Here is a 57,671-nt window from a genome sequence, read left to right on the forward strand (position 1 = left end):
AGATTTCAAAGACCTGCTGCAGGCGCTCCAGCTGGCCTTCGGTCTCCTCGCGGTGCTTCTCGAAGGCTGCCTTCAGCTTCGGGCTCTGCGCGCCCTTGGCCATCTTCGGCAATGTCTTCAGGATCTTGCGCTCGGCATAATAGACGTCCTTGAGCATGTCGTAAAACAGATCTTCCAAACCCTTCTGGGCCATATCCGTTGTCCTCCTAATGGTCACGGTGTCGATCATCGACTGACAGACAACGGCATGGGCTGGACATTGTTCCTGCGCGAAGCGAAATCGTTGATAGCCTTGATGCATGGCTTCCATCGCCCGGCCCTGCTCCCTATATTGCGCAGGGAGGCTTTTGAATGATCTGGATAATTCCTGCGCTGGCGGGCATTCTCATTGTGTATTTCGCCATGCGCTCGTCGCGGTTCCGGCGGTTCGCCGAACCGGTACTCAGCGTATTTGTGGCGATCGGTCTCATGGTCGCGTTCGTGATCTGGCTGACAGACGACAACAGCAATTCGGCATCTAAGCCAACGACGGAACGGCCCGCTCCCCTCATCACGCCGGAGCAACTGGTTTTGGAAGGCCTCGGCTTCGAGCGCAACGGCACCGACCTGAGCTTCCGGGCCACAGGCTCCGTCCGCAACACCAGCGGCGCCTTCCTCGATTATTTCAAGCTGACGGCCATCCTCGAAGATTGTGCAGAAACCCCGTGCCGCCTGATCGGCGAGGACACCGCGCTTATTCTTGCGCGCGTACCCCCGGGAGAAAGCCAGTCAATCAGCACCTTCTTCACGTTTCCGAACCGGCTCGGACCAATCCTGCGCACACCGCGCTGGACGACGCGGATCGACAGCGTATCAGGGCACAATCTGTAGGCTGATCCTCACTCACCCGGGCATCAAACCGGGCGGCTGATCTCGTCGAGATACCAGTTGATGTAGCGCAACTCGTTCTGCTCCATCGGCGCGATCGGGCCGGGCACGAAGAAATTCGAGCGCACGCCACGCGAGGTGTGCTCGATAATAGCCTTGTCCTCGTCGGTCGTCACGGTCCAGAGCCATTTCAGCTTGTCGAGATCGTAATCCCGGCCCTCTTCCGCCTCGCCGTTGACGAGCCAGATCAGCTCCATCTCGCAGGCTTCCGGCCCCCTGGGCACGAAGCGGTAGATCATGCCATGATCGGGATAGCACACGAGGAATGACGTGCCGCCGAGGTGGACGGAGGTCACCCCGCCATCGAATTCGGAAAAACGGCCCATCAGCATGCTGAGCGGCGAGCCGTCCTGGCTGCCGGTCTTCACGCCGTCATAGAGGGCGTAGCGGAAGGCATGGATGGTTTCCCGGCCATTTTCCGAGGTCTGCCAGTGATCACCAGAGCCGACCTCGATACCGAGCGCACAGGTACGCTCCTCCATCGCCGCATTCAGCGCCTCGATCATATGGAGCGGCTGTTCCAGCGCGTGGGTCTGCGAATATTCCGGGTGGGCCGGGCCGCAATGGTAGCACTCGACGTAGTTTTCGACGGCAAGCTTCCAGTTGGCATCGACCGGATAGGACTGGCGATAGGCGACCTTGGCATTCGCCCAGCCATATTGTCCGCAGGTGGCATGCAGCAGGTTTTCCACCTCGGAGAAATCGAGCGGAGTCTCGGCAAAGGAGATGAAGATCAGCCCTTCGACGACGCGGACATGCAGCTTCTTCAGCCCATGGTCTTCGCGCTTGAAATCCTTCGGCATCAGCCTCGCCGCCTTGAGCGCGCCGTCATTGCCATAGGTCCAGGCGTGATAGGGACAGACGAACATGCGGGCATTGCCCTTGTCCTTCGTGCAGACTTCAGCGCCGCGGTGACGACAGACATTCAGCATCGCATGGATCGAGCCATCGGCATGGCGGGTGACGATCACCTGCTCGGAGGCCATGCGGAAAACTTCGAAGTCATTGACCTTCGGGATGACGCTCTCATGGGCGACGCAGTGCCAGTGGCGAAAGAACACGCGCTCCAGATCGCGGGCGTAAATCTCGGGATCGAGATAGAACGGCCGCGTGAGGCCATGGCCGGGCTTGTGGGCGGCAACGAGCTGATCGATGCGGTCGCCTTTGGCGATTTCCTGCGTGGGCGCGAGCATGTGACGTCTCCAAGATATCACCGGAAAATCCGCGTTCCGGCTCGCGCATGTTTGTTTGCGGCAGAGTTTGCCGCGCATTCCCTCTTCTCCCCAGCGGGGAGAAGGTGGCGCGTAGCGCCGGATGAGGGGGACGGCTGGCTCCGAATGTGCCGCAAAGACCCCCTCATCGCCTCGCATACGCTCGGCACTTCTCCCCGCTGGGGAGAAGAGGTCCCTTACGCCCGCACCCGCTCCGCCTTTGGATCATACATCGGCGCAAGCGAGGCCTCTGCCTTCACCCTGACCCCGGCAATCTCGATCTCGTAGCTCGAGCCCAGCACATCCGCCTCGCTCTCACCCGCGCAGGGCACATAGCCCATCCCGATCGCACCGCCGAGGAAATGGCCGTAATTACCCGAGGTGATGGTCGAAACGATCTTGCCATCGCGCACCAGCGCCTCGTTGTGGAAAAGCAATGGCTCGGGATCGGCAAGCTTGAACTGCAACATGCGCCGCTTCAGCCCCTCCTCCTGTTTCCGCAGCACCGCATCACGGCCGGCGAATTCGCCCTTCTTCGTGCGCACCGCAAAGCCGAGGCCGGCTTCCAGTACATGGTCCTCATCGGTAATGTCATGGCCGAAATGGCGGAAGGCCTTTTCGATGCGGCAGCTATCGAGGGTGTGCAGGCCGCAGAGCTTCAGGCCGACATCCGCGCCCGCGGCTTCCAGCGCCTCGAAGACATGCGCCGTCTGCTCGGTTGAGACATAAAGCTCCCAGCCAAGCTCCCCGACATAGGTGACGCGATGGGCGCGGGCGAGCCCCATGCCGATCTCGATTTCCCGCGCTGTCGCAAAGGGGTGATGCGCATTGGAAAAGTCGTTGGGGCTCACCTTCTGCATCAGGTCGCGCGCCTTCGGCCCCATGACGCAGAGCACGCTTTCCGCCGCCGTGACATCAGTGATGACGACGAACTCATCGGCCAAATGCTTGCGCAACCAGGCAAGATCACGCTGCAGCGTCGCGCCGGGCACGACGAGGAAGAAGGCGGTTTCGGAAAGCCGCGTCACCGTCAGGTCGCTCTCGATGCCACCGCGATCGTTAAGCATCTGGGTGTAGACAATCTTGCCGGGGGCGACATCCATCTGGTTGGCGCAAAGCCTTTGCAGGAAGGCCAGTGCATCGCGGCCTTCGACGCGGATCTTGCCGAAGGAGGTCATATCGAAAAGGCCGACGCCATTGCGAACGGCCAAGTGCTCTTCTTTCTGGTTCTCGAACCAGTTCTGCCGCTTCCACGAATAGCGGTATTCCTGCTCTTGGCCCTCTTTCGCAAACCAGTTGGCACGCTCCCAGCCGGCGACTTCGCCAAAGACAGCACCGCGCGCCTTCAGGTGCTCATGCAGCGGCGAGCGGCGCACGCCGCGGGCCGTCGCCATCTGGCGATACGGGAAATGATCGGCATAGAGCAGGCCGAGCGTTTCGGAAACGCGGTCCTTGAGATAGGCCCGGTTCTTCTGGAACGGCTGTGCGCGGCGGATATCGACTTCCCAGAGATCGAACGGCGGTTCGCCATCGTTCATCCACTGCGCCAGCGCCATGCCGGCACCGCCGGAAGAGACGATGCCGATCGAATTGTAGCCGGCAGCGACCCAGTAGCCCTTCAATTCCGGCGCTTCACCGAGATAGTAGCGGTCATCCGGCGTAAAGCTTTCGGGGCCGTTGAAGAAGGTGTGGATACCAGCAGTTTCCAGCATCGGCATGCGGTTGATGGCGTTTTCGAGAATCGGCTGGAAATGATCGAAATCCTCCGGCAACTGGTCGAAGCAGAAATCTTCTCGGATGCCGTCCATGCCCCAGGGCTTGGCCTTCAACTCGAAGGCTCCGATCAGCATCTTGCCGGCATCTTCCTTGTAATAGGTGCATTCGTCCGGCACGCGCAGTACCGGCAGCCGCTGCAGGTTCGGGATCGGCTCGGTGACGATGTAGAAATGCTCGCAGGCATGCAGCGGCAGGGTAACACCGGACATATCTGCCAGCGTGCGGCCCCACATGCCTGCGGCATTGACGACGTTTTCGGTCTCGATCGTAAACGTCTCGCCGTTCTGTTCGCAGGTGACGCCCGTCACGCGGCCATCCCTGGTGACGACGGAAGTAACTTTGACGTTTTCGAGGATCGTCGCGCCGTTCTGCCGCGCGCCCTTGGCAAGCGCCATGGCGATGTTGGCGGGATCACACTGGCCATCGAGCGGCAGATGCACCGCCGCCTTCACATCCGCCGTGTTGAGATGCGGATACATCCCCTTGACTTCCTCGACAGTGATTTCGCGCACATCGACGCCAAAGGCACGGGCAAGCGAGGCCTGACGATAAATCTCCTCCCTGCGCTCCTCCGTCAGCGCCACAGTCATCGAACCGCACTGGCGCATGCCAGTGCCGATGCCGGTCTCGGCTTCGAGCTTGGTGTAGAGATCGGCGGAATATTTGGCGAGCCGCGTCATGTTCTGCGACGCCCGCAGCTGGCCGATCAGGCCAGCCGCATGCCATGTGGTGCCGGACGTGAGCTGCTTGCGCTCCAGCAGCACCACATCGGTCCAGCCAAGTTTCGCCAGATGATAGGCGACCGAACAGCCTGAAACGCCGCCGCCGATGATGACGGCCCGTGCTTTCGAGGGGATGGGCTTAGCACTCATGCACGCAGTCTTTCATTGTTGGGATCGAAAAGCGGGCCGTCCGGCTGGACGGTCGCCTTGAAACGGTCACCGTAGATTTCGACCTCGATTTCCGTGCCGGGTGCTGTGAGATCGGCCCGGAGCATGCCAAGTGCGATGGACTTGTCGACGCGGTAACCCCAGTTGCCCGAGGTCGTTTCGCCAACGACTTGGCCAGCATGCCAGAGCGTCGACATATAGGGCGCATCACACTCGCCGGCTTCAACCGTCAGCATCACGAAGCGCTTGGAAACACCGTGCTGCTTCTCGCGCTCCAGCGCCGCCTTGCCCCTGAAGTCCGGCTTGCCCCAATCGACGAAGCGTTCGAGCCCCCCCTGCAGGATGGTGTAGTCGGTTGAAAGATCGCCTTTCCAGGCGCGGTAGCCCTTTTCGATGCGCAGACTGTCCAGCGCCTCCATGCCGAAGGGCTTCAGGCCATGCTTCTGTCCGGCCGCCCAGACGGCATCGAAGATGGTGGCGGTATCATCAACCTTGGTGTGGATTTCCCAGCCGAGTTCGCCGGCGAAGGAAACCCGCACCAGTTGGCACCAGCGGCCGGCGATCTGGCAGCTCTGGTGGGTGAGCCAGCCCTTCTGCAGATCGGCATCGCTGACTTCGGCAAGGATTTCGCGAGACTTCGGACCCGACAGAATCTGGCAGGAGAAATTGTCGGTCACGTCATCAATGGTAAAGGCGGCACCAGCCGGCAGATACTTCTTCAGCCATTCGAGGTCATGCCACTGCGCGGTCGCCGCAGTGATCAGGAAGAAGAAATCCTCGTCCAGCATCATGACCGACATTTCGGTGACGATCCGGCCCTTGTCGTCTGAGAAATAAGCCAGACCGATGCGGCCGGGCTTCGGCACCTTGCCGGTCGTCAGCGACAACAGCCATGCAGTCGCACCTTCGCCCTTGATGCGGTAACGCGAGAAACCGGGCAGATCGAGGATACCGGCAGCCTCGTTGACGGCGCGACATTCCTCCTCGATACGTGGCCGCCAAGGCCCTTCGCGGTTCCAGGTCTGCGTTGATTCCTCCGACAACTCGTCGCCGGGCTTGGCATACCAGTTGGCGCGCTCCCAGCCGTTGTAAGGCTTGAACTGGCCACCCAGCGCCTTGATCCGGTCGTGGATCGGCGACAGCTTCCGGTCGCGACCTGCCGGCCAAGCATGTTTCGGGAAGTGCATCGCATATTCATGGCCGTAGATTTCCATGCCTTTGGCGATGCAATAGTCCTGATCCGAGGCGAACGAGGTAAAGCGGCGCGGATCGCAGGACCACATGTCCCACTCCGTCTCGCCCTCCGTCACCCATTCCGCCAGCACCTTGCCGGCGCCGCCGGCCTGACAGATGCCGAAGGTGAAGACGCAGGCCTCGAAGGCATTCGGCACGCCCGGCATCGGGCCGATCAGCGGGTTGCCGTCAGGCGCATAGGGGATCGGGCCGTTGATCATGCGCGACAGGCCGGCGGTGCCAAGGATCGGCACGCGCTCGACCGAGTCGTTCAGATACCATTCGAGGCGATCAAGATCGTCAGGGAAAAGCTGGAACGAGAAATCGTCCGGCATCGGATCATCCGGCGTTACCCAATGCGCCTTGCAATTGCGCTCATAGGGGCCGAGGTTCATGCCGGTCTTTTCCTGGCGCAGATAGTAGGAACTATCGACATCGCGCAGCAGCGGCAGCTTGTGGCCGGCTTCCTTCGACCAAGCCGCAAGCTCGGGAATTTCCTCGAACAGAATATATTGATGGCTCATCACCATCATCGGCACATCGCGGCCGAACCATTTGCCGACTTCGCGGGCATAATAGCCGGCGGCGTTGACGACCTTCTCGCAGCGGATTTCGCCCTGCGGCGTTGAGATCACCCACTCGTCGCCTTCCCGGCGTGCGCCGGTGGCGGGACAGAAGCGGAAAATCTTGGCGCCCATGTCGCGTGCACCCTTGGCCAGCGCCTGTGTCAACTGCGCCGGATCGATATCGCCGTCATAGGGATCGTAAAGAGCACCGGTCAGGTCGTGGGTTTCAAGGAAGGGATATTTTCCGCTGATCTCATCCGGCGAGAGGATGTCGAGATCCATGCCCTGATAGCGGCCCATCCCGACGACGCGCTTGAACTCCTGCAGCCGCTCCTTCGAATGGCCAAGCCGGATCGAGCCGGTGACATGGTAGTTCATGGGATAATCGACCAGCGCACCCAGTTCACGGTAGAGCGAGGCAGAATAGCGCTGCATGTTCATGATCGACCAGGAAGACGAGAAAGTCGGCACGTTGCCGGCCGCGTGCCAGGTCGATCCGGCCGTCAGCTCGTTCTTTTCCAGAAGCACGCAATCCGTCCATCCGGCCTTGGCCAGATGATAAAGCGCGGATGCGCCGACAGCACCTCCCCCGATGATGACAACACGAGCATGAGACGGCAATTGCGACATATCTGTTCCCTTGTTTTGCCAAGAGTTTTGACAACGAAAGAGAGGAGCATCAAGCGGCAGAACTCCGCTTTATTGATCGAAAAATTCGATTAGATTGAAAAAGAAGAAAGCCGCGAAATTCGGACTCAGAGCCTATGCAGATCGACCTCATCGAAACCTTCCTCGACCTGATGGAAACCCGCAGCTTTAACCGCACGGCGGAGCGACTGAACATCACGCAATCCACCGTCTCCCACCGCGTCAAGGCGCTGGAAGCACAGTTCAACCGTAAGCTCTTCACTCGCAACAAAGGCGGCACCGCCCCCACCGCGTCGGGCCTGCGCTTCCTCGATCACGCCAAGGCGCTGCAACACCAGTGGCACGAAGCAACCCGCGCTGTGGAAAGTGCAGGCACCTACGAGCGCTCGATGCGTCTCGGCATCCAGCACGATGTGTCAGAGATTTTCGCAGGTGCGTGGTTGTCTGCGATCCGCACCGAACTGCCGGGCACCTCGATCTACATGGAGGCCGATTATTCCAACCAGATGAACCGTGATCTCGCCGCAGGCGATCTCGACCTCGCCATTCTCTACACGCCCCATTACCTGCCGGATCTTCACTATGAAAGGATCGGCGAACTGCATTACCGGCTGATCAGTACCACCGCGCGCAAAGTCGCAGATATTGACCCTCTGACCTATATCCAGGCCGTCTATTCCCCCGCCTTCGACCGGGCTCACAGGCTCGCCCTGCCCCATCTGTCTTCGGCTCCCCTCGCCTCAGGGCAAAACATGGCGATGTCAGGCCTTTTGAAAAAACTCGGCGGTGCGGCCTATGTCGAGCAGGCAACCGCCACGGCGTTGGTTGCAGCGGGTGCGGCCCAAACCGTCGAAGACGCCGTGCCGATCGTTCAGACAGTCTACGGGGCAACCAGTGTCCGTAGCCGGCACGCCCACCAGCATCGGCGGATCATCGGCGTCATGGAGGCGCTTCTCGCATCCGAGACGAGCGCTTCAACAGGAGTGTCGTAACAGCGGCTCAGCCCTGTCGATCAGGCCTCGACCATGAAGGCACCCTGCTTGGCCTCGATCAGAACATCCAGCATGTCTTCCGACGAGATCGGATAGGCGATGGCATAGCCCTGCAGCACATCGCATCCGAGCCGCGTCAGCAGTTTCGCATGCTCCAGCGTTTCCACACCTTCAGCAACAACTTCAATGCCGAGAGCCTTGGCGATATCGACGATCGAGCGTAACAGGCGCTTTTGTTCTCGGGAGGTTGTAATCGGCATGACCAGCCGCCGATCGATCTTCAACCGGTGCGGCTTGAGCTTCATAAGGCCGATGATCGAGGCATGGCCGGAGCCGAAATCATCCACCTCGATATCGATGAACATGGATTTCAGCGCCGAGACGTTGGCCATCATGCCGTCTTCGATTTCATCCAGAAAAATGGTTTCGAGAAGTTCGAAGGAAAGCGTGCCGGGCTCGATATCGAGCTGCTTCAGATCCGAGATAAGGGACGGATCTGAAAGGCGCGCAGCCGAGACATTGACGGCCACCTTGGGAGCACGCACGCCGTTTCTCGTCCAGGATTTACGATCGTGCAGCGTCTGCCTCAGGATCGCAGCGTCAAGCAAATCCAGCATCCCAAGGCTCGCCGCAACGCCCAGAAATTCAGCAGGAGAAAGCAGGCCACGCTTCGGATGCCGCCAGCGGGCAAGCGCCTCAACCCCGATGATCTTGCGGGTACGGGCATCGACCTGCGCCTGATAAAAAGGCACGAACTCGCCGCGCTCCAGACCGCGCACGAACTGATCGGCCAGCCGCCGCTCGCTGTTGATCTGCGCTTTCATCTGCGCAGAGAAGAAATCTGCGCGGTTGCGGCCGCTCTTCTTGGCGCGCATCAGGGCGATGTCGGATTCGACAAGCAGGTTGGCGATCTTGCCCGCATTGGCACAGGCAACACCGATCGAAGCCGTTACGCCGATCATGCCTTCGCTATGCCAGACCGGGCGTTTCAAACTTTCGAGCAGCTGCTCCGCCAACTTGCGCAAGTAATCGATGGACAGAAAATTGCCGAGGATGATGGCGAATTCGTCCCCCCCGATGCGTGCCAGAAAGGCCCCTGCTGGAAGGCGCTCTCCGATGGCGGCTGCCGTCGCTTTCAGCAGCCGATCGCCCACATCATGCCCGACGACATCATTGACCATGGCGAAGCGATCGAGACCAATATGAAACAGTGCAAGCTTGTCGATATCCGGGGAGGTGGAAAGCTCCGCAAGTCGGCGATCGAAAAAACGACGATTGGGCAATCCGGTCAAATAATCATGCGCGGCGGCGTGCTCGATGCGCGCCGTGGTCTCTTCAAGCGCCTGAGCCCGCTTTTCGGCAATTTGCTGCTGCTCGCCCAGCTCCCGATTGAGAAGCACGTCGGCGGTGACATCCCATTCAGCCCCGATGAAGGTGCCGGTTCCGTTTTCTTCGAAATACCGCGCCCGCGAGCGGAGATAGCGCACCTCGCCATCCGGCAACAGGATACGATATTCGGAAGAGTAATCGTCCTTGCACCGGACGGCATCCGCAAAATCAGCCTTGGCCCCCGCGAGATCGTCGGGATGAATGGCATTGCTCCAGAGGGAAGAATCGACAACGCCGCCGGGATGAGAGCGACCGTAGATCTCGTACATCCGCTCATCCCAGGTCAGCACATCCGTCGAAAGCTCGTGCTCCCATACGCCGATCTGCGAGGCATCAAGCGCAAGCTCGAGCCTTCGAACGATATTCTGGAACTCCTGTTCGGATCGTACCGGTTTCATTGCTGTCTCTAGGTGATCGCATTGGGCCTATAACGGTGAAGCCCACACCTGTTCGCAATGCCTGCGCAGTCGTAACATTCCGCTCCCGCCGACCATAAACAGCGGACACAAGCATTTCTTTCCGGATAGTAAGCGCGAGACGCCGGTCACACAACTTCTGCATAGTAAAAACGTTAGTACTTTGTTTCCCCGCACCTGAAGGCACGATGCAAAGCCTTCGACTGGCCGAAACTTCACGAATCAGAATGATCGATGATCACGTCATTTCATCCAAGGCGCAGGTTTGGAGCGTGAATAGGGACTGGGTCACTGCACCTGTCGGGCGAACATTTCTGCGGCAGCTCGATCCGCGACTTTGGCGAGATCGCTGGAGCGACATTCGCCAAAGCACTGCTAGAACTGCGCAGCCTGCGTTAAAGCCACCCGCCCGAAAAACCCGCCCGTTTCAGCCCGCGACGGATCACCGGCGTATGACGCATCAGCTCCCAGATAAGCCCGCTACGGGAATTCTCGATCATCATCACCAGAATACCCTGATCGAGGCCGACGCTGCGGTCATTGAGCCAACCCTCCTCCGTCTCACCCCGGATGCTCGGATTGAAGCTGCCGAGAAAACGGCCATCCGTCAATACGTTGGGATAGGTACACAGGATGTGACGAACGGCCGACATGGCAAGCCTCGGTTCAAAGGCAATACAGGCCAACGAAGCCCAAGGCGCAACCGTCCCGTCATCCGGCCCAAATGGAGCGCCGCGGGCAGCATAGCCCGCGAATTGCTGGCGCCTGCCATCCAGGAGCTTGCGTGACCGCTCAGGGCCATCGCAGGCCGTCAACCCCCACAGATCGGGGCCATAACCGGTGAATCCGCCGGGGTTCTTGATCGCATATTCGCGCTGTACGGCAATGGCGCGCCGGGTGTTTTCGAAATAATCGCTGTCTTTTTCCGCAATCGCCTCGTCGCAAATGCCGCGAAAATCGATCCAGCCATGGGAGAAGAGATGGATGAAGAGCGGGCCGGCATAAAGATACGGCTGCTCGCCCGCCATCATCCAGTCGAACTTGCCAGTGAAGGCCTTGTAGCTTTCTGCCGGCACGGGATAGGAGGGGGACGCGAGCGCCAGCACATAGAGAATGATTGCCTCGCTATACCCCTCCCAGCGATAGGGTAAAAATCCGCTGCGTGGCTTCCAACCCAGGGAAAGTGCGTCTGCCTCATCAAGCGCCCACGCCCAGTTGGCGCGCGCATAGAGCATGGCAGCCAGAGAGCGAATCTCGTTTTCCACCGGGTTTTCTTCGGCGAAATAAGCCGCGGCGGTCAGCACTCCGGCAAGAAGGAGCGCACTGTCGATCAGGGACAGCTCGCAGCGCCAGGTACGTTTACCTGTCTCCATGTCCAGGAAGTGATAGTAGAGGCCTTTGTAGCCCGTCGCATCCTTGTCACGGCTCTGGTTGCTTTCTGCGAGAAACCGAAGCAGCGTCACCGTCCGTTCGGCAGCCTGCGTCCGGCTGATCCAGCTACGCTCCACGCCAATCGGATAACAGGAAAGCCCGAAACCCGTGGCGGCAATACTCGACGGCGCACCAGGCAGCGACGTGTCCGCAATCAGGCCCGTGCGCGGATTGGCAAAATCGACAAAATAGTCAAATGCAGATCTTTGGAGACGATCCAAAACGGACGTATCCGTATCACCTTTTAATAACATTCAATAACTTCTCCGGTGATGTAAAGATCACCACAGGTTGGGCGTATGATCAAATCACCGATTGTTGAACACAAAACCGTTTGAAATCGTCGCCTTAACCCTTGTCCATGCTAAACTCCGCACTAATCACCCAGTACAACGTGATTGGACGACAGGATGCTTGCGACACTTGTCTTGCTTCTAGGCCTTTCAGGCGCGACCGTTCCGGTTGCCTCGGGCGATAACCAGGTCGACGTTGAACTGGTCCTTGCCGTCGATATGTCGGGCTCCATGGATACGGAGGAAGCGGAGATACAACGTTCCGGCTATGTCGAGGCGATAAGCCATCCTGATTTTATCAACGCCGTGCGGGCCGGCATGCTGGGGCGAGTCGCCATCAGCTATTTCGAATGGGCCGGAAGTGTCAACGAAACCTCGCTGGTGGACTGGCGGCTGATCGAGAGCGACGAGGATGCCGCTGCATTTGCGAACGCCATCGCTTCCCGTCCGATAGCAACGCGCCGCGGCACCTCCATCTCCAAGGCGCTTTTCTTTGGAACGCGCCTGATCGAAACCAATAGCTATGACGGCCTGCGGCAGGTCATCGATGTCTCCGGCGACGGCCCGAACAACATGGGTCCGCCAGTTGCACCCGCACGCGACACGGCGGTCAAGGCCGGCATCGTCGTCAATGGCCTCGCCATCCTCGTTCGCCCTTCCATGTCTGCCGGTCCACTCGACACCTACTATGCCGATTGCGTCATCGGCGGCGCTGGTTCCTTCGTCGTGCCGGTGCATCGCCGGGACGATTTTGCCGTCGCCATCCGCCAGAAATTGGTGATGGAGATCACCCGTCGCAATTCGCCCGCCCGTATCATACCGACAGCAGGCGGCATCATGAGTGACTGCATGATCGGCGAGAAGCTGCGCCCTCGCTACTTCGATCGCTTCTACCAAGAACTTGACCGATAAAGTCGGAAGCCATTCCCTTCCTGCACGTTCCAAACCAAGCGGCTCCATCGCTTACAAAGCCTTGCCCTATCGCAAGCTATTCCTTTTCATAAAAAAATATGCTTTTATTGAATGAACGTTCAGCAAAATAAGGGGCGACAAATGAACGAGATGATCCGTGATATCCGCATTCCCGAGAGCTGGGATCGGCGCGGCCTGCCCGGCTGGTGCTATCACAGCAACGCCCTGCTGGAGCTCGAAAAACAACATGTTTTCCGCGAATACTGGCAGATCGCCTGCCATGTCTCCGACATCCCCGAACCCGGCAATTACATCGCCATGGACGTGGTCGGCGAGCGGGCGCTGATCTTGCGCGGTCAGGACGGCAGCGTGCGCGGTTTCCACAACATCTGCCGCCATCGCGGCTCGCGGCTGGTGGCCGACGACAAAGGCACCTGCCGCAACGCGCTGGTCTGTCCTTTCCACGGCTGGGTCTACAATCTCGACGGCACGCTCAGGGGCGCCGCCCGCCCCCGCTCCTTCCCCCCGCTCGACAGGCAAGAGTTCGGCCTCGTGCCGCTGGAAACCGAAATCTGGATGGGCTTCGTCTTCATCCGCTTCGCCAAGGGTCCACAACCCTCCGTCGCCGAACAGATGCAACCCTTTGCCGAAGAGCTTGGTCAATACAGCACCGAAACCATGGTGCCTGCCGGTTCGATCTGGACCCAGATCTCGCCGGTCAACTGGAAGTCCGTGCGCGACGTCGACAACGAAGGCTATCATGTCGCCATGGCCCATCCGGCCCTGCAGGATCTCTACGGCTCGACCTACTACGACGAACCCTTCGTCGGCGGCCTCTGCCGCTCGTTTGCGAGCTACAATCCCCATGCCGGCCGCCGCTGGAGCGTGCGGAATTATGTGGCAGTCGCGCCGGAGGCGACGCATCTGCCGGAAAGCCTGCGCAAGGCCTGGATCTATTACGGCCTGTTCCCCAACGCCGTGATCGCCGTGACGCCTGAAACCGTGCAGTTCTATCAGGAATTCCCGCTCTCGACCGGCCAGACCCTGCTGCGTGGCGGCGTCTATCGCCACGCGGCGGAAACCCGCGCGCAACGCGCCGCCCGTTATCTCGCCTACCGCATCGACCGCGATACACAGGCAGAAGACGTGCAACTGACTGTCTGGTCCAACGAGGCGATGACCTCGAAGGCCTTCCACGGATTCTACCTGTCCGACTTGGAATACGGCGTGCGCACTCATCACAACCATCTGCGCGACGTGCTGCCGGTGATGACGCTCGATCAGGCACCGGACGAAGAACGGATCGGTGCGGTTAATGCTGAAATGCGGACGAAATGGTGAGCACCCGGGGGCGCTCTGCTTCTTTGAGGGTTAGCAAAATGGCTTTCGTCATCCTCGGCCTTGAGCCGAGGATCCAAACCTGAAGCTGCGGCATGGATGGTCGGGTCGAGCCCGACCATGACGACTGAGAGTTCGCCGTAACTATCATGTTAAATTCGCCCTCGGATCATCCTGCCCTTGACTGATGAAACAGCCGGCAATCTCTCCACCAAGAAGAGAGGGCCGGTCGCCCGGCCCTCAGGTCCGGATGCGACCAGGGAACTGGATCGCATCCATTTTCAGAAACGCTACCTCAACCTTTCCACAATCCCTCACGCACCAGTTCGTCCATGGTGCGGCGGATGCTGGTGTGGAGGATGTCGGTCATCGTGTCGATCTGCGGCCGCTCGATCGTCAGCGGCGGTGACATAACGCACATATTGATCAATGGCCGCACCAGAAGCCCCAGTTCCTGGCAATGGGCGTCGATGCGCTTGCCGACTTCCAGATCGAGCGTCAGCGGATTGTTGCTGACCCGGTCGGCGACGCATTCGATGCAGGCCATCAGCCCAAGCCCGCGGACTTCACCAACCAGCGGCAACTCCTCCAGCCGTTTCAGGCTCGATTGGAAATAGTCAGAGACGTCGCGTGCATGGGCGAGCAAACCGCCTTCGAGGATATCGAGGTTCTTCAGGGCAACCGCGCAGCCGATCGGATGGCTGGAATAGGTCAAACCATGGGCAAACATCGCCTCGGAGTGATTGGACCGGCGCAAATCCTCCAAAAGCTGCGCCGAAATCATGACGCCACCAAGCGGGAAATAACCCGACGTCACACCCTTGGCGAAGGTGATCATGTCCGGCTCGATGCCAAACACCTCCTGCGAGGCGAAGACGGAGCCAAGACGCCCGAAAGCCGTCACCACCTCGTCGGCGATGAAGAGAATATCGTTTTCGCTGCAAAGCGCCCGCATGCGGCTGAGGTAGCCATACGGCGGCACGATGACGCCGCCGGAAGCCATGACCGGCTCGGCGATGAAGGCGCCGATTCGCTCCGCTCCACGGTTGGCGATGACATCGCGGAATTCCTCGACCAGCATGTCGCAGAACTGTGCCTCATCCATGCCTGCCGGACGGCGAAAAGGATTGGGACAAGTAAGCTTGATCACCTGATCGCTGGCGCTGTCCATCCAGTCGTGATCGCGCGGGCGGCCGTTGAGCGAGGCGGAGAGATAGGTCGAGCCGTGATAGCCGCCCTGACGGGAGACGATCAGCTTTTTCTCCGGCCGCCCGCGCACATTGTTGGCGAACTGCATGAAGCGCAGCGCCGTCTCGACAGCCGAGGAACCGCCGGTGGTGTAGAAGACATGAGAGAGATCGCCCGGCGCATGGCCGGCAAGCCGGGCCGAGAGCGTCACTGACGGCTCGTTCATCGTGTACCACGGCGAATTGTAGGAAAGCTCCATCGCCTGTTCGTAGAGCACGTCAGCCAGCTCCTTGCGCCGATGCCCGGCATTGACGCACCACATGCCGGCCGGGCCATCGATCAGCTTGCGCCCCTCGCCGTCGATCACGTAGATGCCCTCACCGGACCGAATGCCGCCGCGCGCTTCGGCACCGATCTCGCCCGCCACCGGCCAGGGCTGAACCAGATGCTGACGCGCAAGCGCCGTCATCTCACCTTGCGCCAAAACCTCTGCCGCCTCTTCCCGCTTCGCCGCCATGAAAACGACCTCCATTAAATATAAAACGGCACAATCAACTGATTATTTGTATAAAATTTCATTATTCTGAATGTCCGTTCAATCAATATTGACAGAAAAAACACTTGCTTTCAATCCGGTTTTGCGCACATTCTGTGAAACGGGAACAAAACGGGCAAACAACGCCCATGGGTGGATGGCATGGAACAAAGCCTGCTTTTCGACTGTCGAAGCACGCTTGATGCGAACTGGATCATGAGTCGCGAGGATGCGGCGACCTCCCTCTTCTCCCCGGCGGGGAGAAGGTGGCGGAGAGCGCCGGATGAGGGGGCGACTGGCTCGGAATTCGCGGCGAAGCCCCCCTCATCTGCCCTGCAAGCATCTTCTCCCCGCTGGGGAGAAGAGGGAGCCAGCCTCGTCTCAACAGGCTACACCTTCGCCAATGCAAGGTGCCGCCTATGACGGCGCTCCCGGCATCGACGATCGCAGAGCCCGATGGCCCGGCCCGCGCGCGCTGGGCGGACAGCGACGAAGCCAAGGGGCTGATGCTGGTCTCGCCCACTTTACTATACGCGCTTGCCCTGCTCCTGCTGCCGATCCTGATCGTCTTCGCCTACAGTTTCTGGTCCCAGGACTACCTGACGATCGACCGGACCTTCACGCTGGCCAACTACCGCACCGCGCTGGGCGAGCCGATCTACCAGGACCTGCTCTGGCGCTCGCTGACCATCTCGCTTGTCGTCAGCGTGATCACCGTCACGGTCTCCTACCCCATCGCCTGGTTCATCTCCTTCCATGGCGGCATTCACAAGAACCTCTGGCTGTTCCTGATCACCGTGCCCTGCTGGACGAGCTATCTGCTGCGCGTGATGTCGTGGAAGGTGATCCTCGGCTATCAGGGCGTCCTCAACACCGGCCTGATGTCGACCGGGCTGATCGACAAGCCGGTGACCTCGCTGCTCTATAATTCCAATGCCGTCGTCATCACGCTGGTCCATAGCTGGGCGGCCTTCGCCATCCTGCCGATCTTCGTGTCGCTGGAAAAGATCGACCGCTCGCTGATCGAGGCCGCACACGATCTTGGCGACAACAAGTTCCGAAGCTTCCTGCGCGTCACCCTGCCGCTGTCGCTGCCCGGCGTCATCTCCGCCTTCCTGATCGTGATAATCCCGACGGTCGGCGATTATGTGACGCCGAAGCTCGTTGGCGGCAAGGACGGGGTGATGATCGCAACCGCCATTCAGGCCCAGTTCGGCAAGGGAGCCAACTGGCCGCTAGGTGCCGCCCTTTCCGTCACGACGATGGTGATCGTCTCGGCCATGGCCGGCGCTGTGGTGCTGGCGCTCAAATTTTTCGTGAGGCGCATTCGATGAGCGGACGTCACGGCATCGCAAAATCCCGATGGCTGCCGGCCTATGTCGGCCTGTATCTGGCGTTCCTCTATCTGCCGATCCTGCTGCTGCCGATCTTCTCCTTCAACAATGCGGCAGCCACCACCTTCCCGCTCGCGGGCTTCACGCTCAAATGGTACGCCTCGCTGTGGAGCAACACGGTGATGCTGGAGGCGGCGCGCAACAGCCTGTTCGTGGGCGTTTGTGTTGCCATACTGTCTACCAGCCTCGGCATCTGCGCCGCCCGCGCAATCACCCGCTACCGGTTTCGCGGACGCGAGGCGGCAAATGGCCTCTTGATGGCGCCGCTGTTCCTGCCGGAAATCATCGTCGCCGTATCGCTGCTGATGATCATCCTGCAGATCGGCATCGAACTGTCGCTGGCCACCGTCATCTTCGGCCAGACCGTCTTCTGCCTGCCCTATGCGATGTCGGTGCTGACCTCCGGCTTCGAAGGTTTTGACAGAAGCCTTGAGGAAGCTTCGCTCGACCTCGGCGAAACCGCCTTCGGCACCTTTCGCCGGGTGACGCTGCCGGTGGTAGCTCCTGCCATCGTCTCCAGCCTGCTCGTCTCCTTCACGATTTCGCTGGACGAGTTCATCCTTGCCTTCTTCCTCTCGGGCACCGAGCCGACGCTTCCGGTCTATATCTGGGGCCAGCTGCGCTTTGCCGCCAAGCTGCCGGGCGTGCTGGCGCTCGGTAGCATCATGATCGCGCTTTCCATTACGCTTTTGACGGTGGCCGAAATCATTCGCCGCCGCGCCGAGCGTCGCATCCAAGGAGCATAGGCCCATGGCTGAAATGATCTCGATCCGCTCCGTCAGCCGCAACTACGGCATCTACAAAGCTCTCGACGAGGTCTCGCTGGATATCGGCGCGGGCGAATTCTTCTCGCTTCTCGGCCCCTCCGGTTGCGGCAAGACTACCCTGCTGCGCTCGATCGCCGGCTTCGACACACCGACATCAGGCGATATCCGCATCGATGGCCACTCCGTGATCGGCACACCACCGAACCGGCGCCCCACCAACATGGTTTTCCAGAACTACGCGATCTTCCCGCATCTGAACGTCGAGGAAAACGTCGCCTACGGCTTGAAGCGGTTGAAGCTCGATGCTTCCGAAGAGCGCCGCCGGGTCGGCGATGCGCTCGATCAGGTCCGGCTCGGCGCGCTCGGCAAACGTGGGGCGAACGAGCTTTCCGGCGGTCAGCGGCAGCGCGTGGCGCTGGCGCGTGCGCTTGTGATGCGGCCGAAGGTGCTGCTGCTGGACGAACCCCTCTCGGCGCTCGACAAGAAGCTGCGCGAGGAAATGCAGGTCGAGCTTCGCTCGCTGCAGAAGGCGGTCGGCATCACTTTCATCCTCGTCACGCACGATCAGTATGAAGCGCTCGGCCTCTCCGACCGTATCGCCGTGATGTTCGGCGGACGTATCGCGCAGGTGGCAACGCCCAAGGATATCTATCAGCATCCGCTGACCCGCGAAGTCGCCGATTTCCTCGGAGGCATGAACTTCATGAAGGCTCGCATCACGGGCGAAAGCGCCGGTGAACTTTCCGTCGAAACCCAGCGCTTCGGCAGCGTCCGGGTCGCCAAGCCGCTCGGCTTTGCCGCCCGCGACGGCCACGCCACCCTCGGCATCCGCCCGGAGCGGCTGCGCGTTCTATGGGACGACACCAATGCCAATCATTCCCTGCAGGGACAGGTGGTCGACCGGCATTATTTTGGCGAAATCACCCACCTGATCGTCGACGTGCCCGGCATGGAAAAGCCGCTCTCGGTCTCGGAAACCAACAATTTCGGCGCCGATGATATTCCGGTCGGCGCGCCGATCCGGCTGGCTTACGATCCAGATGCGCTGGTGGCGCTGCGCGGCTGAGTAATGATGCGCTGCGCCACCGCGCGTCCCGCCGTGATCGCGCCTTCGATATAGCCGGGAAAAAACGGCGAGAGTTCCGAGCAGGCAAAGTGGATTGTCCCCGCGCCGCGCCTCAGGATATCTTCAGCGTCATAGGCCGCCATATCGAGGATGACGTCGCTATAGCCGCCGCCACTCCAGCGGTCGTCCGTCCAGTCCCGCAGGATGGTTTCCAGCGGCTTGCAGGCTTCCGGGCCAAGGGCGTCGGAAAGTCGCGAAAGCACGTTTTCAAGCACCGCAGCCTCGCTGTTTTCGGTGACGGCACCGCTTGCTCCCTCTTCTCCCCAGCGGGGAGAAGGTGCCCGAAGGGCGGATGAGGGGGCGGCTGGCTCTGAATTCGCGGCCCCCTCATCGCCTCGCATCCGCTCGGCACTTCTCCCCGCTGGGGAGAAGAGGGAATTTGCCGTTCCTTTTCCACCCCACTCAACCGCCAGTGGCCCGCCGATGAAGACGACGAGCAGAGCATCATCACCACTGCTGATATCGCAGGCGAAAAGGCCCTTTACATCGCGCCACATCACCATGCCGCTCAGATCGTCATCCCGCCAAAAACGCCGATCATAACGGAAGCAAATCTTGATGACCGTGCCGCTCGCCCAGGCATCGAGAGCGGCCGAAACGTCAGACGGAAGCCGCGGCGAGATCGAAATTCGCCGCGCCATCACCGGCGGCACCGCCAGAAGAACCTGTTCAGCATGGAACCTCTTGCCGCCCGCCTCGATGCTCACGCCATCGGCCGCGACGGAAACCGCTTCCACCGGCGTAGACAGTAGCAACCGCTCTCCCAGATCGGCCGCCATCGCCTCGGCAAGCGAATGGGTGCTGCCCTCCAGATAATATTGCAGCTCCGAAACCGTCGTCTCCAACCGCCGGTCGTTGTCGATGTAATACCAGAGCGGCAATTCCTCAGCCGGCCGGCACCAGAGACCATGGATCATTGCGCGGAAACCGGCCTTGGCATCGTCGGCCTCCGGCCGCCGGGCCAGCCAGTCCGCGACGGAAAGCCCGGCAATAACGGGATCACGCGGATCAATGGCATTGGCGCGGCCGCGCAATCCCTCCACGCCCTCGTGAAACCGAAACGCCTCGCGCTGCGGCAAGGCCGGCCGCAGAACAAGCTTTCCCTCGTCCGGTATCGACACCAGCGGCCGACCGTAGCGGCGCGCAAGCTCCATGACCGCAGGCATATCCTCGCTGATGAACTGGCCTCCGGCATCGATCCGCCGGCCATTGGCAAAATCCGCCGGCTCTACACGTCCGCCGGGACGATCACGCGCCTCGAGCACGAGAACGCGCAATCCCGCATCGATCAGCGCATGGGCGGCCGCGAGGCCGGAAAAACCGGCCCCGACAACCACAACATCGATATCGTCTGCGCTCAATAGCCCGCCTTTATCTTCTCGAATTCAGCAATCATCTTCTGCCGCAATTCCGTCGGCATCGGTGACTGGAAGAGCGTGTTGCCGAGGAACTTGTCAACATCGGCATAGCCCTTGTCGGCAAGGATCGTCGGATCGACCGCCGCCATGCCCTTGGCATTGGCATGGCCATAGCCCCAGTTTTCGACCATATAGGCGGAGATCGCGGGATCGGTGACGGCGTTCAGATAGGCATACTGCTTTTCCTCGCCGCCTTCCCCACCCTTCAGCCGCACATAGCCGCAAACCCAGGTGGACAGCCCTTCTGTCGTATCCTTCTTGATTGCAGCAGGAATGCCATCCGCTTGTAGCGTCGTCACCGTCTCGTTCCAGGCCCAGGCGAGATCGACTTCGCCGCTCGCCATCGCCTGGCTGACCTCGGTGTTGTCCGTCCAGTAAAGACGCACGTTCTTGTGCACCTCGCGCAGGAAGTCGGAGGCCGCCTTGAACTGCGCATCGGTCATCGTCGTCCAGTCCTTGACGCCGGTCGCAAGGCTTGCCAGCGCATAGGCATCATCGACATTGTCGCCGATGGAAACGCGGTCCTTGAATTTCGGATCGGCAAAGGCCTTGAGCGAGGTGATCTCCTCCGGCTTCACTGTGTCGGTGCGATAGGTCAGAACCGTGTTGCCCCACTCAAAGGGAAGCAGCCACGCGGTTCCGTCCTCGGAGGTCATCAGGCCCTTCATGCCGGCGATGCCCGGCAGGATATCCTTCCAGGCATTCAGCTTCGACGTATCCAGGGGCTCCAGCATGCCGGCGTCGCGCCACTTGGCGACACTCTGCGAACAGGGATGAGCAAGATCGGCCTTGAAGCCGGAGCGCAGCTTCTGGAACGCCTCTTCCTCGTCGCCGAAGAAGGCGAAATCCGGCTCGACGCCGTATTTTTCCGTATAGGCGGGGTGGAAGGCCGGGTCTTCATAACCCGACCAGTCGAAGACGGTGATGTTGTCCGCCGCGAATGCCGCGCTGCTTGCAAGGGAGGCGAGCAAGGCCGCCAGAAGGGTCCGTCCGATAAGTCTCTTTGCCGTCATGCCATTCTCCCTCTTTTTGTCGGGCCGCTATTTTTTCGGCCCCTCGTAGGTCATGTGTTTCGGGAAGGCCGAAACCAGATGTTCGATCGCCGCCGCGTGGGCTTTCTCACGGGTCAACCCGTCACCCATCATCAGCCGCAGCCACAGGCCCTCCATCATCGCGCAAAGCGCCAGCGCCATGCCCTCCGGCTCATAGCCGTAGCCGGCCTCGGCCTTCAGGTCGGAGCAGAGGCTGACGAAGGTTTCCTGATACTTGACGTCACGCGCGCCGCAGAGCGCCTGATAGGTCGGCCGCGATTTCGCCTCGCCCCAGAAGGCGCACCAAGCCGCGAGCTTGCGCTTCGTGCAGATTTTCCGGTCAAAATCGGCCGCGACCAGCGCCCAGAGCTTTGAAGCAGCCGCCGCATCGGCCTTCTCATAGGCCGCATTCCAGTGGGCGGCGTATTCGTCGGCCATGAACTGCAGCGTGGCGATGAGCAGGTTTTCCTTGCTCTCGAAATGGAAGTTGACGATGCCGCGCGATAGGCCGGCTCCGTCAGCGACGTCCGCAAGCGTGGTTTCAGCATAACCGCGCTTGGCGAGCGAATCGATCGTCGCTTCCACGAGCTGCTGGCGGCGGGTTTCCTTGGACGCCTTGCGTCCACGCCGATCGGCGTCGGTCGTTTCGGATGCAACCGCACCCGTCTTCACTTTCAATGCCATCGATCTGCCCTTGAGGCCGAGACGCAGGCTCATGAGGCCGCTCCCGCCGGTTTTTCACCGCGCAGATGAGTGGGACAATGCTCGCCGCTGTCAAGAACCTTGCGTCCCGTCTCGATCATGAAATCTCCAGCTTTTCCATCCTGCCTCGCCCTGCCGGGATGACAAGAGAAATCCTATCGCATAATCAGGCAATTGCAACATACTTGCTGAATGATCATTCAATATATCTGGACAACATTCTGCTTTTCATGTCAGTTTTCTCGTCAACAAGGGGAGACAGCATGAAAAAATACGACGTTGTCATGATCGGCGGCGGACACAACGGGCTCGTTGCGGCCTGCTATCTCCAGCGCGCCGGGCTCGATGTGATCGTGCTGGAAAAGAACGACTGGGTGGGTGGCGCCGCCACCAGCCGCGAGCTGACGCCCGGCTATCTTTATTCCAACTGTTCCTACGTCTGTTCGCTGTTCCGGCCCGAGATCATGCGCGATCTGGAATTGCCGAAACACGGGCTGCAGATCATCGCCTATGAGGGCGGCGCAGTCTTCACCCGCGACGGCGATTATCTCGCCTCCTACCGCGATCACGACAGCCACCGCCGCGAATTCGCCCGCTATTCCAAGCGTGATGCGGAAGCCTATGAGCGCTACGCCCGCGATGTCACCCGCCAGTGCCGCTTCATCCAGCCGCTACTGATGCGCACCGCGCCCGATCCTTTCGGTTTTCGCCCGCGCGATATCTCCGAACTGCTTTATCTCGGCAAGAAATTCGGCGAATTCAGCCCGCATGAGATGGCTGAGACCCTGCGCTTCTGGACCATGTCGATCTCCGACTTTCTCGACGAATATTTCGAGACCGACGTGATCAAGGCCTATCTGGCGCTCTCCGGCATCATCGGCACCGCGCTCGGGCCGATGTCGCCCGGCACGGCCTATGTGCTGCTGCATCACTATATGGGCGAAGTGGACGGCTCTGTCGGCGCCTGGGGCTATGCACGCGGCGGCATGGGCGCGGTGACACAGGCGCTCGCCAGTTCCTTCAAGGCCTCCGGCGGCACGATCCGCACCGGGGCCGATGTGGACAAGGTGATGACGCGTGGCGGCAAAGCCTCCGGCGTCGTTCTGGTTGACGGCGAGGAAGTGCGCGGAAAACTCGTCGTCTCCAATGCCGACGTGAAACGCACCTTCCTGAAGCTGGTCGACGAGGATGCCCTGCCGGAGGATTTCGTCCACCGGGTCAAGCACTTCAAGATGCGCGGCTCCTCCGGCAAGCTCAACATTGCGCTCGACAGCCTGCCCGAGTTCCCTGCCCTGCCCGACAGTTCCTCCTGCATTCGCGGCGACATGCACTTCACGGACTCGATCGAGCGCATGGAGCGCGCCTATGACGACTGGAAGGACGGGCGCTGGTCGGCCGATCCCTTCGTCGACATGGTGATCCCGACGACGCTCGACCCGACCATGGCTTCGCCCGGAAAACATTTCATGAGCTGCTTCGTGCAATACTGTCCGCCCAAGGTCGAGGGTCGCGACTGGACGGATGCCGACCGCGACGCCTTTGCCGAAACGGTCGTCAGCCAAATCGCCGAATATTCGCCGGGCTTCCGCGACCGGATCGTGCACATGGAAGTGCGCACCCCGCGCGAGATCGAAAACGAGGTGGGCCTGACGGAGGGCAACATCTTCCAGGGCGAACTCACCTTCGACCAGCTGCTCTTCAACCGGCCGGTGCCCGGCTATGCGCAATATCGAAGCCCGATCGATGGCCTTTATATGTGCGGCTCCTCGACCCATCCGGGAGGCGGGGTCATGGGCGCCCCCGGCCGCAACGCCGCCGCCGAAATCCTGCGCGACCTGAAACGACCCAACGAGTTGATGAGCAAAGCCCATGACGTCATTTGATCCCGCCTCGAAGGCCTACGATGCCATCGTCATCGGCGCCGGCCACAACGGCCTTGCCGCCGCCGCCAAGCTCGGCGCCAGCGGCCGCAAGGTGCTGGTGCTGGAAGCCGCAAACGAACCCGGCGGCGCCACGCGCGGCCGCGAATTCGCCCCCGGCTTCCGCTCCGCCGGCCTCGCCCACCTGATCAACCGGCTCGACCCGGATGTCGCCCGCGATCTCGGCATCTCGCTTGTCGCAAAACCGGGCTCCGCCATGCCCACGGCCATCCTCGACGGCGACAGGCAGCCGGTCGTCCTGCACGGCGCCTATGGCGAGACGATCGACGGCGTCACACCTGAAGAAGCCACCGCCTTCAACCGCATGCGCGACAAGCTGATCTTCCAGGCAGGCATTCTCAAGCGCTTCCTGCGCCGCGCGCCGCCGCAACTCGGGGCCATCGGCATGGCCGATCTCGCCAGCTTCGCCTCCGCCGGCTTCTGCCTGATCCGCAAGGGTCGCAGCGAAGGCCGCGATTTCCTGCGCATGCTGCTGATGAACGTCGCCGATGTCGCCGACGAATACCTGACCGACGACCGGCTGAAGGCGCTCGTCGCCTTCGACGCGACGCTCGGCATCCACCTTGGCCCGCGCTCGCCGACCTCCCTGCTCGGCCTCTACTATCGCCTGACCGGCGAAGTCGCCGGTCGGACCGGCGGCCAGTTCATTCCCGAGGGCGGCATGGCTGCCGTTGCTCCTGCCTTCGTCAAGGCTGCGGAAAAGGTGGGGGTAACCATCCGCTGCGGCACGCGCGTCGGCCGCATCCTTGCCGATCGCGGCAGGGCATCCGGCGTGGTGCTGACCGACGGCGCGGAGATCGCCGCCCCCGTCATCGTTGCCGCCGTGCATCCGCAGACGGCATTCCTCCAGCTCGTCGATCCCGCCGAAAGCAGCACCGGCTTCGTACGCTCGCTCAAGAACCTGCGCACATCCGGCAATGTCGCCAAGCTCGACCTTGCGCTGGACCGTGCACCAAATTTCCTCAACCTGCGCTCATCCGACCATTCCGGCCGGATCGTGCTTGCCCGCTCGATGGAGCATGTGGAGCGCGCCTTCAACCCGGCGAAATATGGCGAATTCTCCACCGATCCGGTGATGGAGATCGTGCTGCCGAGCCTTGCCGATGGCTCGCTCGCCCCTTCCGGCGCCTGCACCCTTTCGGCCCTTGTGCAATATGCGCCGCACAAGCTGAAAATGGGCTGGGAGGCCGGCAAGCCGCTTTTCCTGAAGATTATCCTCGACATCCTGGAACGGCATGCACCGGGCATATCAAAGTCAATCGTTGCAGCGGAGCTCCGCACGCCCGCCGATATCGAAGCGGAATACAATCTGCCCGGCGGCCATTGGCATCACGGCGAGTTGCAGGCCGATCAACTGCTGATCAACCGGCCGACCGGTGCCGCCTCCGGCTATAAGACGCCGATCGAGGGGCTTTATCTCGCCAGTGCCGGCGCGCATCCGGGCGGCGGAATTTCCGGCCTGCCCGGCTGGAACGCGGCACGCCACATTCTTTCGGGAGCACGGTCATGAATGCGATGACATCACCTCTGAACGCAACCGACGGCCGCCGGGCCGCCCGCAGTCACATCCATACGCCACGGCTCGAAACACCGTTCCATCCACGTTTAGCCGCGCTCAGCGAAACCAGCGACTGGTACAGCTGGGCCGGCTACAAGGCGCCGCATACGCTGTTCGACGAGGAACTCGAATATTTCGCGATCCGCTCCACGTCCGCGCTCTTCGATATCTCGCCCATGGTGAAATACCGCATCGCCGGGCCGGATGCGGAACGCTATCTCAACCGCCTGACGCTGCGCGATGTACGGAAGCTCGGCATCAACCGGGTGCACTACACCGCCTGGTGCGACGATCACGGCCATGTACTGGATGACGGCACGCTGTTCCGGCTCGGGGAAAACACGTTTCGTCTCTGCTGCCAGGAGCGGCATCTGCCGTGGCTGCTCGACAGCGCCTTCGGCTTCTCCGTTGACATCCACGAGGAAACGGAAGAAATCGCCGGACTTGCACTGCAGGGGCCAACCAGTTGCTCCACACTACTTGCTGCCGGCTTTTCCGGCGTCGAGCGGCTGAAGCCTTTCGATATCGCGAGCGTCCCGCATGAGACGGGAACGGTCACCATCTCCCGCACCGGCTTCACCGGCGATCTCGGCTACGAGATTTTCGTGCCCCGCGCGCTGGCCCTGTCTCTTTGGGATCGGCTGTGGCAGGCGGGTCAGCCGCATGGCATCCGGGCGATCGGTTACGCCGCGCTCAACACGGCACGCATCGAGGCGGGCTTCATCGTTGCCAATACCGATTTCATCACGGCCGAAGGTGCACTCCGGGCCGACCGGGTTCGCATGCCGGATGAAGTGGGTCTCGACTGGCTCGTCGATGCCGACAAGCCCAGTTTCAACGGACGTAAAGCGATACTTGAAGCACGGCGGAATCAAACTCTGAAGCACATCCTCGTCGGCCTTGAAATCGAAGGGAATATTCCGGCCGAACACGCGCTGGTCTATCACGGAAAGAAGCGCGAAGCCGGCCTCGTGACGGCCGCGATCTGGTCGCCGACCGCCAAGCGCAACATCGCCATTGCGACGCTGGACCGCCCCTACGGCGTCAAGTTCACCGACGATCTCTGGGTGGAAATCTATGCCCTGCGGGAGCTGCGATACCAGAAGATGATGAAGCGTGCCCGCATCGTGCCCCGCCCCTTCGTCAAGCTCGCCCGCCGCACGACGACCCCGCCGGGCAGTTTCTGACGCTCCCATGGACGAGGGAGCACGCGAGAACTGGGCACTGATCCACACGCCCCCCGGCATCGAATGGTCCGGCCGCGCCCGCTATGCGGCGGCCATGTATTTCTTCCAGAAGGGCGAGATGGCAGCCGACGTGCTGGAGGTCTACCGCATCTGTTCGCGGCTCGATGGGGAGGATCCGCTGGATGTGCTGTGGCGATGGCGGATCGGGGCGGAGTGGGTTGAGCGGATGGAACGAGTTCGTCGCGAGATACCCCCCTCTGTCACTTCGTGACATCTCCCCCCTTAAGGGGGAGATCAGATGCGGCAACTTTTGCGCCTCACGTCACCATCGGCATTTGTGGAGATCGTTGTCTAACGCGAGAGATGCAGCTCGGCCCAATCTCCCCCTTGAGAAGGAGATTTCACGAAGTGACTGAGGGGGTGCTTCCACAGAGAAGAGTTAGCGAGCGACCATCACTCCGGCGCAAACACACTCATCGCTCCCGTATAATTCTTCGGCAGCGGCGAGGCATAAGACCCACGCTTGCTGGTGGTCAGTTTTTGAGCGATCAGCGCCTCCGCCTGTTTGATAGCAGCCGAAACACCATCGATGACCGGGACATGATAAGCCTGCTGCAGTGCATAGGCGAGATCGGCCATGCCGGCGCAGCCGAGGACGATCGCCTCGGCACCGTCTTCCTCCAGCGCCCGCTCGATCTGCCGGCGTAGCTTGTCGAGAGCGCCGGAGCCTTCATCCTCGAGCTCCAACACCGGAATATCGGCAGCGCGTACCTTCACCCGATGGCCGAGGCCGTAGCGAGCGGCGAGGTCCTCGATCAGCACGCGTGAACGCTCCAGCGTCGTCACCACGGTAAAGCGTTGCGCCAGAAAACCGGCCGTCACCAACGCACTCTCGCAGATGCCAACGATAGGTATACCGGCCATGGCGCGGGCGGCGTCGAGGCCGGTGTCATCGAAGCAGGCGATAATGGCCGCCTGCGCGCCCGCCGCCTCCCCCTTGCGGATTTCATCGAGCAGGCCGGGCAGCGCCAGCGCGCCGTCGTAATGCCCCTCGATGGATGCCGGTCCCATGAGCGATGTCGCCGCCTCGATTTCGGTCATGGGACCGGCGACCGCGCGCGCTGCCACGGCGGCCTTTTCTGTCATTGAGCGGGTCGTGTTCGGATTGACGAGAAGAATGCGCATGAAACTCTCTAGAGTTTGGCAGGTGGAAACCGGTTATCCCGAAAAGACAAACGGAAAAGAAATGAGAGTTTGTCTGGTTCAGAATGAACCTGACAAACTCTAGAGGAGCCGGGCTTGGCGGCGGCGCAGATAGTAGATCGTGCCGAGCGTGCCCAGGATGATGGAGAAGGAGAAGAGCGTCGTCACCGTGCCCAGCGCATAAAGCACCGGCGTCGTGACGTTGGTGGTCATGCCGTAGATTTCCAGCGGCAGGGTATTGTAGGTGCCGGACGTCATCAGCGTGCGGGCGAACTCGTCATAGGACAGCGTAAAGCCGAACAGGCCGACACCGACAAGGCTCGGCGCAATCATCGGCAGGAGCACATGACGGAATGTCTGCCAGGAGGTGGCGCCGAGATCACGAGCGGCTTCCTCATAGGCCGGCGAGAACCGGTTGAAGACGGCAAACATGATCAGCACGCCGAAGGGCAGCGTCCAGGTGAGATGCGCGCCGAAAGCGGAGGAATACCAGGCCGGCTTCAGGCCGAGTTGCTGGAAGACGACGCCGATGCCGAGCGAGATGATGATCGAGGGCACCACGAGACTTGCGACCGAAAGATAGAACAGCACGGTTGCGCCGCGGAACTTGCGGCGGAAGGCAAGCCCGGCCAGCAGCGCCACCACGACGTTGACGATCATCACCATCAGGCCGAGCGTGAAGGAACGCTTGAACGAAGCGCCGAAATCGCCCACCGCCTGCTGTTCGAACAGGTTGAAGAACCAGTGCACGGAAACGCCATTCAGCGGGAAGGTCAGGCCGCCATCCGGTCCCTGGAAGGAGAGGATGAAGACGGCAGACAGTGGGCCGTAGAGGAACAGCACGAAGAGCGTGAAGAACGCCGCCAGCACGTAGAATTCGATGGTTCGTTTCTCGTGGGACATGGCCTTACAGCTCCTTGCGGATATCGACGACGCGCAGGATTGCGGCGACCATCAGGAGGACGACGACCAGCAGCACGACGGCATTGGCGGCAGCAGCCGGATATTGCAGTAGCGACATCTGGTTCTTCATCATCAGCGCGACCGACGCGCTTTGCCCGCCGGACATGACCTGCACGGTCGAGAAGTCGGCCATGACGAGGGTGACGACGAAGATCGAGCCGATGGCCATGCCGGGCTTGGCGAGCGGAATGATCACGTTCCAGAGGATCTGCCAGCCGGTGGCGCCTGCATCGCGCGCGGCCTCGATCAACGACTTGTCGATACGCATCAGCGTGTTGAAGATCGGCGTGACCATGAACAGCGTGTTCAAATGCACCATCGCAAGGATCACGGCGAAATCGGAATAGAGCAGCCATTCGATCGGCTGCGGGATGACGCCCATCTCGATCAGCGTCGTGTTGACCAGACCGTTGCGGCCGAGCACGGGGATCCACGAGATCATGCGGATGATGTTGGAGGTCAGGAACGGTACGGTGCAGACGAGGAACAGCACCATCTGCATGGTCGTCGTGCGGATGTGAAAGGCGAGAAAATAGGCGACCCAGAAGCCGATCGCGAGCGTCAGCGCCCAGACGATGGCCGTGTATTTCAGCGTATTGAGATAGGTTTTCCAGGTGACCCACGATCCCAGCGTATCGGTGTAGTTCATGGTCAGGAAATCGGGGTAGAGACCGGCGAAATCATAGTCCCAGAAGCTGACGATGATGATCGTCAGGATCGGCAGCACGAAGAAGAAACCGAGGATCAGCACCAGCGGGATCGCCTGCAGATAGGAGGCGATGGTGGCGGCGAAGCTGCCGAGACGCTCGGCGATTGCCGGCTTCGGTTGCACTGTGCTGCTATCTTCCGCTGTCATGGCTGCCACGGGCCTGTCTCCGTTTCGACATTTGTTCGTGGAGGGAAATGCCCCTCATCCGCCCCTCCTTGTTTGCGAAGAAGGGCGGGCACCTTCTCCCGCTGGCGGGGAGAAGGAATTGCGGCAACCTCTGTCATCCCCTCCCCCCACGTGCGGGGAGAGGGTTAGGGTGAGGGGCTGATTTCCTTACGCAGCGATGAACTCGTTCCAGCGCTTGACCATGTAGCGGTCCTCGTCCATCACCGAGTTCCAGCACGCGACCTTGCCCATGCGTTCCTGGAAGGAGCCGCCGTCGCGGACTGCGCCGGCCTTCTCCATGACCTTGCCTTCCGGGGACATGATGTCGCCGGTCGCGGCCTTGCCTTCGATCCAGTAGCCCCACTCGTCGGCCGACATGAATTCCTTGGCGGTGTCCATGGCTGCGGAGTAGTAGCCCTGGCGGTTGAGGTAGCCGCCGACCCAGCCGGATGTGTACCAGTTGATGTACTCATAGGCTGCGTCGAGCTGTGCGCCTTCGAGGTGCGCGGCCAGACCGAGACCGCCGCCCCACGAGCGGTAGCCTTCCTTGAGCGGCTGGTATTTGCAGGCGATGCCCTTGGAGCGGACGGCGGCAACAGCCGGCGACCACATGGACTGGATGACGACTTCGCCCGATGCCATCAGGTTGACGGACTCGTCGAAGGACTTCCAGAAGGCGCGGAACTGGCCGTCCTGCTTGGCCTTGATGAGGAAGTCGATGGTTGCATCGATTTCTTCCTTGGTCATGTTGCCCTTGTCGGCATACTTGATGTTGCCCATGGCTTCCATGATCATCGCGGCATCCATGATGCCGATCGACGGGATGTTGAGGATCGAGGTCTTGCCCTTGAAGGCCGGATCCATGATATCGGCCCAGGAGGTGATCTCGCGGCCGACGAGGTCCGGACGGATGCCAAGCGTGTCAGCATTGTAGATCGTCGGAACCATGGTGAAGAACTGGGTTTCGCCCTTGGCAAAGGTCTTGTCGCCGATTGCTTCGACGTAGCCGACGGTATGCGGTGCGGTGCCCTGGGCGATGACGCTGTCCGGCGTCAGCTTGCCGGTTTTGAACAGCGGTACGATCTTGTCGTAGTACTTCAGCTTCTTGATATCCATCGGCTGGATGACGCCGGCCGGGAAGACCTTCTTCAGGATCCAGTATTCGATGTCGGCGATGTCGTAGCTGTCCGGCTGGGTGACGGCGCGCTGGGCGGCGGCATCGCTATCGGTCGCGGTCATCTCAAGCGTGATGCCGAGGTCGGCCTTGCACTTCTCGGCGATGGCGTTGATGTTGGAAACGCCGGTGCCAAACTGGCGCAGCGTGATCGGGTTCTGCGCCCAGATGGTCGGGAAACCGGTGATGGCGCCCGAGCCGACGATGGCGCCGGCGGCTGCCGCGCCTGTCTTCAGGAGCGAACGGCGGGAAATGCCCGTCGTAGTGGTCTTCTTTTCAGTGGTCATTCTCTTGTTCCCTCTTGTTGATATTAGAGATTGATCAGGCAGCCATGCGGCCCAGCAGGACAGCGTCCTCCAGGCCCCAACTCAGAGACACCGCGTCTCCAACCGAGACGGGTTTTGCGAAATAATCGGCATCCGTGGCGATGACGGTGAAGTCGTCGCTGCCGGCGCCGATGACGGTGATCTTCACGGAGGAGCCCCGGTATTCGATGTTGGAAACGACGCCGTTGAAGCCGAGTGTCTTGTCGGAAGCATCGGCCAGGCGCACGCGATCGGTGCGAATGCCGATATCGATGGGAACGCCGGGCTCGGAGGAACCGGCGACCTTGAAGGTCTGCCCCTCCGCCACTTCGAGCGTCACCGTGCCATCGGCACTTTCGACGGTCCGCCCAGTCAGGACGTTATGGTCGCCCATGAAGCGGGCAACGAAAGCCGTTGCCGGGCGCTCGAAGACCTCGCGCGGCGATGCCGCCTGCTCGATCTTGCCGTCGTTCATGATGACGATGATATCGGCGAGCGCCATCGCCTCTTCCTGGCTATGGGTAACGTGGACGAAGGTGATGCCGAGGGTCTTCTGCAGCTTCTTCAACTCGGCACGCATGCGGATCTTGAGGAACGGATCGAGCGCGGAAAGCGGCTCGTCAAGCAGCAGCGCTTCCGGATCGGTGATAAGTGCGCGTGCAAGCGCCACGCGCTGCTGCTGGCCGCCGGAAAGCTGGGCTGGACGACGGTTGGCATAGGGCTCCATCTGCATCAGCTTCAACATGTCGAGCGCTTTCGCCCGGCGCTCTTCCTTCTCGACGCCCTTCATCTTCAGGCTGAAGGCGACATTGTCGATGAGGTCGAGATGGGGAAACAGGGCGTAGGACTGGAACATCATCGCCGTGCCGCGCTTGGCTGGCGGAAAGTCAGTAACAACGGTGTTGCCGAGGCGGATATCGCCGGACGAAATGCTTTCGTGGCCGGCAATCATCCGCAGCGTCGAGGTCTTGCCGCAGCCGGAGGGGCCAAGGAAGCAGCAGTAGCTGCCGGAGGGTATTTTCAGGCTGATGGAATGAACGGCAGTTGTGCTGCCATAGACCTTGGAAACGGATACGATATCGATTTCAGCGGCTTTGGACATCATGTCTCCCCTGTGACAGGATAGACGATGCATTCGCCGTGCCAGATGGATTTTCTGTTGTTAAGCCATTGAATAAACATAAATTTCTAAAATTTCAATTTTGCCTCAATTTTCAACGCCACATCGAATTGCCCATAAAATAGCCTTTTGTGCCCAATCAAAGCAAAAGATCGTATACAATTTGATCAGGCGATTTCCGACGATTTTGAGTTAACTTCGGCGTTGAAGCGCTATACACTTGCGGGCAGCGTGTTAAGAGTTCCACCATGACGATCGCCGCAACTGATCCCATCGATGTCGACAGCCAATACATCCGCGAAGCCATTCGCGATGCGATTGTCGATCGTCGGCTCGCACCCGGCACCAAACTTTCGGAAGCCGATGTCGGCGCTCTTTTCAACGTCAGCCGGACCCTCGTGCGCGGCGCGCTGCAGGCCCTGTCCTATGAGGGGCTGGTGAATGTCGAAAAGAACCGCGGCGCCTTCGTGGCAAACCCCTCGCCCGAAGAGGCACGGCAGATTTTCGCCACCCGCCGGATGCTCGAGCCGGGTGTGCTCATGGAAGCAGCGCGGCACATCACGCCGTCCGACATCCAGCATCTGAAACAGCTGCTGATGGAAGAACGCCGCCTGATGGGTGAACGCGGCCAGTCAGCTCGTCGGGCCGAAATCAAGGCATCCGGTGATTTTCACCTGATGCTGGCTTCCTTGACGAACAATGCCGTGCTCCAGCGCTTCATGGATGAACTTGTGGCGCGCTCGTCGCTGGTCATCGCGCTCTATGGCCAATCGGCGATTTCAAGCTGCGGCCACCATGAACACGAGGACATTCTCGAAGCCATCGAGAAAAAAGACCTCGATCGTGCCTGCAAGCTTATGCTGCACCATATCGATCACATCGAGGCCGACCTCGATCTGCGCGCGGAAAAAGACTCAGAACTCAAGGAAGCCTTTCGCCTCTGAGCGTGATCGGGCAATCAGCCTTCCATTCGCTTGGCTTCGAGTACCATCTTTACACCGACCACCATGATCGCGCCGTAGAGAACAATCCCCAGCAGAAATCGTGCAGGGGCCGCATCGAACGAGAGCGGCACGTCAGGATTGTAGCCAAGGCCGATGATGCCGCCAATGTCGTTGGTAGCGAGGCCAAGGAACAGATAGAGCCCGTTGACGACAATGAATATCCAGCCGAGCCAGAGCTTGCGGTTCTTCGACATGCTGCCTCCGTTGATCTTGCCCGCGAGTGCGCCAATCCGCCTCCGCCAAAGATAACGTGTGCAGGCATAACGTTATTCAGAACATTCGAAATTAACCGGAAAAGAATGTAAAGTCAGTGGGGGAACCTTCCCTCATCTGCAGCGTTTCCTCGCCGCAATTTCAATACGCATGCGAGGACGAGTTGAGTTACAAACCCTTCCCCACCCCTGTCAGGGTCATCAAACAAAGCCAGCAGAACATCATTGCAAGTGCCTGGGACGCCGTGGAATTCCTCCGCCGTTGGCCGGGCAAGCGCGACAACGCCTATCGGCGCGCACTGCAACACTGCCTCGACGCACTCGATGGCATCCGCAGCGCCAAGGCTGCCTGCGCCTCTTTCGTGACCGCCGCCCGCCAGGCCGGCATTCTGGCCTGAGCCCTCGCTGCATCGCCCTCCTCCCCAGCGGTGCAGCCTTTCAGCCATTCGGCCTCTTTGTCTCGGACGACACTTCGCGCGCTGCCTCACGAATGGTCTGCATCAGGATTTGCTGCGGCATTGAGGGCACGGAATCCGTGCGCACCGTCAATCCCACCGGCCCCCGCGTCTCAACGGTATCAATAGGCAAGGCTTCCAGAATCCCGTCTTCGATATCGGTCGCAACCACCCCAGCTGAGATGATCCAGATCGCGTCGCTGCGCCGGACAAAGGCGCGGCCGAACGAGTCGGAGACGGTCTCAATCTGGTTAGCCAGCCCGGCGATGCCATTGGCGATCAGGAACCGCTCGACGAATGGCCGGATGATCGAGCCGCGCGTCGGCATCAGCACCGTATAGTTTCCGAGATCGCCGAAGGTCGACCCCCCGCTTTTCAACAGCGGATGCCCCTTGCGCACAACGAACACTACCTGCTCCGAATAGAGATGCTCGAAGGAGAAGCCCGTCATCTGTTCGGGCGCGGCAAGCCGGCCGACGACGAGATCGAGATCGCCAATCCTGAGCTGCTCCAGCAGCACGGCATTTTCCCCCGTGACGATCTTGATGCGGCTGCCGGTTTCCTCCGAGAGAAACTGGACCATCGCCCGCGGCATGATGCGCGTCGAAACAGTCGGCAACGCCCCGACCCTGACTGGCGGCCCATCCCCCGAACGCTCCTGCGATACGGAATCAATCCCCTGACGGATGGCCGTCAGAGCCGCGCCCGCATGGCGAAGGAACGCCTCTCCGTAGCGGGTGATCTTGATGCCGCGCCCCTCGCGCTCGAAGACGGCAACGCCCAGAACTTCTTCCAGCTCGCGGATGGTCTTGGTCACGGCCGGCTGGCTGACATGCAGCAGTTCCGCCGCCTTCATCACGCTGCGCTGGCGTGCGACCTCGACAAATGTCTGAAGATGGCGAAACTTCACACGACTATCGACCATTGACACATAACCCCGGAGTTAACGATATCCGGTAAAATGTCATTTTACCTAACCAAATTAAAGTTCCAATTTGGCTTCGGAGGAAATTCATGCAGTTCGCCTGTATCAACGATATCGCCATGCACTACCAGGTGATCGGCGCCACCGGCGACAAGCCGGTGCTGGTGTTTTCCAATTCGCTCGGCACGGATTTCCGCATCTGGCGCGACGTGATTGTGCGTCTGGCCGGCGACTTCGCCATCCTGCTTTACGACAAGCGCGGCCATGGGCTTTCCGATGTCGGCGACGCCCCCTATTCCATCGATCTCCACGTGTCGGATCTGGCGGGACTGCTCGATTTCCTGTCCGTGAAGAGCGCCGTCATCTGCGGCCTTTCGGTTGGCGGGCAGATTGCGCAGGGGCTCTATGCTACCCGGCCGGACCTCGTTCGTGCGCTGATCCTCTGCGACACCGCCCACAAGATCGGCACGCCCGAAATGTGGAACGCCCGCATCGCCGCGGTCGAAGCCAATGGTATCGCCAGCCTTGCCGATAGCGTTCTGGAACGCTGGTTCACGCCAGCCTTCCGGCGCCCGGAAAACGTCGCCTTTCCGGGCTATCGCAATATGCTGACCCGCCAGCCGGTCGCCGGCTACACCGGCACCTGCGCCTCCGTACGCGATGCCGACTTTACCGAAGCGGCAAAAAGAATTTCCGTACCGACGATCTGCATCGTCGGCGATCAGGACGGCTCGACGCCGCCCGATCTCGTCTTGTCGACCGCGCGCCTCATTCCCGGCGCGCGCTATGAAGTGATCAAGGACGCCGGCCATATCCCCTGCGTCGAGCAACCGGAGGCGCTGACAGCCATTCTGCGCGCCTTCATCGATACATTGGAGCCAGCCTGATGACCGATACGCCTCCTCCTTCCGAGCGTTATGCCCAGGGGCTCAAGACCCGCCGCGCCGTGCTAGGTGACCGCCATGTCGACAAGGCATTGGCGAAAACCACCGATTTCGACCAGCCGTTCCAGGAACTGATTACCGAAACGGCCTGGGGCAATGTCTGGTCGCGCTCCAATTGGACCAAGCGCGAACGCTCCATGGTGACGATCGCGCTCCTCGCGGCACTCGGCCATGACGAGGAAGTGGCCATGCACGTCCGCGCCACCCTCAACACCGGCGCAACCCGGGATGACATTCGCGAAGCGCTGCTGCATGTGGCAATCTATGCCGGCGTGCCCGCCGCAAACCGTGCGATCAAGATTGCCAAGCACGTTTTCGAAGAGATCGACGCAGAACAGGCCGCATGAGGCAGGACCATGACTGAGTTTTCCAACAAAAAACCCGAGACCGGCGCCTTTTTCCAGCGAGACCGGGCGTGGCACGCGCCGGGGCTCACCCCCGGTTACAAGACTTCCGTACTGCGCTCTCCGCAAAAGGCGCTGCTCTCCCTCGATGGCACGATTTCCGAGATCACCGGCCCGGTCTTCGGCCATTCGATGCTGGGCGAACTGGACAACGACCTGATCCACAACTTCGCCAAATCCGGCGAAAGCGCGATCGGCGAGCGCATCATCGTGCATGGCCGTGTGCTGGACGAGCGTGCCCGCCCCGTTCCCGGTGCGCTGCTGGAATTCTGGCAGGCCAATGCCGGCGGTCGCTATCGCCACAAAAAAGAGACCTACCTTGCGCCGCTCGATTCCAATTTCGGCGGCTGTGGCCGCACGATCACCGACGAGGATGGCTTCTACAGCTTCCGCACTATCAAGCCCGGCCCCTACCCCTGGCCGAACGGCGTCAACGACTGGCGTCCGGCCCATATCCATTTCTCGGTTTTCGGCCATGGCTTTGCCCAGCGGCTGATCACCCAGATGTATTTCGAGGGCGACCCGATGATCTGGAAATGTCCGATTGTCGCCACCATCCCGGACCGCGCAGCCATCGAGCAACTGATCGCGCCGCTCGACTGGGCGAATACGATCCCCATGGATGCCCGTGCCTACAAGTTCGATATCGTGCTGCGCGGGCGCCGCTCGACGTTGTTTGAAAACCGCATGGAGGGCAACTGATGGTCCAGTCGCTCGGATATCTCAAGGAAACCCCGTCGCAAACGGCAGGCCCCTACGTGCACATCGGCTGCACGCCGAATTTCGCCGGCATCGGCGGTGTCTATGAGACCGATCTCGGCACCAGCATGGTCAACGAACGCACGCTCGGCGACCGTATCACCGTCACCGGCCGCATTATCGACGGCGCCGGCAGTCCGCTGAAGGACGCGCTGGTGGAGATCTGGCAGGCCGATGCTGCCGGGCTCTACAACAGCCCCGCGGAAATGCGCGGCACCGCCGATCCGAACTTCGCCGGTTGGGGGCGTTGCCCCTCGAATGGGGAGACCGGTGTCTACACGTTCGACACGATCAAGCCCGGCCGCGTTCCCTTCAAGGACGGTCGCAAGATGGCGCCGCACATCACCTTCTGGATCGTGGCGCGCGGCATCAATATCGGCCTGCACACCCGCATGTATTTCCCCGAGCACGTCGAGGCCAACGCCGCGGACCCGCTGTTGATGCGGATCGAACATCGCCACCGCGTCCTGACCATGGTGGCAACCCGCGAAGGCTCGGTCTATAACTTCGATATCCATCTCCAGGGGGAGAAGGAGACCGTGTTCCTCGATATCTGAGTGCTGGCATGACCGTTTCCGTTTTCGACCATCCTTATCTTTCCGGCCTACTCGGTGATGAGGAGATCGGCGCCCAGTTTACCGCCGAGGGCGATATTGCCGCCATGCTCGCCTTCGAGGCGGCGCTTGCCAGGGCCGAGGCCGGCTGCGGTCTCGTCCCGCCGGAGGCAGCAGCACGAATCCTGGACGTCTGCGCCACCTTCCGCCCGGACGTTGCCAGCCTTCGCAAGGCGACGGGCACCGATGGCGTCGTCATCCCGGACCTCGTACGGCAATTGCGCGACGCTATCGGCGGTGATGCGGCCAAAAGCCTGCATCTCGGCGCCACCAGCCAGGATGTGATCGACACGAGCCTGATGCTGCGGCTGAAGAAAATCTGCTTTATTCTGGGTGCACGTCTTTACGCGATCACCCGAAGCCTCGACGGGCTTGATGCGCAGTTCGGCAAAAGCCCGCTGATGGGCCATACCCGCATGCAGGCGGCAATCCCGATCACGGTTTCCAACAGGCTCACCGCCTGGAAATCTCCGCTCGTTGAGTATGGCGAACGGCTGATGCAGCAGCGCTTTCCGCTGCAATTCGGCGGCGCTGCCGGCACGCTCGACAAGCTGTACGACAAGGCGGCCATGGTGCGTGCCGCGCTGGCGGCCGATCTCGGTCTGACCGACCAGCCGCAATGGCAGAGCCAGCGCCTTCCCATTGTCGATATCGCAAACCTCTTCTCGCTGATCACCGGCAGCCTCGGAAAGTTCGGGCAGGATATCGCTCTCCTCGCCCAGGGCGGAACAGAAATCAAACTCCGGGGCGGCGGCGGCTCCTCGGCAATGGCGCACAAGCAGAACCCCGTTGCGGCCGAAACGCTAATGGCGCTCGCACGCTTCAACGCCACCCAGATCGCCGGCATTCATCAGTCGATTGTACACGAGCAAGAACGCTCTGGCGCCGCTTGGACACTGGAATGGATGCTCCTTCCGCCGATGGCGATGGCGGCCGGAACATCCCTCAAGCTCGCGCAGCAACTCGCTGAAAATATTGTCAGTCTGGGCGGAAGCTGAAATCGACACTCTTGCCGTCACAAGGGTTGACGAAACGTCGGAGCAGAGCCGAAAGATAGGCTCAACCAACAAGAGACGAATCGTTGACATGCGCGACCCCTTCTCCAATCCCTTCCCCACCATCGATACCGACCGCCGCGAAATCTGGGACATGCTGGTGACCCGCGACATCGGCGCTTTTCTTGCCGCCGACTGGAGCCAAGTTGCCGACGATTTCATCGAAACCGGTTTCGTCGGCATCAACGGCAATCGCGCCGACAATCCCGACCGCTGGACGCTCGCCTTCCCCGATCTGGCCTCTTACCGCGACGAATGGCTCCGCCAGGCGCAGGATTTTGCCAAGGAGAGTTTTGCCGAAGACCCGCGCACCGCGATCTTCACCACCACCAATCTCACAGAGATCGAAATTCTCGGCGACACAGCACTGGTGCGCAAGAAGTTCGACGGCAGCATCCTGAAGGCGGATGGCACCCGCGACATCATGCAGTGGCAGACGCTCTACACCTGCAGGCGCCACGACGGCCGCTGGAAGATCGCGGGCTTCACCGGCTATCTGCCAAACCCGATGGGCACGGCCTGACGGAGACGATCATGCGGCTGTTTACTGCGGCGCTTGCGACCGAGACCAACACTTTTTCGCCGATCGCCATCGACATCAAAGCCTTCGAGGCCTCGCTCTACGCGCCGCCAGGCACGCATCCGGAGACACCGACGCTTTGCACCGCACCGATCACAGTCGGCCGCCGGTTGGCGAGGGAGCAAGGCTTCACCCTGATCGAGGGCACCGCCGCCTGGGCCGATCCTGCCGGTCTCATCAATCGGCAGACCTATGAGCGTCTGCGCGACGAAATCCTCGGCCAGCTTCAGGCCGCAATGCCAGTCGACGGCGTCGTGCTCGGTCTGCACGGCGCGATGGTCGCGGATGGATACGAGGACCCGGAAGGAGACCTACTGCAGCGCATCCGCACGATCGTTGGCCCGGATACGCTCGTCTGCGCTTCGCTTGATCCGCACAGCCACCTGACGAAGAAACGTGTCGGCGCCTCGACCTTCCTCCTCGCCTTCAAGGAATTCCCCCATACGGATTTCGTGGCCCGCGCCGAAGATCTCTGGCGGATCGTGCTCGACACCCTTGCGAGCAAGGTGCGGCCGGTCATGTCTGTGTTCGATTGCCGGATGATCGACGTGTTTCCGACCTCTCGCCAGCCAATGCGCGGCTTCGTCGATCGGATGATGGCGATGGAAGCTGATGATCCCGATATCCTCTCGCTCTCGGTCATCCACGGCTTCATGGCCGGTGACGTGCCGGAAATGGGCACTAAGATCATCTGCGTGACCAACGACCGACCTGAGAAGGGCGCTCAGATTGCCGAGACGCTGGGCATGGAATTGTTCTCGCACCGCGGCACCTTCTTTCCATCCCAGTTGGACGAGAAGCAAGCCGTCGTTCAGGCCATGGCAGCGGAAACGGGTCCGGTAGTCATTGCCGATGTCTGGGACAATCCGGGCGGCGGTACCGCAGGCGATGCGACCGTCATTCTCGCGGAGCTGATGAAGCGGGGTGCCACAGGCGTCGCCGTCGGCACGATCTGGGATCCGGTGGCGGTGCAAATCTGCATGGCGGCCGGCGAAGGCGCTCACATCCCGCTCCGCTTCGGCGCCAAGTCTGCGCCGGGCACGGGTGCTCCGATCGATGGACATGTAACCGTGGTCACGCTCGTCAAAAACTCCGAGATGGATTTTGGCGAAAGCCGCGTGCCCTTCGGTGATGCCGCCCATATCCGTCTCGATGGGATCGACATCATCCTGAACTCGACGCGGGCCCAGAGTTTCGACCCCAGCCTGTTTGCCGCCCTTGGCATCGACCCGACCAAGTGCCGGATCCTGCTGATCAAATCGACCAACCACTTCCACGCGTCTTTCTCGAAGATCGCTACGGAAATCATCTATTGTTCGGCCGGCACGCCTTATCCGAACGACCCAGCCCGCACGGCCTACCGCCACGCGCCGGAGAACATCTGGCCAAGGGTGGAAAATTCGCACGCCTAAAGCGCCTGATGCAGCCGGATTTATCGGGTGGGATTTATCGGGGCTGACGACATCAGCCCCGATGACCAAGGCTTAGCCGTTGGCCTTTTTCTTGAACTTCTTCTTCGGCTTCACGCCGTCGCCATCGACTTTTTCGAAGGCCGGCTTTTCAGATGCTGGCTTCTCAAACTTCGGCTTGTCGAACTTGGGCTTATCGAACTTTGGCTTGTCAAACTTCGGCTTGTCGAAAGCGGGCTTGCCGGATTTCGGTCCGTCGAACTTCGGCTTTTCGAACTTCGGCTTGCCCGGCTTGCCGGTCCAGGGCTTGTCGTCGCGCTTTTCAAACGGGCGGCTGTCGCTTGCGGCGCGCTCCGGACGATCGCCGTAGCTGCGCTTCGGCTTGCCCTCACTCTTCCAATCAGGCTTCGGCTTGCGATCGCCATAATCGCCACGCGGTGCTGCGGAGAAATTTGGAGCGCCATCGAGTTCGCGGATAGTGATGCCCTTTTCGAGCATCTTCTTCGGGCCGACGGCCTCAAGGAAGCGTTCCGACCAGTCGCTGGCGATTTCGACGAAGGTCTCGTCCTGCTGCATCTTGATTGCGCCGATCTCCTGCTTGGTGATCTTGCCGATGCGGCAGAGCATCGGGATCAGCCAGCGGGGTTCGACATTCTGCTTGCGGCCGGCAGACAGCGACAGCCAGACGGAATCGCCGAATTCGCTGCGCGGCGCACGCGGCGCGCTCTCAGGCCGGTCACCGCGCGGCTGACGGTCACCCGTCGGCTGGAAGGACGGCGTGTCCAGAAGATCTTCCGGGGCGGAGCGGTTGGCGCGGGTCATGCGCACGAGCGCCGCAGCCACCTGTTCGGCACCGAACTTTTCGAGCAGCGCCTTGACGAGGATCTGTTCTTCCTCACGCGGCGCCTCGGCAAAGGACGGATCGGAAAGCAGCCGCTCATCATCGCGTGCACTGACCTCATCGGCGCCCGGCGGCTTTGCCCAGACGGCCTCGATATTGGCTTCACGCAGCAGGCGTTCACCCTTGCGGCGAGCACTGAAGGGGACGATCAGGGCGCTGATGCCCTTGTTGCCGGCGCGGCCGGTGCGGCCGCTGCGGTGAAGCAGCGTGTCGGAATTGGTCGGCAGGTCCGCATGAATGACCAGCTCGAGGCCCGGCAGGTCGATACCACGAGCGGCAACGTCGGTCGCGATACAAACGCGGGCACGGCCGTCGCGCATGGCCTGCAGCGCATGGGTGCGTTCGTTCTGGCTGAGCTCGCCAGACAGCGCAACGACCGAGAAGCCGCGGTTGTTGAAGCGTGCTGTCAGATGGTTGACGGCGGCGCGGGTTGAGCAGAACACGATGGCATTACGCGCTTCGTAGTAGCGCAGTACGTTGATAATAGCATTTTCCCGGTCTGCCGGAGCAACGGTCAAGGCGCGGTATTCAATATCGACATGCTGCTTCTGCTCGGACTGCGTCGTGATGCGCACGGCATCGCGCTGATAGCTCTTGGCAAGATTGGCGATGCTGCGCGGCACGGTCGCCGAAAACATCAGCGTACGACGGCTCTCTGGCGCGCTTTCCAGGATGAATTCCAGATCTTCGCGGAAACCGAGGTCGAGCATCTCGTCGGCTTCATCGAGCACGGCGGCCTTGAGAACCGTCATATCAAGTGCGGCGCGGCGAATGTGATCGCAGATGCGGCCGGGCGTGCCGACGACGATGTGGGCGCCACGCTCCAGCACACGGCGCTCGGAGCGAATGTCCATGCCGCCAACGCAGGACGCGACGACCGCGCCCGTCAGCTCGTAGAGCCATTCCAGCTCGCGCTTGACTTGAAGGGCCAGTTCGCGCGTCGGCGCCACGACAAGCGCCAGAGGCGCACCGGCGCGGCCGAAGCGATCGGCGCCATCCAGCAGGGTCGAGGCGAGCGCGAGGCCGAAGGCAACAGTCTTGCCGGAGCCCGTCTGGGCCGAAACCAGCGCATCGCGGCCTTCGAGTTCCGTTGCAATCACGGCCTGCTGCACGGGGGTCAGGTCGGTATAGCCGCGCTTGCTCAACGCCTCTGCGATCGCCGGAGCGACGCCTGCAAATTCTGTCATGTATTTATCTTTCGCAATTCGGAGTGCGTGCGTGCCCGTGTTGGGAAAGCAGGGCACAAAATATCCGCAGCCATACGTCATGGCCGATCATTGCGCGCTCATACTGCTTCTGCGGCGAAATGTACAGAGTAAGGGTCGTGGTTCACGAATTCAGAGCCAGCCGCCCCTCATCTAGCCTTACAGGCCACCTTTTCCCGTTGGGGAGAAAAGGGAGCAAGCCTCACGCCGACTTCCCCACCGACAGCAGCCGCAACGCATTCATCGTGACCAGAACGGTCGCCCCGGTATCGGCGAGGATAGCTGGCCAGAGGCCGGTCACGCCAAGGATGGTTGTGACGAGAAAGACCGCCTTCAGCCCGAGCGCGATGATGATGTTCTGCCGGATGTTGCGCATGGTGCGGTTGGACAGATCGATCATCCCGGCAACATCGGATACCCGGCCGTGCAGCACCGCAGCGTCAGCCGTTTCGAGCGCGACATCGGTGCCGCCGCCCATGGCGATGCCGATATCGGCGGCTGCCAATGCCGGCGCGTCATTGATACCGTCGCCGACTTTTGCAACCGTCAGTCCCGCTTTCTGCAATTCACCGACGATACGCTGCTTGTCCTGCGGCAGAAGGTCGGCGCGGACCTCGATACCCAGCTGTTTGCCGATGGCTTGCGCTGTGCGTGCATTGTCGCCGGTCAACATAACCGTGCGGATACCGCGAGACGCCAGCTTTTCGAGACCGACCTTGGCATCGGCGCGCGGCTCGTCGCGCATGGCCAGTGCCCCGGCAATCACACCATCGACGATCAACACGGACACGGTCTTGCCCTCGCCGTTCAGCACCGCGACGCGTTCGCTCTGCTCCGGCGTCAGCACAACTTGATCCCCGGCCGCTTTCGGCGATGCCAGCAGAACCTCGCGACCATTGACCTTGCCGGCCACCCCCTTGCCGCCCAGCGCTCGCGCATCCGTAACCTGCGGAATATCGATCCCGGCATCGCTCACCTTTGCAAGAATGGCCTTGGCGAGCGGATGGCTCGATCCCATTTCCAGCGCTGCCGAGAGTTTCAAAACCTCGCCCTCGGACATGGAAAATGCCACGATATCCGTCACCTTCGGCTTGCCTTCGGTCAGCGTTCCAGTCTTGTCGAAAGCGACAGCTGTCACCTTGCCCAGGCCTTCCAGCACGACTCCGCCCTTCAACAACAGGCCACGGCGGGCGCCGGAGGCGAGGCTGGCGGCAATCGCGGCCGGCGTGGAAATGACCAGCGCGCAGGGGCAGCCGATCAGCAGGACGGCGAGACCTTTATAGACCCATTCGCTCCAGCTGCCGCCTGCAACCAGCGGCGGCAGGATCGCCACGAGCGCCGCGACCACGACAACACCCGGTGTGTAATAACGGGAGAAACGATCGATGAAACGCTCGGTTGGCGCCTTGCTCTCCTGCGCTTCCTCGACGAGACGCACGACGCGGGCGATCGTGTTGTCGGCAGCCTCCGCGGTGACCTCAAGACGAAGGGCGGCCTCGCCATTGACTGTGCCGGCAAAAACCTCCGCGCCGACCACCTTGCGCACCGGTATGCTCTCACCGGTGACCGGGGATTCGTCGATAGTGCTTTCGCCGGAAAGAATGGTACCGTCGGCCGGAATGCGATCCCCCGGCCGGACAAGGATTATGTTGCCAATCGCAAGGCTATCGGCTGGCACCTCCTGCGTGCGGCCATCCTTTTCCAGAAGCGCGGTCTTCGGCACTAGTGCCGCGAGCGACTGAATGCTCGCCCGCGCCCGGCCGGCCGCGACACCTTCCAGCAGCTCACCAACGAGAAACAAGACGACAACCACCGCCGCTTCCTCGGTTGCATAGATAATGACCGCACCGACTGCGGCGATGGTCATCAGCATCTCGATGGAGAACGGCGTACCCGCAAAAGCCGCCATGACGGCGCGCCGGGCGATGGGCACGAGACCGACGAGCATGGCGAGCGTGAAAAGCCACATCTCCGCGCCCGGAATCAGCTTTCCGAGAGCATAGGCGACGACGAGAGCCGCCGTGCTGGCGATGGTCAGGCGACCCTTGGCTGATTTCCACCAGGGACCGGATGTCGGCCCGCGATCGTGGCCATGCAGGCCGGCCACAGCGGCGTCCTCCGCGTCATGGCGATGGGAAACGGTGTGCTCACCCTCGCCATGGCCGTGATCGTGCCTGGGGTGATCATCGTGGCTGTGATCATGACCAGCGTGGCAGCCGCCCCCATGCCCAGCATCCGCAACCGGTGCCGGCTTCGCTGCCCTTGGGGCAAGCGCGGTCTTGTAGCCTAGGCCGCTCACCTTCCTGGCAACCATATCCGCAAATCCGTCAGCCTCCGCGTGGCGCACGGTCATCGTGCCCATCGCCACCGAAACCGAGACCTCTTCTACGCCCGCGACACGTCTCACGGCCGTATCGATCTTGGTGGCGCAGGAGGCGCAATCCATGCCCTCGACGCGGAAACGTGTTTCGACTGTCATAGCTCATCCTTCTCAACTCTTTGCCCCAATCTAGGACCTCTAGTAACTAGAGCTGCAAGCCCCCTTTTCCGCTTTTGCCGATCGTTTATTTGCGGCTCTTGGAAACTTCGCCATTGCTCTTTAGACTTCTCCCTGCGGCCTAGCCGCCAGGAAGCGGAGGAGGAGCCGGCATTCCGTGACAATTCGTAAAGGCTTGGCGTTCAGCCTTCTTCCCCTCGCCGTCATCGTGCTGATCTATCAGGGCAGCGTGCTGGCCACGCGCAACTATATGGACGAGGCCTCGTTGCAGGCGAGCTCGGCGCTGAGGCTCGCTGTCTCCGCACTGAGCGGCCATCTCAGCCGCTACGAGCCCTTGCCCGCGCTCATCGCCGACCATGACGACATCAAGAGCTTGATCGAAAGACCCGGTGACGCCGAGCTTCGTGCTGCCGCCAACATCTACCTCAAGGAGATCAATACCCTCCTCGAATCCTCGGATATCTATGTGATGACACTGGATGGCGAAACCATCGCCGCCAGCAATTATGATGGCCCCGCCAGTTTCGTTGGCCAGAATTTCAGCTATCGACCGTATTTCCAGGAGGCGGCCAAGGGTCTGCAATCACGGTTCTACGCGCTCGGCACCACCTCCCTGAAACGCGGTTACTATTTTAGCTCGCCGATCATCATCGACAATGCGGTGCGCGGCGTAATCGTCTTCAAGGTCGATATCGATTCGATCGAATCGTCGTGGCAGGGCGGCGAATACAAGATCTTTGTCAGTGATCCCGAGGGCATCATCTTCATGACCGGCAGCCCGGAATGGCTCTATTCCGGCATACTGCCCTTGAGCCCCGAGCGGCTTTCGCGCACGCAAGGGTCGCGGCGCTACGCTGAGGCCGTGCTGAAGCCGCTGCCCTATCGCGAGAGTATTGAGGACGGCCACAAGCTCTTCACCATCTCCTCGCCCGGCGGCACGCGCGAATATATGGCGCTGTCGCAATATGTACCCGATGCCGACTGGACTGTGAACGTGCTGATGGACACGGCCTCCGTCCGCAGCCAGGCGCGCACGGTGCTGGTCGCCGTGGTGCTGTTCTTCTGCCTTGCCGGGCTTGCACTTGCCATTCTCATGCAACGGCGGGCGCGCGCCGAAGAGCGATTGCGCATGCAGGTCGAGGCGCGCAACGAACTGGAACACCGCGTCGAGGAGCGCACCGCCGATCTCGCCCGCGTCAACCAGCGCATCGAGCTGGAAATCGCAGAACGCCGCCTCACTGAACTGGAGCTGCGCAAGACCCAGGGCGACCTCATCCAGGCCGGCAAGCTCGCCGGCCTCGGCCAGATGTCGGCGGCTCTCTCGCATGAATTCAACCAGCCGCTCGCCGCTGCCAAGACCTATGCCGACAGCGCCGCGATGCTGATCGACCGTGACCGTGTCGCGGAGGCGCGCGACAACGTGCGGCGCATTTCAGCGTTGATCGATCGGATGGCGTCGATTTCCAAACACTTGCGCAACTTCGCCCGCAAGCCCAACGAGAAGCTGGGGCCGGTCGCGCTGGATGCCGTCATCGAGGATACGCTGGAGATCGTCTCCGCACGGCTGAAGCTTGCCGGCGCAACCGTCGAGGTCGCCCCCTCTCCTTCGGGCTGGACCGTCCGGGCCGGCTCCGTGCGCCTGCAACAGGTGCTGGTCAATATCCTCACCAACGCCGCCGATGCGATCGAGGGATTGGATGACCGGCGCATCCTTCTGGCGATCGCGGAAGATACCGGCAAGGTGGTCATCACTGTTCGCGATCATGGCGCGGGGGTGCCAACGGCGATCGCGGAGCGGATCTTCGATCCGTTCTACACCACCAAGGACGTCGGCAAAGGGCTGGGGCTCGGGCTCTCCATCTCCTACAATATCGTCAAGGATTTCTGCGGCAGTCTTTCCGTCACCAATGCCCCGGACGGCGGCGCCGTCTTCCGGCTGGAGCTTGAAGCGACCAGTGGGCTGGAGGATGCGGCAGAATGAGCAACGCCCGCGTACTTCTGGTCGATGACGAAGAGGAAATGCGTCGATCGAGCGCCCAGGCGCTCGAACTCTTCGACCTCGACGTCGATACCTTTGCCAGCGCCGACCGGGTGCTGGAACTGGTCGGCTACGGCTTCGATGGCGTCGTCCTCAGCGATATCCGCATGCCCGGCATGGACGGCATGACCCTGCTCGGCCGCATTCGCGAGATGGATGCGGAAATCCCTGTCATCCTCGTCACCGGCCATGGCGATGTGCAGCTTGCCGTCAAGGCGATGCGCGCCGGCGCCTATGATTTCCTCGAAAAACCCTTCACGGTCGAGCATCTGGCCGCCATCGTGCGCCGCGCGCTCGACCGGCGCAGCCTCGTGCTGGAAAACCGCCGCCTGCGCGCCATCGCGGGCAAGCGCGACGACATCGAGGCAAGGCTTCCCGGACGCACGCAGATCATGGTCGATCTGCGCTATCGTCTGAGGGCCATCGGCGCCACCGATGCCGATACGCTGATCATCGGCGAAACCGGCGTCGGCAAGGAAGTCGTCGCCCGCGCGCTTCACGACATCAGCACCCGCGCAAACCGGCCGCTGATTGCCATCAACTGTGCGGCGCTGCCGGAAAACCTGATCGAGAGCGAGCTTTTCGGCCACGAGGCCGGCGCCTTTCCCGGCGCACTGCGCGCTCGCTACGGCAAGTTCGAACATGCCCGCGGCGGCACGATCCTGCTCGACGAGATCGGCTCCATGCCCTTCGACCTGCAGGCGAAATTCCTGCGCGTGCTGCAGGAACGGGTCATCACCCGCCTTGGCTCAAACGAGCCCGTGCCGCTCGATGTGCGCTTCATCGCCACCAGCAAGGTCGATCTCGAAGCCGAGGTCAATGCCGGCCGTTTCCGTGCCGACCTGCTCTACCGGCTGAATGTCGCGACGCTGACGGTCCCCGCCCTCGCCCAGCGCGCCACCGATATTCCCCTGCTTTTCCTGCAGCTGGTGCGCGAAGCCGCCGCCCGTTATGGCCGCGCCGATATGGATGTGCCGCCGGAGCTGATTACCGAAATCGCAGGCCGGAGCTGGCCGGGCAATGTACGCGAATTGCGCAATGCCGCAGACCGGCTCGTGCTCGGCCTCGACACCAGACCGGAGGAACAGCAGGCATCTCCCGAATCCCAGAAACTCGCGGACAAGGTGGCCGCCTATGAGCGTGGCATCATCGCCGGCGCGATCTCCGCCCATGGCGGCAGCCTCAGGCCCGTCTACGAACAGCTCGGAATCTCCCGCAAGACTCTCTATGAAAAGATGCAGAAATACGGGCTTGACCGCAAAAACCAGTCTCCCGACGACGACGACGCCGGCTGATATCGCTATCGATGGGTGGATTTCCACCCATCATCAGGGCCGTTTGTTCCCGATGTCACCCATGTTGCGCCGCACGCATACAGAAATTCTCTCTCTCCCCGTAGTCAACCGCTTGCCCGATGCCCCGTGAGCGCCACTCTTGATGCCTCCGGGACCGTCGCGGGAGGAGCTGCGTCGGACTGGCCTATATTTCATCCGGGAGGGACTTCGATGAAAATCCTGAAAACCATGCTTGGAATGACGGCTGCTGCTGCCGTTTCGCTTCTTTCAACAGCCACTTTCGCCCAGACCTATCCGGAACGCACCATCACCATGGTCGTGCCGTTCGCTGCCGGTGGCCCGACCGATACGGTTGCGCGCCTCGTGGCGGAATCGATGTCCAAGGATCTAGGCCAGCAGATCGTCGTTGAAAACGTCGGCGGCGCCGGCGGAACGCTTGGTGCCGGCCGCGTCGCCCAGTCCGATCCCGATGGCTACACCATTCTTCTGCATCACATCGGCATGGCGACATCAGCGACGCTCTACCGCAAGCTGGCCTACGACACGCTGAACGCCTTCGAATATGTCGGCCTCGTCACTGACGTTCCGATGACCATCGTCGCCCGCAAGGATTTCGAACCCACCGATCTCAAGGGTCTGGTCGAATACGTGAAGGCCAACAAGGACACCGTGACCGTGGCCAATGCCGGCATCGGCGCCGCCTCGCATCTGTGCGGCATGATGTTCATGAGCGCCATCCAGACACCGCTCGTCACCGTTCCCTACAAGGGAACCGGCCCGGCGATGACCGATTTGCTCGGCGGACAGGTGGATATCATGTGCGACCAGACGACCAACACCACCAAGCAGATCCAGGGCGGTACCATCAAGGCCTATGCCGTAACCTCACCCGAGCGGCTTCCCGTTTTGCCGGACGTTCCGACCGCAGTTGAAGGTGGCCTTGCCGATTTCACCGTCGGCATCTGGCACGGCGTCTATGCCCCGAAGGGCACGCCTGCAGAAGTAACGGAGCGCCTCTCGAAGTCGCTGCAGGTTGCGCTCAAGGACAAGAACGTCATCGATCGCTTTGCCGAACTCGGAACCATTCCCTCATCGGAAGCCGATGCCACCCCGGCAGCACTCAAGGCCAAGCTCGAAAGTGAAATCACACGGTGGAAGCCGGTGATCGAGGCAGCGGGTCAGTACGCTGACTGAGGTGCCGGGTCATTTGCTGCGACGTGCGGCAATACCCCCCTCTGTCACTGCGTGACATCTCCCCCTCGAGGGGGAGATCGGGAGCGAAAAGCGGGCGTCGTGCCGGTGACCCAATGCAATTTTCAGGGCGCCCACCGCAAGCCAGCCAAACAGTCGCCGATAGAAAACCGAACTCTCGGGGGAAACCATGAAATCATTGACATTCGACAGCACCAACGCGCTCTGCGGCGCTGTCTTCGTCGCATTGGGCGGCTTCTTCACCTATCAAAGCCTGACCCTTGAACTGGGCACAGCGCTCCGCATGGGGCCGGGTTATTTCCCGCTGGTTCTCGCCATCGTCCTGGTCCTGCTGGGTGTGATCATCCTGGTCCAGGCAACCCGCGTCGAGGGCGAGCCCATCGGACCTATCGCCGTGCGCGGTATGCTCTTCATCCTGCCGGCGCCAATCTTCTTCGGGCTGACGGTTCGTGGCCTCGGCTTCTTCGTAGCACTGTTCTTCACGGCGCTGATTGCCGCCTTCGCATCACAGCGCATGAAACCGCTAATGGCCATCCTGCTGGCAATCGGCATCACCATTTTCTCGGTCGCGGTCTTCAGCTACGCACTCGGCCTGCCATTCGAGCGCTATGGCCCCTGGATCCGGTTCTAGGAGGCGCGTCATGGATCTTTTCAGCAATCTCGCTCTCGGTTTTTCCACGGCCGCCTCGCCGGAAAACCTTCTCTTCTGCCTGATCGGCGTGCTGCTCGGCACCCTGATCGGCGTGCTGCCCGGCATCGGCGCCACCGCCACCATCGCCATGCTGCTGCCGATCACCTTCCAGCTGGAACCGGTTTCCTCGCTGATCATGCTCGCCGGCATTTATTACGGCGCGCAGTATGGAGGCTCGACCACCGCCATCCTCATCAACATGCCCGGCGAATCCTCCTCGGCCGTGACCGCCATCGACGGCTACCAGATGGCCCGCAAGGGCCGTGCCGGTGCCGCGCTTTCGATCGCGGCGCTCGGCTCCTTCTTCGCCGGCACAGTCTCGACCTTCCTCGTCGCGATCTTCGCCATCCCGCTCACCGGCATTGCGCTGAAGTTCGGCGCTGCCGAATATTTCTCGTTGATGATCGTTGGCCTGGTCTCTTCGGTGGCTCTGGCCCACGGTTCGATCATCAAAGCCTTAGCGATGGTGGCGCTCGGCCTGCTGCTTGGCCTTGTCGGCACCGATATCTACACCGGCACGCCGCGCTTCACGCTCGGAATTCGCGAATATGCCGACGGATTGAACTTCGTCGCCGTCGCGGTCGGCGTCTTCGGCGTCGCGGAAATCCTGCGCAACCTTGAAGGCGAAAAGACCCGAACGGTGCTGATGGCCAAGGTCAGCGGTCTCTGGCCGACGCGTGAGGATTTTCGCGCCATGGTCGCCCCCGTTCTGCGCGGCACGGCCATCGGCTCGGCACTCGGCATCCTGCCCGGTGGCGGCGCGATCCTCGCGGCCTTTGCATCCTACACGGTTGAAAAGCGCATCTCGAAAACCCCGCAGGAATTCGGCCACGGCGCCATCGCCGGTGTCGCGGGTCCGGAATCGGCTAACAATGCCGGTGCCCAGACTTCGTTCATCCCGCTTCTGACGCTTGGCATTCCTGCCAATCCCGTGATGGCGCTGATGGTCGGCGCGATGATCATCCAGGGCATCGTGCCCGGCCCGAATGTCGCCGCCGAACAGCCGGCCCTCTTCTGGGGCATCATCGCCTCGATGTGGATCGGCAACCTGATGCTGGTGGTGTTGAACCTGCCGCTGATCGGGCTCTGGGTGAAGCTGCTCACCATCCCCTACTACGTGCTGTTCCCGATCATCATGGCGTTCTGCGCAATCGGGGTCTACAGCGTCAACTCCAACGTCTACGACCTCTATGCCGTCGCCTTCTTCGGCCTTGGCGGCTATCTGCTGACGAAGCTGCGCTGCGAGCCGGCGCCCTTGCTTCTGGGCTTCGTACTTGGACCCTTGCTTGAGGAAAATCTGCGCCGCGCCATGATCCTCTCGCGTGGTGATCCGACTACCTTCGTGACCCGGCCAATCAGCGCCGTCCTGCTGGTTCTGGCGTTTGCCGTGCTCGTCGTCGTCTTCCTGCCCTCGATCAAGGCCAAGCGCGAGGAGGTTTTCCAGGAAGAGGATTGAACCCGGAACTATGGGATCGGGCGGCAGAGGATACGTCGCCCGATCTAGATTCAATCAAGGAGGAGATGAGAATGACACTATCGAACATCACACGCCGCGCGGTGCTTGCCGCCGGGGCCGCCTTCACGGCGGCATTTGCCTTTGCGGGAGCAGCCGTCGCGGCCGATTTCCCCGACCGGCAGATCACCATGGTCGTACCCTTCGCGGCTGGCGGTTCCACCGACGTCGTTGCCCGCATCATCGCCCAGAAAATGTCGGAAGACTTGGGCCAGCAGGTCATCGTCCAGAACGTCGCCGGCGCCGGTGGCAATCTCGGTGCCGATAATGTCGCGCGCGCCGAGCCGGACGGTTACACCATCCTGATGGGCACGGTCGCCACCCATGCGCTGAACCCGCTGATCCTGAAATCGACGCCCTATGATGCCGAGAAGGATTTCGCACCGATCTCGCTCCTTGTCGTCGTGCCCAACGTTCTGGTCGTCAACCCGGAACTGCCAGTGAAGAACGTCGAGGAGTTGCTTGCGCTGCTGAAGGCAAATCCCGGCAAATACAGCTACGCCTCGTCCGGCAACGGCACGCCGCTTCACCTCTCGGGCGAGCTGTTCAAGTCGATGGCCGGCGTCGATATGGAGCATATCCCCTACAAGGGATCCGGCCCGGCACTGAACGACGTCATCGGCAACCAGGTACCGATCATGTTCGACAACCTGCCCTCATCCTCCGGCCATATCAAATCCGGCACGCTAAGGGCTCTTGCCGTCACGACAAAGGAACGTGCCGCCTCGTTCCCGGATATCCCGACCATCGCCGAATCCGGCATTCCGGGCTACGAAACCTATACATGGAACGCACTCTTTGCCCCCGCTGGCACGCCGCCGGAGGTGATCGCGCGGTTGAATGAATCTGCAAAGAAAACGCTTGCCGATCCGGCCGTCGCCGAACGCATGAAGGAATTCAGCGCAACGATCGTTGCCTCAAGCCCCGAGGAACTGGCTGCTCACGTCAAGGCCGAGATCGCCAAATGGACGCCGGTCGTCAAGGACGCGAAAATTCAGCTGGATTGAGTTCTTCTTCTCCCCCGCGGGGAGAAGATGCCCGAAGGGCAGATGAGGGGGGTGGTGCGGCACACTCGGAGCCAATCACCCTCATCCGGCCCTGCGGGCCACCTTCTCCCCGCTGGGGAAAAGAGGGAGAGTGCCGCGTCCATAAATTTCGCAGACTATTTTCCCACCTGCACCGCAATCTCCTCCACAGCCGGCGCCTTCTCGATCAGCCCCATCTCCTGCAAAAACCCGCCAAAACGCGCGTACCGCCCAACATCCAGCGCTGCAGGACGCTTGGCAAAACGTGGCAACGTATCGAAGAAAGCCTGCCGGTTCAGCGCGTTGTCGAGATCGGGATAGGCCTTGACGAACAGCGCCCAGGCCTCGTCGGGATGGTTGGTCATGAAGATCGCCGCATCCTCCACCGCATGAAGAAAGCGCGGCAACCGGGCATCATCCGCCAGGTCCTTCCGTGTGACAAAGACCAGCTCGTCATAGGCCGGCACACCATGCTCTTCCGGAAAGAACGCCCTTCCCTGATGGCCCTCGATCCTCATCTGCGTCAGTTCGAAATTGCGGAAGCCACCGAGCGTCGCATCGACATTGCCTGCAATCAGCGAAGGCGAGAGCGAAAAGTTGACGTTGATCAGTTCCACATCGTCCTTCGTCAGCCCCTCCGAAGCAAGCATGCGGGCAAGCATCGCATCCTCGAAACCGGAAACGGAAAAGCCGATCTTCTTGCCCTTCAGGTCCTTCAGGCTCTTGATCGGCCCATCGGCCAATACGGTCACCGTATTCAGTGGCGTTTCGACTAAGGTTCCGAAGCGCACGAGCGGCAGGCCGGCGGCATGATCGAGGTAGAGGTTGGGCTGGTAGTGGATGCCGATATCCGCCTGTCCCGCCGAGACGAGCCGCGGCACGGCGGATGGGTCTGCCGGTGGAATGAGCTCGACCTCAAGCCCTTCGCGGGCAAAAAGGCCGCGTTGCTCGGCGATCACCATCGGCGCGTGATCGGGGTTCACGAACCATTCGAGCAGCACGGTCAACCGGTCCGCGGCTGACGCCGGCATGGGTAGACTGGCGAGGACGGACAGGCCAGCAAGGGTGCAGAAAAGAATGCGTTTCATGTTTAGATGGATCTCCGGGATGATTTCGGGAAGCAAGCGGGTTCGGCCTCGCGTGCCCAAGGCACGAGGCTGGCGGTCAGGCGATCAACCATCAGCCTGAGGACAACAGCGAAAACGGCGAGGATTGCCATGGCGGCAAAGACGGTGTCGGTCTGCATGCGGGCATTGGCCTGCACCATGACGAAGCCGAGGCCGGCGGAGGCGCCCACCCACTCGCCGACGACAGCACCGAGCGGTGCCAGGGGGGCAGCGACCCGCAGGCCGGAAATCAGGCTGGGCAAAGCCAGCGGCGCGCGCACGCGGACAAGCGCCTGCCAGTGGCTGGCCTGCGTCAGCGAAACGGCGTCGAGAATGTCGCTGTTGGTACGGCGCAGGCCGTCTCCGAAGGCGGAGGCTACGGGAAAGAAGATGATGATCGTCGTCATCGCCACCTTCGACGCCATGCCGAACCCAAACCAGAGCACCAGGAGTGGTGCCAGCACGAAGACCGGCAGCGCCTGCAGCACCACGACCATCGGCCAAACCAATCGGCCCGCACGCGGAAAGGCGGCGATCGCAAAGGCCGTGGCCACTCCAAACAGCGAGCCGAGCGCAAGCCCCACGAGGATTTCCGACAGGGTGACGAAGCCGTGTCGCATCAGGAAGCCCGGCTGGTGCAGGAACGCTTGAGTGGTCTCCACCGGTGAAGGGAGAATGTAATGGGGCGGCGCCAAAGCCATCACGCCCAGTTGCCAGACGGCAACCAGCGCGGCGACTCCGCCAAAAGCATGGGAAAGGCGCATCGCCGGTCAGCCCGGACGGCGCAGTAAAATCCGGCTTTGGGCGATGGGTGGCGTGTGCCGGTCGCGAGACAAGGAAATAGCTGTCATCGATCGATCTCCAGAGGAGATCCAGGTGAAGCGGAGAAGAGAATGGGTTGCCTGCCGGCCCCTGTTTCCGTTCCTACGCCGGCATGACCCGGATCAGGTTCAAGGGTCCGGCTCACCGCCATCTCAGCATCATTCGATGCCCCCCTCGGAATTGAGGCGAACCTGTCCGCTTTTGTCCGGTCTGTCAATGCGATCCTTGCAGGAGGATGAAAGGACGGAGCAGCGGTCGCAGACTGCTGACAAAGTCTGAAACCCTCCGTCATCCTCGGCCTCGTGCCGAGGATCTGCCAGGGCGTGTTTTTTGAGAGGTCAGCAGATCCTCGACACAAGACTGAGGATGACGCGGAGTTTGGGGCAAGGCTGTCAAAAAATGCTGAAGCATCCGGCTAATCCGACCACCGTAAAAGTCGCCGAAACGGAGTTTAAAGCCGTTTTCAGCCGGCTCCATGGCACTTCAGATGCAGTTTGCGGACCTCTTCGGCAAGCTCGGCCACAGGCCCGTCCACATCCGCATTGCGGATGACGTCGCCTATCGCAAGGCCGCGCACGGGTGAAGGATCGCGGCCCATCTCTGTCATCCATTGCCCCAGTTGTGCGGATGAACTGGCGTAGACGATCCGCCCGAGGCCGACCCAGCCATGGGCTGCCGAGCACATCGGGCAGTGCTCACCAGAGGTATAAACTGTCGCTATCGGGCGATCGTCCACGGCCATGTTTTCGGCGGCCCACCGGGCAAGGGCAAATTCCGGGTGGCGGGTGTGGTCACCGCCGGAAATGCGATTGCGGTCCTCGGCAAGAATCGAGCCGTCTTCCGCGACAAGGACGGAGCCGAAGGGTTCGTCACCCACTTCGACCGCCGCCGCAGCCAGTTCAACGCAGCGGCGCAGATGCTTGAGATCGGTATCGGTAATCATGGATGGTTCTCCTTGCCGTTTTCGCCCACATTCCGGAAAATCACCGGGCGGCCATTGTCGAAACTCTTGCGACCACATTTCCAGCCCGCGAGAACAGGCGCGATTTCGCGCACAGCCTCGCGTGGTCCCTTGCAATCCAGAAGCACGATCGTCGCCTCGCCCCCCACCTCGATGCCGGCATAGTCAGCACCCATCAGCCGCGCAGCCGAATGGCTGACCATGCCGAAGACAGCATCCAGATCCTGGTCACGGGAGAGTTGTGCCACATTGGCATAGAGATTGGCCATGCGGATCAGCGAGGCATCGCCGAAGGGCGTGAACGGGTTCAGCACATTGTTGGTGGCGACCGAGGTGACGACACCATCAGCTGCAAACAGATGCGCCGGCGCCACGCCACGCGGGACCAGCCGGTCATGCTCGCGGCCATTGAGAAACAGATCCGTGGCCGGCAGCACCGTCAATGCAATACCGGCTTCGACGAGGCCTGCTGCAATTTCCATAAGCCTGTCGGGCGACATGGCCGAGAGGTTGGTGACATGGCCGATGGCAACCCTGCCCTGCCAGCCTCGGCGAAGGGTTTCACGGATCACTGTCGGAAGATTGGTGTTGAGCGGATCGAGATCGAAATCGAGATGGAAGTCGATGGCGACATCGTGTTTTTCGGCCAGATCGAAGATAAGCTCGACATGCCGTGTCGGATCGGGATCGATATAGGGACAGCCGCCGATCATATCCGCGCCGTCGGAAAGAGCGGCGTCCAGCATCGCAAAGGTTTCAGGCTCGTTGGTCAGCCCATCCTGGGCGAAGGCACAGATCTCGATATCGATGGCAAAGGCATAGTCCGCGCGAATGCGCTTGATTGCGTCAAAGGAACGAAAACCCGCGCGTGGATCGATCTCGACAAAGGTGCGCAACCGTGTCGTGCCGTGGATGATCGCCTTTTCGGCAACGCGCGCCGCCCGTGCATAGACGTCGGCCTCGTCGAAACCGGGCTTCAACCGCGCCGCCTCGCGAACCGCCTCGGCCAACGTTCCCTCGCAGATCCGGCAGCGATCGAGAATGCAGGCCTTGTCGAGATGCACATGGCTATCGGCAAAACCGCCGAAGGCGAAGGAACCAGCTGCATCGTAGCTTTCGATAGCCTCGCAACGGAAATCCGAGCCAATCTCCACGATCCTCCCATCGCGGACTGCTAAATCAACGAGCGCGCCGCCCTGCTCGATACGGGCGTTGCGGATGACGAGATCGAAGATCATGCCGCCTGCTCCGCAAGCCCGATCGCACCACCGTCGCTGCGCGGATCGTGGGCACCCTCAATCAAACCGTCATCGGCAATGCGGATGATACCTGCCTGTCCGCCGAGTTGGCTGAAGGCGTCGATGGCCGAGACCTCGTGCTGCAGGCCGGAAAGGCCGGCGATTGCCGCTTCGCCAAGATTGGCCTCGATCTTCAGCGTGTCGCGCGTGTCGGAGAATGTGCGCCCGAGCAGAAAGCGTGGATGGGAAAGCGCTGCCAGCGGATCGAAACCATGATCGGCAAGGAGACTGATTAGAAG

Annotated in this window: 50 protein-coding genes and 1 riboswitch (2 of these 51 only partly in view); of the genes, 26 read left to right on the forward strand and 24 right to left on the reverse strand. The window is 61.3% G+C overall.

The genetic code is table 11. From position 1 onward, the window contains the following. Window positions 1–193, reverse strand: the start of a protein-coding gene (locus QO002_RS15700; RefSeq protein ID WP_307231294.1) for a YciE/YciF ferroxidase family protein. It extends 308 nt beyond the left edge of the window; 193 of the gene's 501 nt are visible here — the first part of the coding sequence; it begins with the start codon at window positions 191–193; its stop codon lies beyond the left edge, outside the window. Window positions 194–351: 158 nt separating this feature from the next. Between QO002_RS15700 and QO002_RS15705 the strand changes: the two genes are divergently transcribed. Continuing rightward, window positions 352–870: a hypothetical protein gene (locus QO002_RS15705; RefSeq protein ID WP_307231297.1), complete on the forward strand. Its 519-nt coding sequence runs from the start codon at window positions 352–354 to the stop codon at window positions 868–870. Window positions 871–893: 23 nt separating this feature from the next. Here QO002_RS15705 and QO002_RS15710 read toward each other — a convergent pair whose 3' ends face one another. The 3 genes from QO002_RS15710 to QO002_RS15720 all read right to left on the reverse strand — a co-directional run bounded on the left by QO002_RS15710 (window position 894) and on the right by QO002_RS15720 (window position 7,233). Next, complete coding sequence (locus tag QO002_RS15710) at window positions 894–2,120, reverse strand: aromatic ring-hydroxylating oxygenase subunit alpha (RefSeq protein WP_307231299.1); 1,227 nt, start codon at window positions 2,118–2,120, stop codon at window positions 894–896. Between the two features lie 215 nt (window positions 2,121–2,335). Beyond that, window positions 2,336–4,786, reverse strand: a complete 2,451-nt coding sequence (locus tag QO002_RS15715; protein ID WP_307231301.1) for a GcvT family protein — start codon at window positions 4,784–4,786, stop codon at window positions 2,336–2,338. Continuing rightward, the gene (locus tag QO002_RS15720) at window positions 4,783–7,233 is read right to left on the reverse strand and encodes a GcvT family protein (RefSeq protein ID WP_307231303.1); all 2,451 of its coding nucleotides are present in this window, start codon (window positions 7,231–7,233) and stop codon (window positions 4,783–4,785) included. The genes QO002_RS15715 and QO002_RS15720 overlap by 4 nt, the downstream gene beginning before the upstream one ends. Window positions 7,234–7,367: 134 nt before the next feature. Here QO002_RS15720 and QO002_RS15725 point away from each other — a divergent pair, with 134 nt between their 5' ends. Continuing rightward, window positions 7,368–8,243, forward strand: coding sequence for a LysR family transcriptional regulator (locus QO002_RS15725; protein WP_307231305.1), 876 nt, complete (start codon window positions 7,368–7,370; stop codon window positions 8,241–8,243). A gap of 20 nt (window positions 8,244–8,263) precedes the next feature. Here the strand turns inward: QO002_RS15725 and QO002_RS15730 are convergent, their stop codons facing one another. Both QO002_RS15730 and QO002_RS15735 read right to left on the reverse strand, forming a co-directional pair. Further along, the gene (locus QO002_RS15730) at window positions 8,264–10,030 is read right to left on the reverse strand and encodes a putative bifunctional diguanylate cyclase/phosphodiesterase (protein WP_307231307.1); all 1,767 of its coding nucleotides are present in this window, start codon (window positions 10,028–10,030) and stop codon (window positions 8,264–8,266) included. Window positions 10,031–10,443: 413 nt separating this feature from the next. Beyond that, complete coding sequence (locus QO002_RS15735; RefSeq protein ID WP_307231309.1) at window positions 10,444–11,733, reverse strand: glucoamylase family protein; 1,290 nt, start codon at window positions 11,731–11,733, stop codon at window positions 10,444–10,446. Window positions 11,734–11,889: 156 nt separating this feature from the next. On the opposite strand from QO002_RS15735, the gene QO002_RS15740 reads away from it, so the two are divergent. After that, on the forward strand, window positions 11,890–12,684 hold the full coding sequence (locus QO002_RS15740; RefSeq protein WP_307231311.1) for a DUF1194 domain-containing protein: 795 nt from the start codon (window positions 11,890–11,892) through the stop codon (window positions 12,682–12,684). Between the two features lie 141 nt (window positions 12,685–12,825). Next, window positions 12,826–14,025, forward strand: coding sequence for an aromatic ring-hydroxylating oxygenase subunit alpha (locus QO002_RS15745; RefSeq protein ID WP_307231313.1), 1,200 nt, complete (start codon window positions 12,826–12,828; stop codon window positions 14,023–14,025). Between the two features lie 292 nt (window positions 14,026–14,317). Here the strand turns inward: QO002_RS15745 and QO002_RS15750 are convergent, their stop codons facing one another. Beyond that, window positions 14,318–15,727, reverse strand: coding sequence for an aminotransferase (locus QO002_RS15750; protein WP_307231315.1), 1,410 nt, complete (start codon window positions 15,725–15,727; stop codon window positions 14,318–14,320). Window positions 15,728–16,164: 437 nt separating this feature from the next. On the opposite strand from QO002_RS15750, the gene QO002_RS15755 reads away from it, so the two are divergent. The 3 genes from QO002_RS15755 to QO002_RS15765 are packed head-to-tail and all read left to right on the forward strand — an operon-like array spanning window position 16,165 to window position 18,972. Continuing rightward, window positions 16,165–17,079, forward strand: a complete 915-nt coding sequence (locus tag QO002_RS15755) for an ABC transporter permease (RefSeq protein ID WP_370878503.1) — start codon at window positions 16,165–16,167, stop codon at window positions 17,077–17,079. Then, window positions 17,076–17,885, forward strand: a complete 810-nt coding sequence (locus tag QO002_RS15760) for an ABC transporter permease (RefSeq protein WP_307231317.1) — start codon at window positions 17,076–17,078, stop codon at window positions 17,883–17,885. Before QO002_RS15755 ends, QO002_RS15760 begins: the two co-directional genes overlap by 4 nt. Window positions 17,886–17,898: 13 nt before the next feature. Further along, window positions 17,899–18,972 (forward strand): ABC transporter ATP-binding protein, encoded by a 1,074-nt coding sequence (locus QO002_RS15765; RefSeq protein WP_307233435.1) that lies wholly within the window; start codon window positions 17,899–17,901, stop codon window positions 18,970–18,972. On the opposite strand, the gene QO002_RS15770 is transcribed toward QO002_RS15765, so the two are convergent. Genes QO002_RS15770 through QO002_RS15780 form a run of 3 tightly spaced genes read right to left on the reverse strand, consistent with a single transcriptional unit; the run spans window position 18,936 to window position 22,165 of the window. Then, entirely contained in the window at window positions 18,936–20,393 is a 1,458-nt protein-coding gene (locus tag QO002_RS15770) for a flavin monoamine oxidase family protein (RefSeq protein WP_307231320.1), read from the reverse strand. The genes QO002_RS15765 and QO002_RS15770 overlap by 37 nt on opposite strands. Continuing rightward, on the reverse strand, window positions 20,390–21,463 hold the full coding sequence (locus QO002_RS15775; RefSeq protein WP_307231322.1) for an extracellular solute-binding protein: 1,074 nt from the start codon (window positions 21,461–21,463) through the stop codon (window positions 20,390–20,392). The genes QO002_RS15770 and QO002_RS15775 overlap by 4 nt, the downstream gene beginning before the upstream one ends. A 27-nt stretch (window positions 21,464–21,490) precedes the next feature. Further along, complete coding sequence (locus QO002_RS15780) at window positions 21,491–22,165, reverse strand: TetR family transcriptional regulator C-terminal domain-containing protein (protein ID WP_307233437.1); 675 nt, start codon at window positions 22,163–22,165, stop codon at window positions 21,491–21,493. A 281-nt stretch (window positions 22,166–22,446) separates the two neighbouring features. Between QO002_RS15780 and QO002_RS15785 the strand changes: the two genes are divergently transcribed. From QO002_RS15785 to QO002_RS15800, 4 genes are read left to right on the forward strand one after another with little or no spacing between them, the layout of a single operon-like run. After that, on the forward strand, window positions 22,447–24,066 hold the full coding sequence (locus tag QO002_RS15785; protein ID WP_307231324.1) for a phytoene desaturase family protein: 1,620 nt from the start codon (window positions 22,447–22,449) through the stop codon (window positions 24,064–24,066). Continuing rightward, a complete protein-coding gene (locus tag QO002_RS15790; protein WP_307231325.1) occupies window positions 24,053–25,633 on the forward strand; it encodes a phytoene desaturase family protein in 1,581 nt (526 codons plus the stop codon). Before QO002_RS15785 ends, QO002_RS15790 begins: the two co-directional genes overlap by 14 nt. Then, window positions 25,630–26,868, forward strand: a complete 1,239-nt coding sequence (locus QO002_RS15795) for an aminomethyl transferase family protein (RefSeq protein ID WP_370878504.1) — start codon at window positions 25,630–25,632, stop codon at window positions 26,866–26,868. The genes QO002_RS15790 and QO002_RS15795 overlap by 4 nt, the downstream gene beginning before the upstream one ends. A 7-nt stretch (window positions 26,869–26,875) precedes the next feature. Continuing rightward, the gene (locus QO002_RS15800) at window positions 26,876–27,139 is read left to right on the forward strand and encodes a hypothetical protein (protein ID WP_307231327.1); all 264 of its coding nucleotides are present in this window, start codon (window positions 26,876–26,878) and stop codon (window positions 27,137–27,139) included. Between the two features lie 182 nt (window positions 27,140–27,321). On the opposite strand, the gene QO002_RS15805 is transcribed toward QO002_RS15800, so the two are convergent. The 5 genes from QO002_RS15805 to QO002_RS15825 all read right to left on the reverse strand — a co-directional run bounded on the left by QO002_RS15805 (window position 27,322) and on the right by QO002_RS15825 (window position 32,489). Continuing rightward, window positions 27,322–28,053 (reverse strand): aspartate/glutamate racemase family protein, encoded by a 732-nt coding sequence (locus QO002_RS15805; protein WP_307231329.1) that lies wholly within the window; start codon window positions 28,051–28,053, stop codon window positions 27,322–27,324. 99 nt (window positions 28,054–28,152) lie between these two features. Next, window positions 28,153–28,974, reverse strand: coding sequence for an ABC transporter permease (locus tag QO002_RS15810; protein WP_307231332.1), 822 nt, complete (start codon window positions 28,972–28,974; stop codon window positions 28,153–28,155). 4 nt (window positions 28,975–28,978) lie between these two features. After that, complete coding sequence (locus QO002_RS15815; RefSeq protein ID WP_370878552.1) at window positions 28,979–29,890, reverse strand: ABC transporter permease; 912 nt, start codon at window positions 29,888–29,890, stop codon at window positions 28,979–28,981. Between the two features lie 186 nt (window positions 29,891–30,076). Then, the gene (locus QO002_RS15820) at window positions 30,077–31,369 is read right to left on the reverse strand and encodes an ABC transporter substrate-binding protein (RefSeq protein ID WP_307231334.1); all 1,293 of its coding nucleotides are present in this window, start codon (window positions 31,367–31,369) and stop codon (window positions 30,077–30,079) included. 34 nt (window positions 31,370–31,403) lie between these two features. After that, a complete protein-coding gene (locus QO002_RS15825) occupies window positions 31,404–32,489 on the reverse strand; it encodes an ABC transporter ATP-binding protein (RefSeq protein ID WP_307233443.1) in 1,086 nt (361 codons plus the stop codon). A gap of 266 nt (window positions 32,490–32,755) precedes the next feature. On the opposite strand from QO002_RS15825, the gene QO002_RS15830 reads away from it, so the two are divergent. Then, window positions 32,756–33,451, forward strand: a complete 696-nt coding sequence (locus tag QO002_RS15830; protein WP_307231336.1) for a GntR family transcriptional regulator — start codon at window positions 32,756–32,758, stop codon at window positions 33,449–33,451. A gap of 14 nt (window positions 33,452–33,465) precedes the next feature. Here the strand turns inward: QO002_RS15830 and QO002_RS15835 are convergent, their stop codons facing one another. After that, window positions 33,466–33,705, reverse strand: a complete 240-nt coding sequence (locus tag QO002_RS15835; RefSeq protein ID WP_307231338.1) for a hypothetical protein — start codon at window positions 33,703–33,705, stop codon at window positions 33,466–33,468. A 182-nt stretch (window positions 33,706–33,887) separates the two neighbouring features. Here QO002_RS15835 and QO002_RS15840 point away from each other — a divergent pair, with 182 nt between their 5' ends. Beyond that, complete coding sequence (locus QO002_RS15840) at window positions 33,888–34,121, forward strand: DUF982 domain-containing protein (RefSeq protein ID WP_307231340.1); 234 nt, start codon at window positions 33,888–33,890, stop codon at window positions 34,119–34,121. 40 nt (window positions 34,122–34,161) lie between these two features. Here the strand turns inward: QO002_RS15840 and pcaQ are convergent, their stop codons facing one another. After that, window positions 34,162–35,103 (reverse strand): pca operon transcription factor PcaQ, encoded by a 942-nt coding sequence (pcaQ, locus tag QO002_RS15845; RefSeq protein WP_307231344.1) that lies wholly within the window; start codon window positions 35,101–35,103, stop codon window positions 34,162–34,164. Window positions 35,104–35,192: 89 nt separating this feature from the next. Between pcaQ and pcaD the strand changes: the two genes are divergently transcribed. From pcaD to QO002_RS15880, 7 genes are all read left to right on the forward strand, one after another. Next, a complete protein-coding gene (pcaD, locus tag QO002_RS15850) occupies window positions 35,193–35,990 on the forward strand; it encodes a 3-oxoadipate enol-lactonase (RefSeq protein ID WP_307231346.1) in 798 nt (265 codons plus the stop codon). Continuing rightward, window positions 35,990–36,394 carry a 4-carboxymuconolactone decarboxylase gene (pcaC, locus tag QO002_RS15855; protein ID WP_307231348.1) on the forward strand — a complete coding sequence of 135 codons (405 nt, stop codon included), beginning with the start codon at window positions 35,990–35,992 and terminating at the stop codon, window positions 36,392–36,394. The genes pcaD and pcaC overlap by 1 nt, the downstream gene beginning before the upstream one ends. A gap of 9 nt (window positions 36,395–36,403) precedes the next feature. Beyond that, window positions 36,404–37,153: a protocatechuate 3,4-dioxygenase subunit beta gene (gene pcaH / locus QO002_RS15860; protein WP_307231350.1), complete on the forward strand. Its 750-nt coding sequence runs from the start codon at window positions 36,404–36,406 to the stop codon at window positions 37,151–37,153. Continuing rightward, entirely contained in the window at window positions 37,153–37,767 is a 615-nt protein-coding gene (gene pcaG / locus QO002_RS15865) for a protocatechuate 3,4-dioxygenase subunit alpha (protein WP_307231352.1), read from the forward strand. The genes pcaH and pcaG overlap by 1 nt, the downstream gene beginning before the upstream one ends. Window positions 37,768–37,775: 8 nt before the next feature. Beyond that, on the forward strand, window positions 37,776–38,822 hold the full coding sequence (locus tag QO002_RS15870; RefSeq protein WP_307231354.1) for a 3-carboxy-cis,cis-muconate cycloisomerase: 1,047 nt from the start codon (window positions 37,776–37,778) through the stop codon (window positions 38,820–38,822). Window positions 38,823–38,910: 88 nt separating this feature from the next. Then, the gene (locus QO002_RS15875; RefSeq protein ID WP_307231356.1) at window positions 38,911–39,402 is read left to right on the forward strand and encodes a hypothetical protein; all 492 of its coding nucleotides are present in this window, start codon (window positions 38,911–38,913) and stop codon (window positions 39,400–39,402) included. An 11-nt stretch (window positions 39,403–39,413) separates the two neighbouring features. Next, entirely contained in the window at window positions 39,414–40,871 is a 1,458-nt protein-coding gene (locus QO002_RS15880) for a M81 family metallopeptidase (RefSeq protein ID WP_307231358.1), read from the forward strand. A 72-nt stretch (window positions 40,872–40,943) separates the two neighbouring features. Here the strand turns inward: QO002_RS15880 and QO002_RS15885 are convergent, their stop codons facing one another. Together QO002_RS15885 and QO002_RS15890 are read right to left on the reverse strand one after the other, a co-directional pair. Continuing rightward, window positions 40,944–42,956, reverse strand: coding sequence for a DEAD/DEAH box helicase (locus tag QO002_RS15885; protein ID WP_307231360.1), 2,013 nt, complete (start codon window positions 42,954–42,956; stop codon window positions 40,944–40,946). A 220-nt stretch (window positions 42,957–43,176) separates the two neighbouring features. Next, window positions 43,177–45,453 (reverse strand): heavy metal translocating P-type ATPase, encoded by a 2,277-nt coding sequence (locus QO002_RS15890; RefSeq protein ID WP_307231363.1) that lies wholly within the window; start codon window positions 45,451–45,453, stop codon window positions 43,177–43,179. 175 nt (window positions 45,454–45,628) lie between these two features. Between QO002_RS15890 and QO002_RS15895 the strand changes: the two genes are divergently transcribed. The 6 genes from QO002_RS15895 to QO002_RS15920 all read left to right on the forward strand — a co-directional run bounded on the left by QO002_RS15895 (window position 45,629) and on the right by QO002_RS15920 (window position 53,227). Continuing rightward, window positions 45,629–47,452 (forward strand): sensor histidine kinase, encoded by a 1,824-nt coding sequence (locus QO002_RS15895; RefSeq protein ID WP_370878505.1) that lies wholly within the window; start codon window positions 45,629–45,631, stop codon window positions 47,450–47,452. Next, window positions 47,449–48,804 (forward strand): sigma-54-dependent transcriptional regulator, encoded by a 1,356-nt coding sequence (locus QO002_RS15900; RefSeq protein WP_307231365.1) that lies wholly within the window; start codon window positions 47,449–47,451, stop codon window positions 48,802–48,804. Before QO002_RS15895 ends, QO002_RS15900 begins: the two co-directional genes overlap by 4 nt. Before the next feature lie 210 nt (window positions 48,805–49,014). Beyond that, the gene (locus QO002_RS15905) at window positions 49,015–49,998 is read left to right on the forward strand and encodes a tripartite tricarboxylate transporter substrate-binding protein (RefSeq protein WP_307231367.1); all 984 of its coding nucleotides are present in this window, start codon (window positions 49,015–49,017) and stop codon (window positions 49,996–49,998) included. A gap of 187 nt (window positions 49,999–50,185) precedes the next feature. Beyond that, complete coding sequence (locus QO002_RS15910) at window positions 50,186–50,647, forward strand: tripartite tricarboxylate transporter TctB family protein (protein ID WP_307231369.1); 462 nt, start codon at window positions 50,186–50,188, stop codon at window positions 50,645–50,647. A gap of 10 nt (window positions 50,648–50,657) precedes the next feature. Continuing rightward, the gene (locus QO002_RS15915) at window positions 50,658–52,163 is read left to right on the forward strand and encodes a tripartite tricarboxylate transporter permease (protein WP_307231372.1); all 1,506 of its coding nucleotides are present in this window, start codon (window positions 50,658–50,660) and stop codon (window positions 52,161–52,163) included. Window positions 52,164–52,234: 71 nt separating this feature from the next. Next, the gene (locus QO002_RS15920; protein ID WP_307231374.1) at window positions 52,235–53,227 is read left to right on the forward strand and encodes a Bug family tripartite tricarboxylate transporter substrate binding protein; all 993 of its coding nucleotides are present in this window, start codon (window positions 52,235–52,237) and stop codon (window positions 53,225–53,227) included. Window positions 53,228–53,382: 155 nt separating this feature from the next. Here QO002_RS15920 and QO002_RS15925 read toward each other — a convergent pair whose 3' ends face one another. The 5 genes from QO002_RS15925 to QO002_RS15945 all read right to left on the reverse strand — a co-directional run. After that, window positions 53,383–54,333 carry an ABC transporter substrate-binding protein gene (locus tag QO002_RS15925; RefSeq protein ID WP_307231376.1) on the reverse strand — a complete coding sequence of 317 codons (951 nt, stop codon included), beginning with the start codon at window positions 54,331–54,333 and terminating at the stop codon, window positions 53,383–53,385. 2 nt (window positions 54,334–54,335) lie between these two features. Next, entirely contained in the window at window positions 54,336–55,115 is a 780-nt protein-coding gene (locus tag QO002_RS15930; RefSeq protein ID WP_307231378.1) for an ABC transporter permease, read from the reverse strand. Window positions 55,116–55,255: 140 nt separating this feature from the next. Further along, window positions 55,256–55,358: riboswitch (TPP riboswitch) on the reverse strand. A 278-nt stretch (window positions 55,359–55,636) separates the two neighbouring features. Continuing rightward, window positions 55,637–56,116, reverse strand: coding sequence for a nucleoside deaminase (locus QO002_RS15935; RefSeq protein WP_307231380.1), 480 nt, complete (start codon window positions 56,114–56,116; stop codon window positions 55,637–55,639). Beyond that, complete coding sequence (locus tag QO002_RS15940; protein ID WP_307231382.1) at window positions 56,113–57,372, reverse strand: amidohydrolase family protein; 1,260 nt, start codon at window positions 57,370–57,372, stop codon at window positions 56,113–56,115. The genes QO002_RS15935 and QO002_RS15940 overlap by 4 nt, the downstream gene beginning before the upstream one ends. Continuing rightward, window positions 57,369–57,671, reverse strand: partial view of a gamma-glutamyltransferase family protein gene (locus QO002_RS15945; protein ID WP_307231384.1) — the 3' end only. The gene runs 1,293 nt beyond the window's last position; only the last 303 of its 1,596 coding nucleotides appear in the window; its start codon lies beyond the right edge, outside the window; its stop codon occupies window positions 57,369–57,371. The genes QO002_RS15940 and QO002_RS15945 overlap by 4 nt, the downstream gene beginning before the upstream one ends.

The organism is Pararhizobium capsulatum DSM 1112, assembly GCF_030814475.1.
Lineage (GTDB): Bacteria > Pseudomonadota > Alphaproteobacteria > Rhizobiales > Rhizobiaceae > Pararhizobium > Pararhizobium capsulatum.

Coding starts and splice junctions, on each gene's coding strand:
- QO002_RS15705 (WP_307231297.1), top strand. CDS start 352: ATGATCTGGATAATTCCTGCGCTGGCGGGCATTCTCATTGTGTATTTC.
- QO002_RS15710 (WP_307231299.1), bottom strand. CDS start 2,120: ATGCTCGCGCCCACGCAGGAAATCGCCAAAGGCGACCGCATCGATCAG.
- QO002_RS15715 (WP_307231301.1), bottom strand. CDS start 4,786: ATGAGTGCTAAGCCCATCCCCTCGAAAGCACGGGCCGTCATCATCGGC.
- QO002_RS15720 (WP_307231303.1), bottom strand. CDS start 7,233: ATGTCGCAATTGCCGTCTCATGCTCGTGTTGTCATCATCGGGGGAGGT.
- QO002_RS15725 (WP_307231305.1), top strand. CDS start 7,368: ATGCAGATCGACCTCATCGAAACCTTCCTCGACCTGATGGAAACCCGC.
- QO002_RS15730 (WP_307231307.1), bottom strand. CDS start 10,030: ATGAAACCGGTACGATCCGAACAGGAGTTCCAGAATATCGTTCGAAGG.
- QO002_RS15735 (WP_307231309.1), bottom strand. CDS start 11,733: ATGTTATTAAAAGGTGATACGGATACGTCCGTTTTGGATCGTCTCCAA.
- QO002_RS15740 (WP_307231311.1), top strand. CDS start 11,890: ATGCTTGCGACACTTGTCTTGCTTCTAGGCCTTTCAGGCGCGACCGTT.
- QO002_RS15745 (WP_307231313.1), top strand. CDS start 12,826: ATGAACGAGATGATCCGTGATATCCGCATTCCCGAGAGCTGGGATCGG.
- QO002_RS15750 (WP_307231315.1), bottom strand. CDS start 15,727: ATGGCGGCGAAGCGGGAAGAGGCGGCAGAGGTTTTGGCGCAAGGTGAG.
- QO002_RS15755 (WP_370878503.1), top strand. CDS start 16,165: ATGACGGCGCTCCCGGCATCGACGATCGCAGAGCCCGATGGCCCGGCC.
- QO002_RS15760 (WP_307231317.1), top strand. CDS start 17,076: ATGAGCGGACGTCACGGCATCGCAAAATCCCGATGGCTGCCGGCCTAT.
- QO002_RS15765 (WP_307233435.1), top strand. CDS start 17,899: ATGATCTCGATCCGCTCCGTCAGCCGCAACTACGGCATCTACAAAGCT.
- QO002_RS15775 (WP_307231322.1), bottom strand. CDS start 21,463: ATGACGGCAAAGAGACTTATCGGACGGACCCTTCTGGCGGCCTTGCTC.
- QO002_RS15780 (WP_307233437.1), bottom strand. CDS start 22,165: ATGGCATTGAAAGTGAAGACGGGTGCGGTTGCATCCGAAACGACCGAC.
- QO002_RS15785 (WP_307231324.1), top strand. CDS start 22,447: ATGAAAAAATACGACGTTGTCATGATCGGCGGCGGACACAACGGGCTC.
- QO002_RS15790 (WP_307231325.1), top strand. CDS start 24,053: ATGACGTCATTTGATCCCGCCTCGAAGGCCTACGATGCCATCGTCATC.
- QO002_RS15795 (WP_370878504.1), top strand. CDS start 25,630: ATGAATGCGATGACATCACCTCTGAACGCAACCGACGGCCGCCGGGCC.
- QO002_RS15800 (WP_307231327.1), top strand. CDS start 26,876: ATGGACGAGGGAGCACGCGAGAACTGGGCACTGATCCACACGCCCCCC.
- QO002_RS15805 (WP_307231329.1), bottom strand. CDS start 28,053: ATGCGCATTCTTCTCGTCAATCCGAACACGACCCGCTCAATGACAGAA.
- QO002_RS15810 (WP_307231332.1), bottom strand. CDS start 28,974: ATGTCCCACGAGAAACGAACCATCGAATTCTACGTGCTGGCGGCGTTC.
- QO002_RS15815 (WP_370878552.1), bottom strand. CDS start 29,890: ATGACAGCGGAAGATAGCAGCACAGTGCAACCGAAGCCGGCAATCGCC.
- QO002_RS15820 (WP_307231334.1), bottom strand. CDS start 31,369: ATGACCACTGAAAAGAAGACCACTACGACGGGCATTTCCCGCCGTTCG.
- QO002_RS15825 (WP_307233443.1), bottom strand. CDS start 32,489: ATGTCCAAAGCCGCTGAAATCGATATCGTATCCGTTTCCAAGGTCTAT.
- QO002_RS15830 (WP_307231336.1), top strand. CDS start 32,756: ATGACGATCGCCGCAACTGATCCCATCGATGTCGACAGCCAATACATC.
- QO002_RS15835 (WP_307231338.1), bottom strand. CDS start 33,705: ATGTCGAAGAACCGCAAGCTCTGGCTCGGCTGGATATTCATTGTCGTC.
- pcaQ (WP_307231344.1), bottom strand. CDS start 35,103: ATGGTCGATAGTCGTGTGAAGTTTCGCCATCTTCAGACATTTGTCGAG.
- pcaD (WP_307231346.1), top strand. CDS start 35,193: ATGCAGTTCGCCTGTATCAACGATATCGCCATGCACTACCAGGTGATC.
- pcaC (WP_307231348.1), top strand. CDS start 35,990: ATGACCGATACGCCTCCTCCTTCCGAGCGTTATGCCCAGGGGCTCAAG.
- pcaH (WP_307231350.1), top strand. CDS start 36,404: ATGACTGAGTTTTCCAACAAAAAACCCGAGACCGGCGCCTTTTTCCAG.
- pcaG (WP_307231352.1), top strand. CDS start 37,153: ATGGTCCAGTCGCTCGGATATCTCAAGGAAACCCCGTCGCAAACGGCA.
- QO002_RS15870 (WP_307231354.1), top strand. CDS start 37,776: ATGACCGTTTCCGTTTTCGACCATCCTTATCTTTCCGGCCTACTCGGT.
- QO002_RS15875 (WP_307231356.1), top strand. CDS start 38,911: ATGCGCGACCCCTTCTCCAATCCCTTCCCCACCATCGATACCGACCGC.
- QO002_RS15880 (WP_307231358.1), top strand. CDS start 39,414: ATGCGGCTGTTTACTGCGGCGCTTGCGACCGAGACCAACACTTTTTCG.
- QO002_RS15885 (WP_307231360.1), bottom strand. CDS start 42,956: ATGACAGAATTTGCAGGCGTCGCTCCGGCGATCGCAGAGGCGTTGAGC.
- QO002_RS15890 (WP_307231363.1), bottom strand. CDS start 45,453: ATGACAGTCGAAACACGTTTCCGCGTCGAGGGCATGGATTGCGCCTCC.
- QO002_RS15900 (WP_307231365.1), top strand. CDS start 47,449: ATGAGCAACGCCCGCGTACTTCTGGTCGATGACGAAGAGGAAATGCGT.
- QO002_RS15905 (WP_307231367.1), top strand. CDS start 49,015: ATGAAAATCCTGAAAACCATGCTTGGAATGACGGCTGCTGCTGCCGTT.
- QO002_RS15910 (WP_307231369.1), top strand. CDS start 50,186: ATGAAATCATTGACATTCGACAGCACCAACGCGCTCTGCGGCGCTGTC.
- QO002_RS15915 (WP_307231372.1), top strand. CDS start 50,658: ATGGATCTTTTCAGCAATCTCGCTCTCGGTTTTTCCACGGCCGCCTCG.
- QO002_RS15920 (WP_307231374.1), top strand. CDS start 52,235: ATGACACTATCGAACATCACACGCCGCGCGGTGCTTGCCGCCGGGGCC.
- QO002_RS15925 (WP_307231376.1), bottom strand. CDS start 54,333: ATGAAACGCATTCTTTTCTGCACCCTTGCTGGCCTGTCCGTCCTCGCC.
- QO002_RS15930 (WP_307231378.1), bottom strand. CDS start 55,115: ATGCGCCTTTCCCATGCTTTTGGCGGAGTCGCCGCGCTGGTTGCCGTC.
- QO002_RS15935 (WP_307231380.1), bottom strand. CDS start 56,116: ATGATTACCGATACCGATCTCAAGCATCTGCGCCGCTGCGTTGAACTG.
- QO002_RS15940 (WP_307231382.1), bottom strand. CDS start 57,372: ATGATCTTCGATCTCGTCATCCGCAACGCCCGTATCGAGCAGGGCGGC.